This window comes from Acinetobacter seifertii (assembly GCF_016064815.1).
Classification (GTDB): domain Bacteria; phylum Pseudomonadota; class Gammaproteobacteria; order Pseudomonadales; family Moraxellaceae; genus Acinetobacter; species Acinetobacter seifertii.
Genome location: NZ_CP065820.1, coordinates 634,386 through 692,056, shown reverse-complemented (window position 1 = coordinate 692,056; position 57,671 = coordinate 634,386). Strand labels below are relative to the sequence as shown.

Genomic DNA, 57,671 nt, shown 5'->3' with positions numbered 1-57,671 from the left:
TCCTACTTTTACAACCGAAGATGAACCTTTAATTTTTAAATCTTTAATCACAGTGACACTATCACCATCTGCCAAGACATTACCATTTGCATCTTTAATCACTTCTTGTTCATCAGCAATTGAAGCTTCCCCTTCCTTCCACTCATGTGAGCATTCAGGACAAATTAATAAGTCGCCGTCTTGATAGGTATATTCTGATTGGCATTTTGGGCAATTTGGTAAAGACATAAAAAATCTCAAAAAGTATATTATGCGAGATATGATTCATTTTTTAAAGTTTTAAATAAAAGGCTTTTACCAAAAAAAAATTTATACATTTATTTCTTCTCTTTCTCTAATAAATATTCTCTTAAAATAATCGCATGGTTATGCTCCATATCTTTTGCCGAATATAAAAGAGTGACTCTATGCTTGGACACAATATCTTGTAACTCTTTAAGTGCTGGATTTGTTTCTAGTTCTTTTAAATAGCGCTGTTTGAACTCACTCCAATGCTCTAAGGATTCTGCATGAAACCACTTACGCAGTTCAGTTGAGGGGGCTATTTCTTTTAACCATAAATCTAAATGGGCATTTTCTTTACTAATCCCTCGACTCCATAGCCGATCAACTAATATTCGTTTCCCATCACTAGGGTCAGCATTTTCATAAATTCTTTTAATGTGTATTTCCATCTCTTTTTCTCACTAGAACGCCTCATTGTTTAGGCTTTATAAACAGATTTAATATTTTGTTCTCTTTCAATGTACTTAAAAAGAAAAGAGTGAGTAGCCTCTCTACTCACTCTTTTCTTATTTAATATTTAAAATTTTAAAAGGCGATTACTGATCTGGGATCTCGGCTTCTACTAACAGTGTTAATAAGGACAAAGACTCCTGCCATCCTAAATAACACGCCTCTACAGGAATAACTTCTGGTATGCCTTCTTGGGTAATGTGAATTTCTGTGCCTACCAATACAGTTTTTAATGTAATAGTGACCTGCATCGTACCAGGTAAATTTGCATCATCGAATTGATCGTTATATCGAATTAATTCATTTGGAATGAGTTCAACATAAGTTCCGCCAAATGAATGTGTTGATCCTGTCGAAAAGTTAGTAAAACTCATTTTGTATGAGCCACCTACATTTGAATCAAAACTATGAACTTTCGCAGTAAAACCGTGAGGGGCCATCCACTTAACTAAAGCATCTGGGTCTAGAAATGCGCGATAAACACGTTCAGCGGGTGCTTTAAATACGCGATGTAATTTTACTGTACCTGTTGCCATGATCTTCTCCTTATTTTTAATTCCATTTAAGTTATAGAAATAATGTTTACTAGCTTAAACTTTAGAAAGTGTTTTAACGTATATTTTTGGTTTTTTTTAACCTAATTAGCTTATTTTAAACAAAACTAAATTACGAAAACTAAGGCTGATTTTTTAGTAAAAATGGAGCAAAATAGTCAGTAATCATAATGAAACATATTGAATTTGAGATTAATCATGAGTCTGCTCGCTTTCTCCTCTTATGCATTAAACGGTGTAGATGCACAGAAGTTTTTACAAGGTCAAGTGACTGTCGATACTGAGCGTTTAGCTGAAAATGAAACACGCTATACAGCCATTTGTGATCTTAAAGGCCGTATTCACTTTGGCCTGTGGCTGAAAAAGCTGAATGCTGAAAGTTTTGAGATTGTTGTTGCTCAAGATCAAGCTGAAGAGTTCGCCAAGCATATTAAAAAATATGGCGCATTTTCAAAAATGACCTTAAGTGAACAAGGGGTTGTGTTTCCAAAAGTTGTAAATGGACACACTGAGTTCAGCTCTACAGAAACTGATATTTCCGAATGGCAAAAACAAGCCATCATGACGGGGCAAGCATGGATTGCTCAAGCGACTGAACATGAGTTCCAACCACAAGAATTACGTTTACACCAACGTGAAGGTGTCAATTACGATAAAGGCTGTTACTTAGGTCAAGAAATTGTGGCGCGCCTTTGGTTTAAAGCAAAACCCAAACACTGGTTGCATCTAGTTCAAGGTACAGGTGAAGCCCCTACTCCAGCTACTCAATTAAATAACGATATTGAAGTAGTAAATAGTACTCAAACCACTGACGGATATATTGCGTTGGTTGTTGCAAAACCAGCCGCTCTAGCTGAACTCGGTCTTCAAGTCCTCGATTTGCCAGAAGCATTAAGTGGTGATGTTGCTAGACCACAATAAGCAGATTTAGCAAATAAAAAGCCCGTGGATGTCCCTACGGGCTTTTCTATAGATACAAAATTCTAATAAATTCATTTAATTAGGGCATCAATTTTTTAATTTTTCTATGCCATCATAATCCAGATTGAAATCTAAGAGAAAAAATATGAAAACTAAACTTGCTACACTCATGTTGAGTCTGGCTTTTTTCGGTTCTGCTCATGCTGATGTAAAAACACTTGAACAAAATCTGAAAACAAATTACCCAGACTTACCTGTAAAAGGTGTTTATCAATCACCTGTGCAAGGTATTTATGAAGTGTATACAAGCGGTCGTATTGTTTATACCAATCAAGATGCTAAATACTTTTTTGTAGGCAATTTAGTTGATATCAAACAACAAAAAAATATGACAGAAGAACGAATTGCCGAATTGGGTAAAATTGATGTTAAAAGCCTACCTCTAAACCAAGCGATTAAATATGTAAAAGGTAAAGGAGAACGTACTCTTTATATTTTCAGCGACCCTGATTGTCCTTACTGTCAGCGCCTAGAACAAAATATGGTTGGGGTTGATAACGTAACGGTATATGTATTCTTATATCCGCTGACCAGTTTGCACCCCAATGCTGAAAAAGTTTCAAATCAGATCTGGTGTTCAAAGAACCCTTCGGAAGCTTGGACCAGTTATATGCTTAATCGCAAATTGCCGGCTAACAGCAAAAGTTGCTCAAGCCCAATTCAAAAGAATATCGCTTTAGGACAAAAATTAAATATCGATGGAACACCAACCCTATTCTTGCAAGATGGGCAAAGAATCTCTGGTGTACCAAGTGATGCAAAACAAATTGAAGCATTACTTAAGTCAGTAAAATAAGTCTATATGCCATTCTCAGAAGTAGAGTGGCATATTATTTTTCTCCACAGTTTGCTTTATAGACATCGTTTTATATACAAATCGGCTGTTTACTTTCATCTATCAATATTTATGATGAGAAGTTGAGTTGATTCAATACATCGATGGAATGATGTAGCTACAAAGTAAAAGGTTAAAAAGAAATGAAGAAATTACTCATCGCCAGCCTAATCGCCATTTCAAGTTCATCAATCTTTGCGGCAGACACTACAGCATCTGTGGCAAAAAATGATGTCTTTAAACAGGCAGAACAACTGTATGCAGCAAAAAATTATCCTGCTGCTTTCCAAGAAGTGCAGCGCCTTGCGCAGACAGGAAATGCTCAAGCGATCTATAACTTAGGCTATATGACGCAAATGGGACAAGGCACCCCTAAAGATAATGCCAAAGCTCTAAAATATTATGAAGACGCTTCAAACAAAGGTTATGCTCAGGCCAGTTATAGACTTGCACAGATTTATGAAACTGGTGAATTAGGCGTTGCAAAAGATAGTAATAAATTTAGCCAATATGTGCAAAAAGCATCAGCTCAAGGCTCTGATGATGCAACGGTAAAAATTGCAACCATTTTATTTGCTCAGAAAAAGCCACAGTCTCATCAAATTGCTTTACAAAAGCTAGCGCCTTTAATTCGAAAAGGAAACTACCCTGCTATTCAAGTCAAAGCACTTTATGATATTAGTCAAGGGGTTGAAAATAAAAATCCGCTAATGAAACGCCAAGGCATTGAAGCTTTACAAGCAATTGCACAAAAAGGTTATGCACCAGCGTCTATGGCTTTAGCGACTATGATGGCAAATGGCAATATTATTCCTCAGAACTTGCCTCAAGCAAAACAGATTTTTACTGAACTTGCTAACCAAAATGTTCCTAATGCTAGAGAATCTTTAGCTTCAGTCGAAAAGATTATTGCTGAGAAGAATAAACAAGCTGCAGCCGCCCCCACACAGCCTGCACCTAAAAAATAGCAAAGACAATAGCCCCGTATGGGGCTTTTCTTTTACCACCACAAAGCGATAAGCCCACTTACACCAATAAAACCAATAATGGTACTTATCATCAAAGGTGTTAATGCTCTTTCATTTAAACCATATGCTTGCCCAAAAATACCAAAAGCAATTGGCATTGGAAGTGCCGCAATTAATGTTCCAGCATATAACATCTCTTGACTGACGTTTGGTAATAAAAGGAATAACCCAAAAATCACAACTGGCATAAGAATGACATTAAACCCAGCCAACAATACACTTTGTAAATTCACGGCGGTAATACCTATACCAACTAAGCTGCCGCCAATAGCAAATAGTGCTAGAGGCGAAGCTGTCCTTCCTAAAAGTTCTAAAGCTTGCCCAAGTTTTGAAGGCAGATGAATACCTAGCAAGATACAGCTCATCCCCACCAAAATTGCAATAATTACAGGATTTTTAATTAAATTTATGAATGTTTTTTTCAGTAAAGGCAAAAGCCGCTGCTGTTGATGTAATCCCGCTTCTGCCAAAATAAGCATTAAAGCGACGATTAATAAGTTTTCAATAATTAAAGTTAAAGATATATAGATTGCAGCATGACTACCCATGAGCATGGTCAAAATAGCGGTACCCATAAATCCTGTATTTGACATGGAAGCACCCATCGATATGACTGCACTATGGGTTAGGCTATTTTTAAAAAGCTTTCGATAAATAATAAAAGCAAGAAAAAACAAGATTAAAGAGCCGCCACCATAAGCAATAAAATAAGCTGGGTGCCAAATCTCTTGTAAGTTTTTATTGGCTAAAGACTGAATTAAAAATGCAGGAAGAGCAATTTTAATAACAAATGCGCTCAGGGCCCTAATCTGCTCAGGTGTTACCAATTTAATGAGGACACTACAGTACCCCATCAACAATAAAATCAAAATTGGTAAAATTACCTGAAAAACCACAGAATGCTCCCTCACTCATCTGAAAATAAAAACGGGCAAATCTTAATTTGCCCGCTGATCAACTAAAAGAATCAAAAAGCTGTTTTAATCCATGTGGTTGACAACGCAAATACTGAGGTGCAATTTTAACTTTTGCTCCCAATGTAGCTGCTGCATGCCACGGCCAACGCGGGTCATATAACATAGCACGAGCAAGGCCAATTGCATCAGCTTGCTGAGTTTCTAAAATTTGTTCAGCATGTTCTGGCTCGGTAATCAGTCCTACTGCAATCACAGGAATAGACACATGCTTCTTAACCTGTTCGGCAAACGGAACTTGGTAGCCCGCTCCAATGGTAATATTTTGATGTTCATGTAAACCACCGCTAGACACATGAATATAAGCGGCTCCCAGTTGCTCTAAAGCTTTTGATAACCCAACTGTAGATTCAATATCCCATTGTTCATTGCCATCCATCCAGTCCGTTGCAGATAGACGTACTCCTACTGGATAGCCTTCAGGCACCGCGAGTTTAATTGCCTGAAGTACTTCAAGCGCCATACGCATACGGTTTTCTAAAGAACCACCATATTCATCTGTGCGTTGATTCGCTATTGGCGATAAAAATTGATGCAATAAGTAACCATGTGCTGCATGTACTTCGATTAGCTCAAAGCCAGCTTCTACTGCACGTTTTGCAGCAGCAGCAAAGTCTTGTTGAACTTGTTTAATTTCATCGATTGTTAATGCATGTGGCGCAGCATCGTGAACTGAAAAGGTACTTGTACTTGGAGCAACCGTTTGCCAGCCATGTGGCTGATTTTTTGCAATTTGGCCTTTACCCAACCAAGGCTTTTCAGTCGATGCTTTACGTCCAGCATGCGCTAACTGAATTCCAAATGGCATAGGAGAAAGTGTTTTAACTTTCCCCAATAAAGTTTTGATCTGGTCACGTTGTTGGTCATTCCACAGTCCAAGATCTGCATAACTAATTCGACCTTCCGCTTGTACAGCCGTAGCTTCCACAATACATAACCCAGCCCCAGACAAGGCATAATTTGCCCATTGCTGCTCATGCCAATAGGTAATTTCACCTTCATCAGTTGCCGAATACTGACACATTGGGGCAATTACAATTCTATTGATTAGTTGTAGTGAATCAAAATTAACCGTTTCAAATAATTTTGCCATTTTAAATTCCTAGAATTGTTTAATTACACGTAAACCTGCACTCCAGTTACGCCCATCCGCAGGCTCAAAGTAACGATCATTACCATCATTTACAATCACTGAACCCGCGTAGTTTTTATCAAATAGGTTATCTACACGAGCAAAGCTTTTGACTTTCCAATCGCCTAAATCCCATGCATAACCAATATTTGCTGAAGTTACACTGTAGCTCGGTGCTGCGTCACTGTTGGTATCATTCACGTATACTTTGTCCATATACTGTACGTCTACACCACCATATAGACCATGCGATGGCTGCCATGCCAAAGAGGCATAAGCTTGGTTTTTAGCAATACCAGGAATTTTATTTCCTGATGGGATCTGGGCAATATTTCCTAAAGCTGGAATATCAGCATCAAATGTCGCATCTAAATAGGCATAGCTTGCAGTCGCTGTTAAATCTCGCCACAACTTTTTATTCCATGCAAACTCTACCCCTTCACGTAAAGTTTTATCTGCGTTACGGAAGGTAGAACGTCCGTTTGAGCTTCCTGCTGAAACAATGTCATTTTTGGTTTTAGTTTGAAAAACTGCCAAAGTAAAATCACCTAATTGGTTTTGTGATTTTAAACCAGCTTCATAGGTATCACTGGTCGATGGTTTTAAGTCAAAATTAAAACCTGCTTTTGTCGTATCAATTTGATAAGCCATTTCAGTAAAGGTCGGTGTTTCAAATCCTTTGGCATAACTTACATAGGCCATGAGTTCAGGTAAAATTTGCCAGCTTAAAGCAGCAGAAGGTAAAACTTTATCGTAATCGGTCTTCCCACTATCGTCGCCATTACTTAAATAGTTATCTTTAGATTTGTAATGGACATTGCTATAGCGTACGCCCGTGTCTAAACGCCATGTAGGTGAGAACTGCCATGAAGCTTGTAAATATGGATCGATATTCCACAAAGTATTGTCTTCATCACGACGTAATTTACCTTTAACACCATAAGAAGGTTGACCATTTACTAAGTTAAAATTTTCATAACCTTTACGGTCTTCATCCATCGCATCGAGTGCAACACCAACACTTACAGTAGTATTTGGAAGTAACTCTTTACCCGTCCAACGGAAATCAGCACCATAATAATTACGTTCAAAATCGATCACGCCACCAGCATGGTTTATGCTCGCATCTTGGGTGGACTTAGGAATAGATTGATATTGTGTGACTTGTCGATTACCTAAATAAGCCATGGCATAGAGTTCATTTTTATCATTAATTGGCTTAGACCATGTCACCCCTGTTTGGGTTTGCTCAATGTCTTTACGAACATTAAATTGCTTTAAAAAAGGCACTTGTTGCTTTGGGTTCGCATTCCACTGGTCATGTGTTAAACCCTGTGGATCATCTGCATTGATTTTGACATAGTTAGTCACCCAGTTGATTTTGCTACCATCATCAAGGTTCCAACTGAGCTTGGCGTTATTTAAGATTTTATCTGCACCGCTATGTTCTCGATAACCATCAGTATCGAAGTAAGATGAACTAATAATATAACTTGGTTCATTCGCACCCTTTGCACCACCTTGTAGTACTAACCCTGCTCGGCTTTTATTGTGGCTACCTCCCGAATAGCTCAGCTCAATTGAGTCTTTCCCTTGTCCTTCTTTAGTAGAAGTTAAAATTGTCCCGCCCGATGAGTTTCCATATAGCGAGGAAAAAGGACCTGTTAGAACTTCAACATGATCGAGACTAGTTAAATCAATATTAGACGTTTGGCCTTGCCCATCTGGCATAGTAGCAGGAATACCATCCACATATAGACGAATACCTCGAACACCAAAAGTCGAACGTGCGCCAAAACCACGCATAGATAGCTGCAAATCTTGCGCATAATTTTCACGATTACGAATCTGTAAGCTCGGTATACCTTTCACAACTTCAGTTAAATTCACTTGTGAAGAGCTATCAGCTCGAGGTGCATCTATTCGAAAAACTGAAGCAGGTGTTTGTAAGTAAGTGGTATCGGTATGCGTTGCTTCCACATGTAAAGTAGGCAATTTGGCAACGTCTGAATTTAGGTCTTCTGCCCATACAAGTGGACTAGAAATACAGCCCATACTCATCAAAATACAGTAATGAAGTCGGTCTAAGCGTAATAAGGACATGCTTATTTCCTTTATTTATATTGTAGTTATCATAACAAAAAGCGGTGTCTTGTCTGGATATTGAATTCAATCCACATAGTTGTAAATCTGGAACACTCGTTTTACGATTTAAAAATTGATTTCTAAATTTGGATTAACGACTTAACGAAGGATGATCTTTCCAGCAATATCGTTCAGGCCAGTCTTTTGCTTCTTCAGCATAATCAATTCCAATACGTGGCGTTAAAACAACCGCTGGTTGTGTATTAGCCGCTTCAATCCATAGCCCAGATTCTTCACCTAGAGTCTGGCCTTTTAAACTACGGTCAATACCCAAATAACGTGTCAGTTTGCCCGGTCCAGCTAAAAGCTTATATTCTTTTTTTGTTGAAGCATTACTTAAAAATACAGACCGAATCATTACTCCTTCAGGTATACCCTCTGTTTGAGTAATAATATTAAGCATTTCATACATGCCATAAATTAGATAGACGTAAATCGTACCACCATGGCCATACATTACCTCAGTTCGAGCTGTTCGTTTATCATTGTAACTATGGCAAGCTTTATCTCGAACGCCCAAATAAGCTTCTGTTTCACTAATTGTGCAACGGATAACTTGACCATCAGGCTGCCGCTTACACAATACGCAGCCGATCAAATCATAAGCTACTTCTGAAGTTTCTCGTTGAAACCAGCTTAATGGTAAAATATCTGACATAGTATTCTCTGAAATATTACATACCACACGTTATACTTGATTAATCCAGTATATCTGTTAATTCTGCGAGTTGGCATGCCTGAGTTACCCGAAGTCGAAACCACCAAAACCAGTTTATTTCCCTTATTGAATCAAAAAGTTCTAAGTGTTGAGGTACGTAACCCGAGCTTACGCTGGCCTATGCCAGATGATATTCAAAAACTTGCTGGGCAACGTCTCATTGGGTTAAATCGACGTTCAAAATATATTTTGGCAGAGTTTGAACAAGATCAAATGCTCTGGCATTTAGGCATGTCAGGAAGTTTTCGTCTCACCGAACCAAATGATGAACTAAGAAAACATGACCACCTGCTTATTCAATTTGAAGATCAGCAGTTACGTTACCATGACCCACGCCGTTTCGGTTGCATCCTTTGGCTTAACCCTGAAACTCAAGGCAAACTCATAGATACTTTGGGACCTGAACCTCTAAGTACTGACTTTCATGCAGAATATTTAGCTTCTAAGCTCAAGAATAAATCTGTCGGCATAAAAATTGCACTCATGGATAATCATGTAGTGGTTGGTGTAGGCAATATCTATGCAACTGAAAGCTTATTTAATGTAGGCATTCACCCTGCTCAGCCTGCTGGCGATTTGACTATGCAACAAATTGAAAAACTCGTTGTCGAGATTAAGCGCATTTTAAAATCGGCAATTGATTTAGGTGGCTCAACTTTACGCGATTACAGTAATGCTATGGGTGAAAATGGTTATTTCCAGCAAACACTTCTTGCTTATGGTCGTGCTGGAGAAATGTGTGTTAACTGTGAAACCACATTAGAAAACTTAAAACTCGGTCAGCGTGCCAGTGTATTTTGCCCACAGTGCCAACCACTTAAAAAGCTGAGAAAGCCTTAATTTTTTGGAGGAAGACAACATGCAAACAGCAATTGTCCGACATATTTTAGTCAAAGATAAAGACTTAGCTGAACAGCTAAAAAAGAAGCTACAAAGTGGTGCAGACTTTGCCAAACTTGCCAAGCAATATTCCACCTGCAATTCAGCTAAACGTGGCGGTGAACTTGGCGAAGTTAAAAAAGGTCAATTAGTACCCGTCATCGACAAAGTTGTCTTTACAGCTGCTGAACGCGTGTTGCAAGGTCCTATTAAAAGCCAATTTGGCTATCATCTTTTAGAAGTTAAATTCCGAATGGGCAGCTTACGCTGATTCCATTAATTTAATTATGGTTTTCAGTAGATTGAGCCTGTGCATTCATTTGATATGTCCAAGCTTTAATATATTCACCCGACTCTAGTTTTACATCTGCGATGACACGCTGGTATTGAAAACCTTCAAAGTCATCCAGCATCTGCCAGTTTTCAGCAAGTTTTTCTGTGCTAAACACATAACCTTCTATCCAATCGGCTTGCGAATCTAACTCAAGTGCTTTTAAACCCTTGTCTGGACCCCAATCTAGAATATGAATCACGCCTCGTACGCTGGCTTTTGTCCAGTGACCACCAATTTGTTCTAAAATATGAGCATTAGCTTGATTCGGACATAAAGTACCATATACAAATAGCTGATTCATAATAACTTACCTTTACTAATATAAGTTTAATATTAATATCCTTTAAAAATTAGTCTTCTAAGATAACTTAAATGCAAAAAGACTATTAAGAATACTCTCATTTTGGTATTCTTTAAGCATAAAATAAATTGTATTTTACAAGCTAATAAAATGAATTATAAGTAGTTTTAGTTTAATGAATTTATTTTTAACTTTAATAAATATTTTACTTATCTAAGGAATTTTAAATGGGGATGTACACATATGTATCTTTACGAGTTTGGGTGCATGAAGAAAAACGCCCAGCTAATCGTGATGAAACACGTAAGATCATTCAAGCGTTATATGATGATGCACAATCAAATTCACATCATGAAGCTGAATATGCCTTTAATTTAGATGGTAACTCTGAAAATGAAGTAAAATGGTATAGCCTTGAAAAAGATATGCTTAATTTTAGCCAGAAATATCCTGAATACAGTTTTATTGTACAAGAGGAAGGGACTGGAGAGTTTAAAGGTAGTTATAATTTTAATACTTACTTCCAAGGTAATAGTTACCAATACGATCAATATTTTTATTTATTAGATTTCATTGATTTTGACTATTATGTCGAAGATTTATTTAACAAAAATTTTACTCTCTTTAATAATATTAAAGAAATTAAAGAAAATTTAATTATTAAACAAAATGATAAAACCCTTAAAATTTATATCCCTACAGTAACTGAACAACAGTCTGAACGAGTACACAGGATTTTAGAGTTTCAGGCTCAAAAAGATTTTTCAAAACTTGGCATAAATGTTTCTAAATATCATAACGATGAGCCTTCTAATTCTATTCTAATTGAATATTACTTACAGAATTGTACGGATAATCAAACTACTCAAGATATTATTTCTAATTGCTATGAAATTACTGAAAGATTCTTAATTGGAGAAGTTCGATAAAATAACTATAAAAAACGGTACGCTAGGTACCGTTTTTTATTTCGAATCTGATTAAGCTTTCTTTTTCAACTCATCACGAATTTCACGCAACAATTGCACGTCTTCAGGAGTTGCTGCTGGAGCTTCTGGCTCATTCTTATTACGGCGAAGTTTATTTAATAATTTCACCATCAAGAATACCACCCAAGCCAAAATAATGAAGTTAATTAAAATGGTGAGGAAGTTACCATAGGTCAATACGTTGATACCTGCTTTTTGTAAGGCATCTAAGGCTTGTAGGTTATTAGGATTTGCACCTAACACGATAAATTTTTGAGAGAAATCAACACCACCACCAGTAATTACACTAATAAGCGGCATGATAATATCTTTCACCAAAGAGTCCACGATTTTGCCAAAAGCACCACCAATAATCACACCAATGGCTAAATCCATCATATTGCCTTTAATGGCAAATTCTTTAAATTCTTGAATAATACTCATCTAAACATCTCCAGATGTCGGGGGCCGAAACACGTCATATTTTTCTTTTTCATTGGCATCTTATCGAATTAGATAGTACTCGCCATGATATTGATAATTTAATATTTTTATCAAAAAAAAGAAAACTATCTCACACTTTAACAACATATTCGTTTAGAAGAAAAATATGAATTTAAGGTTAATTTAATTTCAAATATAAAAATTAAAAAAACCGCTAAATTAATTTAGCGGTTTTTCTTTTTCAATTCAGAAAAATTATTTATCACGGTTACGTTTACGTTCGTTTTCAGTCAAGTAACGTTTACGGATACGGATTGATTTAGGTGTTACTTCTACTAACTCGTCATCTTCAATGAATTCAAGCGCTTGTTCAAGCGTATATTCAATTGCAGGTACTAAAGTTAAAGCATCATCTGTACCAGATGCACGAACGTTAGTTAATTGTTTCGCTTTAGTTGGGTTTACAACCATATCGTCTGAACGAGAGTTAATACCCACGATCATACCTTCGTAAACTTCTAACTGTGGCTTAGCAAATAAACGACCACGGTCTTGTAAGCTGAACAATGCATAGCCCAAGCAAGTACCTTGAACCATAGAAATCAACACACCGTTTTGACGCTTCGCAACAGTACCTTGTTTAACAGGACCATAATGCGAGAAGCTTGAAGTCATGATCCCTGTACCAGAAGTCATGGTCAAGAATTCAGAACGGAAACCGATTAGACCACGTGAAGGCACAGTCGCTTCAATACGGATACGGCCTTTACCGTCAACTTCCATATTAGTCATTTCGCCTTTACGGTGACCCATTTGTTCCATTACAGCACCTTGATGCTGTTCTTCAACGTCAAACGTTACGTTTTCGTAAGGCTCTTGTCTTTCACCATCAATTTCTTTGATGATTACTTGTGGACGTGATACGCCCATTTCAAAACCTTCACGACGCATGTTTTCAATTAAAACTGAAAGGTGAAGTTCACCACGACCAGATACTTTGAAGCGGTCTGGACTGTCAGTGTCTTCAACACGTAAAGCTACGTTATGAATTAATTCGCGATCAAGACGTTCACGGATATTACGTGAAGTTACGAATTTACCTTCTTTACCTGCAAACGGAGAGTTGTTTACTTGGAAAGTCATAGATACTGTAGGTTCATCTACAGATAAAGCTGGTAATGCTTCAACATTTTTCGGATCACAGATTGTGTCAGAAATGTTAAGTGCATCAATACCAGTAATACATACGATGTCACCAGCAGATGCTGAATCTACATCAATACGTTCTAAACCGTGGTAACCCATGATTTTTAAAATACGACCGTTACGTGTATTGCCATCTTTGTCAATTACAGTAACAGGAGTGTTTAATTTTACTGAACCACGTTGAATACGACCAACACCGATAACGCCTACGAAGCTGTTATAGTCAAGTGATGAAATCTGCATTTGGAATGGACCATCAACGTCAACTGCTGGTGGCTCAACGATGTCTACAATCGTTTCGAACAACGGAGTCATGTCTTCTGCAAGTTCTTCAGGAGCTGGACCCGCTACACCACGTAAACCTGATGCATAAACGATTGGGAAATCTAATTGCTCATCAGTTGCACCAAGGTTATCAAACAAATCAAATACTTGATCGATTACCCAGTCTGGACGTGCACTTGGTTTATCAACTTTGTTGATAATAACGATTGGCTTCAAACCACGAGCAAAGGCTTTTTGCGTTACAAAACGAGTTTGTGGCATTGGGCCTTCTTGAGAGTCAACAAGAAGTAATACGCAGTCAACCATCGACATAACACGTTCTACTTCACCACCGAAGTCGGCGTGTCCCGGGGTGTCCACGATGTTGATACGGTAAGTTGTATCAGTACGCTTATCCAACCAAGTAATAGAAGTGTTTTTCGCTAAGATGGTAATACCACGTTCACTTTCAAGCGCATTCGAGTCCATGACACGCTCAATCTCGCCTGCTCGGTCACCGAGAGCACCTGATTGCTGAAGTAGTTTATCGACAAGTGTGGTTTTCCCGTGGTCGACGTGCGCAATAATTGCGATATTACGGAGATTTTTGATATCTGACATGAAAATTAGAAACGCCTGAAATTTGAGGGCAAATTATACAGAAAAACACTACTCTTGAGTAGTGACAGTTTATTGACATTGACAAAAAAATTTCCCAATAGCCTGTATTTCGTTTTGTAAAGATAGGTATCTCGATTAGAATAGCACCAATTTGCGAAATTGTGGCGTATTTACTCCCATGTCCAATCAACCATCACCAGACCATCTTGACCTTGTTTATGGACTAGATGACCGACCAAAACCATTCGTGGCTTTTTTAGCTGCTTTTCAACATTTGCTTGCAATTATTGTCCCAATTATTACACCTGGGCTTCTTATTTGTTTAGCTTTGGGTGTTTCACGTACCGAAACCAACATGATTTTATCCATGTCTTTGGTCATTTCAGGAATTGCAACTTTCTTACAATGCAAAAAAGTTGGTCCTTTCGGTGCAGGTCTACTCATTGTTCAGGGTACTAGTTTTAACTTTATTGGCCCAATTATTGGTATTGGGAGTGCAATGGTTGCCGCAGGTACACCAGTAAATCAGGTTATGGCTGCTATTTTTGGTGTGGTGATTGCTGGTTCATTTATTGAAATGGGTGTGTCACAAATCCTACCATGGGTAAAAAGACTTATTACTCCGCTTGTGACAGGTATTGTTGTACTGCTGATTGGTTTAACGCTTATTAAAGAAGGCCTCATTAGTATGGGTGGTGGTTACCAAGCTATGCAAGATCATACTTTTGCAAGTTCTGATAACCTTATAATGTCTTGTACAGTTCTAGCTATTATTATTGTTTTAAATCGCATACGCGTAGTGTGGATTAAAAGCTCAGCTATTTTGATTGCTTTGGTTATTGGCTACATTCTTGCCGGCTTCATGGGGTACCTAGATTTTTCTGGTCTAAAAGACGCGCCAGTTATTCAAATTCCAACACCAATGCACTTTGGCTTAAGCTTCTCATGGGGCTTATTTATTCCAATGGCATTCATTTATTTGGTGACTTCATTAGAAGCAATTGGTGATGTCACAGCAACCAGTAAACTTTCAAACCAACCTGTAGATGGTCCTCAGTGGATGCAACGCATCAAAGGTGGCGTGTTAGTGAATGGCGCAAACTCCTTACTTGCAGGATTATTTAATACTTTCCCTAGTTCTGTTTTTGCCCAAAATAATGGTGTTATTCAACTCACTGGTGTGGCGAGTCGTTACGTAGGGATCTGGATTGCAGCATTACTCATTATATTAGGTCTATTCCCTGCTGTAGCGGGTGTAATACAAGCTGTACCACAGGCGGTATTAGGCGGAGCAGTTATGGTAATGTTTGGTGCGGTTGCTGCTTCAGGCATTAACATTCTTTCATCTATTCACTTAGACCGTCGTGCCCTTTTAATTATCGCGATTTCACTTGCACTAGGTTTAGGTGTTGCTCAAGTTCCTCAAATTTTGGAACACTTGCCAGAGTTATTTAAAAATATTTTTAGTTCTGGTGTAGCAACAGGCGGTATTGCGGCATTAATTTTAAATGTTGTACTTCCTGAAACACACAAATAACCCATTTTTAATTTTTTGATTACTGCCCAGTTTCCACTGGGCATTCTTCTTCATGAGAGATGTACATGGATCCTAGAAGTGAAGTGGTATTAAGACAAGAAGACTATTTAAAAGGTAGACTCTTGTTAATTAATGCACCCAATGATGCCTTAGTCAGTCAATTACCATCTGGGGTTGATGCATCAGTCTGGACATGGAATTATTCAGATTACCAAGGTTTTATTAATACAGGCACGACAGCACATTTCTCGGTTGAGCTTCCATTACAAGAATTTGATCAGGCTATAATTTTTGTTCCAAAATCAAAAGAGCTTTTAAACTATATATTGCATGTGGTGATGAGCCATCTAAAAACTGACCAATCAGTTTTTTTAGTAGGTGAAAAAAAAGGTGGTGTTGAAAGAGCTGCTAAACAACTACAAAGTTTTGGCAAAATTCTTAAACTTGATAGCGCTCGACATTGTCAGTTATGGCATTTAAAAATTGAGAAAACTGAAAAGCTCAAACCTCTTGAAAGCTGGTTAAAAACCTATACTGTTCAAGCAAATGGACATGAACTTACCATTTGTGCTCTACCGGGGGTTTTCAGTCAAAATCATCTAGATGTGGGAACTGCTGTTTTACTCCCTTATCTTAATCAGGTGAAATCAGGTAGAATTGCCGACTTCGGGTGTGGTGCAGGAATTATCAGTTGTTATTTGGCAAAAATAAATTCAAGTAATATTATTCATGCCTTAGATATTGATGCTTTCGCTTTACGGTCAACGGAAATGACTTTTAGTCGAAATGGAATAGGTTCAAACCAGTTGAGATTGCAACCTGTTATAGGAATTGCAGACGCCCCAACAGAACTTGATGCCATTGTCAGTAATCCTCCCTTTCATCAAGGTATTCATACCAACTATGATGCAAGTGAAGGACTCTGCCAGAACGCTAAAAAACATTTAAAGGCATCGGGTGAGCTATGGATTGTAGCAAACCGTTTTTTAAACTATCCGATCTTAATTGAGAAGCACTTTGGTCAGTGTGAGATTAAAACTGATCTTCAAGGCTTTAAGGTGTTATATGCCTGTGCATAACAAACTATGTAAGGAATCTCCATGAGCGAAACACATGCTCCTGAAAAACTCCAGCGAAAGCTTGGAGCTCGTCATCTGAATATGATCGCCATTGGTGGTTCCATTGGTACAGGTCTCTTCCTTGCTTCTGGATCAACCATTGCAAACGCAGGCCCTGGTGGGGCTCTACTCGCTTACTCTCTTATTGGTATTATGATTTACTTCTTAATGACCAGTTTAGGTGAGCTTGCGACTCATACCCCAACATCTGGTGCATTTTTTACCTATGGCAGTCGCTATGTTGAAGATGGCTTTGGTTTCGCTCTAGGCTGGAATTATTGGTACAACTGGGCAATTACAGTTGCGTTTGAGCTCGTTGCTGTACAGTTTATTATGAAATTCTGGTTTCCCGATATTCCCGGTTTTTACTGGAGTGCCCTTTTCCTCGTTATCATTTTCATGATTAACGCAATGAGTGTAAAAGGTTTCGGTGAAAGTGAATTCTGGTTCTCAATGGTTAAAGTTATTGCAATTATTGCCTTCATTATCATCGGTATCGCCATGATAATTAAGCTGATGTTGACACCAGGAGTAGCGACTTTTGGCAACTGGACCTACAAAGATGCGCCTTTTGTGGGTGGTTTACAAGCTATGATTGGGGTCGCCATGATTGCAGGGTTCTCATTTCAGGGAACCGAAATGGTGGGTGTTGCTGCGGGTGAATCGAAAGATCCAAAGAAAACTATTCCACTTGCAATTAAACAGATTTTCTGGCGAATTTTATTATTCTATATCTTGTGTATTTTCATTATCGGCACACTTATCGCCTACGATGATCCAAATTTATTACAAGCTGCAACAACAGAAAATGTTGCCCTTTCTCCTTTTACCTTGCTTTATGAAAAGGTAGGCTTTGCTTTCGCTGCGAGCTTAATGAACGCGGTTATTTTGACTGCTATTTTGTCAGCAGGTAACTCGGGCATGTATTCTTCTACCCGTATGTTATTTGATATGGCTCAACAAGGCCGTGCACCAAAATGGTTTGCAAAACTCGATAATCGTGGTGTTCCAATGAATGCCTTATATGCGACTACATTTATCGCCGCATTTTGTTTCTTGACGACTTTTATTGGTGAAAAGCAAGTATTTAACTGGTTACTTAACATGTCAGGGATGTGTGGTTTTATTGTCTGGTTAGGTATTGCAATTTCACATTATCGCTTTCGTAAAGGTTATATCGCTCAAGGGTATAAACTTGAAGATTTAGCATATCGTGCCAAGTTTTTCCCATTTGCGCCTTGGTTCGCATTCATTCTGTGTTCAATCATTATCTTAGGCCAAAATTATCAAGCTATTTTGGGTGGAAAAATTGATTGGATCGGCTTACTTTCTACTTATATTAGTTTGCCTTTATTCTTAGTAATTTGGCTCGGATATAAATGGAAATATAAAACTAAATTAATTAGTTACGATAAAATGAATGTAAAACCAGAGCAAGATTAACAGTAAGTTTAAGTCATTAATTAAAGTAAGCTGAAGATCCAAAGCTTGATCTTTAGTTAAAAACAGGTAAAATGCCGTTCAGATTTTCAACGGTACTTTTAAAAAAAGGAGGACATCATGCCAACACTACAAGGTAAAAAACAGTAACGATTTGGCACGATGTCAGCTCACGGACAAGTGTACAAATTTAATTCACTTGTCCGAATGCTCGAATTTAAGACCTAGCATTCGCTAGGTTTTTTTATGCCTATTCGGACATAAAAATAAGAGAAAAATTATGGGCATACAAAAAATATTAAATGAAGAGGCACTCTATGGTGTCCCTGTTAAAATTTTCACTCAAGATATAGACAGTGAAAGTATCGAACAATTGAAGAAAATGGCACAACTGCAATTTATATATTCACATATTGCTGTTATGCCAGATGTTCACGTAGGAAAAGGTGCAACTGTAGGAAGTGTTATTCCGACTAAACATGCCATTATTCCAGCTGCAGTCGGTGTAGACATTGGCTGTGGAATGAATGCAATTCGTTTAAGTCTAAAGGCTTCACAGCTACCTGATAACTTGAGTCGTTTACGTGATGCAATTGAACGTAAAGTACCAGTTGGATTTGCTTTACATAAGCAGGTCAAAGCTAAAGCATCGAGTATTATCCCACTCGAAAAGCGCTTACAACCGATTGTAAAAAAACATCCTGGTTTAATTCGAATGCTTCGGCAGTTTGATGCCACTTGGCAAAAACAATTAGGCACATTAGGTGGTGGCAATCACTTTATAGAGTTATGTATTGATGAAAATCAAGATGTATGGGTAATGCTACATTCAGGTAGCCGAGGACTTGGTAACGTCATTGGTACTTATTTTATTGAGCTCGCCAAGAAAGAAGCACAACATCGCTTTGGACACGTACCTGATAAAGACTTAAGTTATTTTGCTGAAGGTTCAAACAGTTTTAATGATTATGTAGAAGCTGTGGAGTGGGCCCAAGAATATGCTTTTGAAAATCGTAAAGAAATGATGCGATTAGTCTTAGAAGCAATCCGACCTATTCTACCCTCGTTTCAAATGACAAAAGAAGCAATTAATTGTCATCATAATTATGTAAGTCGAGAAACCCATTTTGGTGAAAATCTTTTAGTTACCAGGAAAGGGGCGATTAGAGCAGGTTTAGATGAGTTAGGAATTATTCCTGGCTCTATGGGAGCACGCTCTTATATTGTTAGAGGAAAAGCTAATTCTGAGTCTTTTTGTTCATGTTCTCACGGCGCTGGGCGTAAAATGAGCCGTAGCAAGGCAAAAATTCTTTTTAATCAACAAGACTTAATTGAGCAAACCAAAGGTATTGAGTGCCGTAAAGACAGTGGCGTTGTCGATGAGATCCCAAGTGCTTACAAAGATATTGATGAAGTCATGGCGAACCAATCAGATCTTATTGAAGTGGTCCATACACTTAAACAAGTTTTATGTATTAAAGGTTAAAACATGAAAATTAAAGAAATGCCAAAAATTAAGGTCCGTAACCACGTAGCTCTGTCCCCTTTACTTCAAAAAGGTGGTATGCATGAGACAGAAAAACCTCGTGCACAGCATCGTCGAGATAGACAAGATACTAAACAGCAATTAAAAAAAGGTGTTTGGTAAAAACTTATCTATAAACAATTAACTGAATAGATATTATTGAGGAGATATAGAAATGAAAAAATATTTGAAAAATCGCAATAAAAAAAGCGACTCGTTAGAGTCGCTTTTTTACTGTTCAGAAACTCAAATTATTGAGCTTGTTGACCAGGTTGAACTACTACAGTACGGCTACCAGTGATTGTCGCGAATACACGACGGTTCATAGCACGACCTTCTTTAGTTTTGTTGTCAGCAATCGGTTGATCCCAAGCGAAACCTTGAGTAGACAAACGAGAAGCATCAACATTGTATTCGTTTACAAGAGCTGATTTAACAGAGTTAGCACGAGCTAAAGATAAACGTTCGTTCAACTTACGTGGACCAGTGTTATCTGTGTGACCTTCGATACGTGCAGTAGCGTTAGGGTATTCAGTTAACTTCTCAGCAACTTTAGCGATTTCTGGCTTGTATTGGTCTTTGATGTTTGACTTGTTAGTATCAAAGAACACACGAAGTTCCATGTTAAGGTCTTCAGTTAACTCTTGTGGTTGTGGAGCAACTGGAGTTGGTTCAACTGGAGCAACTTCTACTACAGGAGCAGCAGGCTTCAAGTGACCACCAAGAACTACGTTTAAACCAGCAAGAGCTGTATAGTTCCAGAATTGTTCGTCAAAGTTATAAGTACCACGAGCTTCTGTACGAAGAGATAAAGCATCGTTGATGCGATAGAACGCACCGATACCAGCATTACCTAAAGTACCTTCTTCGCTAGTGTGGTAACCAAGATCAGGAATATCGTATTTGTAGTGACCAGCACCTAACAATACGTATGGCTTGAATTTGCTGTCATAGTTTTTAGTAATCAAATCAGAAGTAACATAGAAGTTACCATTGATTTGTTTTTGTTTGTATTCAGCATTTGGGGCACCCGCAATACCGTTTACATCACCTTTAACTTGGTTATATTCAGCTTCAAAACCTAACCATGGTGTTAACTCAATACCTAAAGCTGCACCAACGAATAAATCGTCTTGTAACTCAGGTCCGTTAGTTAAACTACCTTTGTCACCGCCGTTATTGTGTTGGCTGTCTTGGAAAGTGTAACCAAGCAATAATGGAGTAACTGTTACGCCAGCATTAGCAGCAGCTAATGGAGCAGCAACAAGCATAGTAGCAAGTGCAATACGACTCAATTTCATGGATATCCTCCAGAGATAACAATTGTTGTTCAAGCTCAGCCTAAATTTATTGGCCCCTGAGATATTTTTACCCCAGTATTATTTTTAAGCTATTCACATTTGAATCATACAAACACTTGATAAACTTTCCAAGTGCTTGATAATTTTAATCAAGTAAATTATTGACAAAATTACTTACAATTTCCGTTGTAATTCGGTAATTTTTTACTCAACTAGCAAAAATGAATAACTTCTTTGTTTCGCTTGCGGTGATTTTACCAGTATTCTAGCCAACTGATAACCCTTATTTAATTTTGTGTTTCCTTATTATAAAAAATAATATAAATCATTGTCAGAAAACATAAAATTACTCTATTTATACATATATTAAGGTTTCTTAATGTTTAAATCTCCTGGTTTTACTATAGTTGAACTCTCTATAACCCTCGTAATTATTATAATTATGTCAGTTATAGCCATTCCTTTATACCATCAATTTATGGCATCTGCAGAATTAAAAAATACTCCGCGTGTACTCACAATTCATATACAAAAAGCTAAATATGACGCGATTGTTAGGCATACAAACATTGTTCTGTGTCCCAGTTCCGATCAATTCATTTGTAATACGAACTGGAATAGTCAACTCATTAGCTTTGTAGACAATAATCGTAATCTACAACATGATTTAAATGAAGAGTTATTAACTTCCGTAGATCTTAACCATCATTATGGTTCTATGAAATTACAACGTTTTGGAAAAAAACAAAATAGTATTGTTTTTCAGGGCAATTCCGGACTTCCAATCGAGTCTAATGGCAGTTTTATTTATTGTTCTTATGATCAGCTTAAAAATTTTAAGTTAATTCTCAGCAAAATGGGGCACGTACGCTTAGAAGAATCTCAAAATTGTTAGAACTCTACAGTCTAATGCAGAACCCAATACTATCCCCATTTTGCAATATACTGCTTAAGTTTTAATGTTTTCTTAATTTGAGATAAAGAACAATCGGAGATTACAACAATGACTGACATCGTAATTGTTAATGGTGCTCGTACTGCTATGGGTGGTTTTCAAGGATCACTATCTGGTCTAACTGCGCCCGAACTAGGTGCAGTAACAATTAAAGAAGCAATTGCACGAGCAGGTTTGCAGCCTACTGATGTTGAAGAAGTCATTATGGGATGTGTTCTTCCTGCTGGTTTAAAACAAGGCCCTGCTCGTCAAGCGATGCGTAAAGCTGGTTTACCAGACTCTACAGGTGCAGTGACGATTAATAAACTTTGTGGTTCAGGCATGAAAGCCGTGATGCAAGCAGCCGATATGATCAAAGCAGGCAGCGCTGAAATTGTGGTAGCAGGTGGTATGGAGTCAATGACAAATGCCCCGTATGTTTTACCAAAAGCACGAGCTGGCTACCGCATGGGTCATGGCGAAATTAAAGACCATATGTTCTTTGACGGTTTAGAAGATGCTGAAACAGGTCGTTTAATGGGTTCTTTTGCTCAAGATATGGCAAATACTCGTGGCTATACACGTGAGCAAATGGATGACTTTGCAATTCGCTCTTTAAAACGTGCTCAAACTGCAATTACCGAAGGCTATTTCAAAGATGAAATCGTTCCTGTTACCGTACCTAGCCGTAAAGGTGATGTCGTTGTTGATCAAGATGAACAACCTTTAAATGCAAAGATCGACAAAATTCCTTCGCTTAAACCAGCTTTTGCAAAAGACGGTACAATTACCGCAGCAAACGCAAGCTCTATTTCAGATGGTGCATCTGCATTAGTATTAACTTCAAGTGAGGTTGCTACTCAACGTGGTTTACAGCCACTGGCAAAAATTATTGCAACAGCTTCAAACTCTCAGCATCCTTCAGAATTTACAATTGCTCCTGTTGGCGCCATTGAAAAAGTTCTAAAAAAAGCAGGATGGAATGCTCAAGATGTTGATCTATGGGAAATTAACGAAGCTTTTGCCATGGTTACCATGTGTCCAGTTGATGATTTCAAACTTGACGCTGAAAAAGTGAATATCAATGGTGGGGCTTGTGCATTAGGTCATCCAGTAGGTTCTACAGGTTCTCGTATTATTCTTACGCTGATTCATGCGCTGAAACGTACTGGCGCTAAAAAAGGTATTGCAGCACTTTGTATTGGTGGTGGTGAAGCAACAGCCGTTGCGATTGAACTTATTTAATTAAAATTAACTATTTTTAAAATCCCACTTCGGTGGGATTTTTTTTATGAAAAAACTACAAAAAATGACCCACAAAATCACTTTTAAGTTTTAACTTATTCTTTTAAACGAAAACAACAATGGACAATAACAATGCAACTCAATCACTACCTCAACTTTCAAGGTCAGGCAGAGCAAGCCTTTAATTTTTATAAATCAGTTTTTGGCGGCGAGTTCGCCATGTTGAGTCGCTATGGTGATATGCCACCTACAGAAGGTGTGACATTATCTGAAGCGAACAAAAATCTGGTTCTTCACGTTTCTCTACCAATTAATGAATACACTGTACTTATGGCATCAGATACCAATGATCAGTTCTGTGCTCCTAACAGTGTTTTTACTCAAGGCACTAATCACTACATTGCAATAAACCTTGAAAAAGATGAGCAAGAGAAAGCAAAGCAGCTTTTTGATGCACTATCTGTAAATGGCCAAATTGAAATGCCTCTAGAAAAGACTTTCTGGGGCGCATTATATGGCGCTTTTACTGACCAGTTCGGCATAAAGTGGATGGTTAATTGCCAACTTGATACATAATTTTAAATATAAAAAATCCCGCAAATTGCGGGATTTTTTATGTCAGCATATCTTAAGCACCAGTTTGGTAGCTCGCTTTTGGCACAGCAGTTGAAGCTTGATACGGATTGGTAAAATCTTGCAAACCTGCCGCAGCTTCTTGTACGTCTTTGCCTTCTTTTACGACAAAGCTATCAAAACCAGAACGCTTTAAGTAGTTTAAAACATCCTTAAACACATCACCTGTTGCACGTAACTCACCTTTGAAACCTTGGCGGCGCAATAGTGCTGCAAATGAGTAACCTCGGCCATCGCCAAAACCTGCAAACTCAATGAAGATTGCATCAAGTTCATTTAATGGAAATGTATGATCTTCAGGTGAATCATTTACAGTCACATATAAAGCTTTTTTGCCTTGAACGTTAGCTAACTGGTCTAGTTGAGCTGTTGTTACAACTACATCACCTTGAGGAACGACACTATCTTCAGCAATGATTTGATAAGTATTGTCTGCAATCGTGCCATCTTTAGAAAGCACTGGTAGAGCTGTATTAAGCATATGCACGCTCCTTAAATGGTTGAATTCCTACACGGCGATATGTATCTACAAAACGCTCACCTTCTGTACGTAAATCAAGATATGTATTTAGTACTTCTTCAATTACGTCAGGCACAGCATCTGCTGCAAATGATGGCCCTAAGATGTCACCGATTGAGGCATCATGGTCTGAATTACCACCTAATGTAATTTGGTAGAACTCAGCGCCTTTTTTATCTACACCTAAAATACCGATGTTACCTACATGGTGGTGACCACAAGCATTCATACAACCAGAAATATTTAGATCTAAATGGCCAAGATCATAAACTTTGTCTAAGTCATCAAAACGACGTGTAATCGCTTCAGCAATAGGAATTGATTTCGCATTTGCAAGTGAACAGAAATCACCACCTGGGCAACTAATAATATCGGTAATAAAGCCAATATGTGCACGTGCCATATTTTGTTGTTCAAGCGCTTGCCATACATCGAACAAATCTTTTTGAGGTACATCTGCCAAAGCAATGTTTTGTTCGTGAGTGGTACGAAGTTCACCGAATGTATATTTATCTGCAAGATCTGCAATAAAGTTCATTTCTTCAGTGGTCATATCGCCCGGTGCGATACCTGCACGTTTTAGAGAAATCGTAACTATACGATAGCCCTTCACTTTATGTGCATGCGTGTTGATATTGAACCATTGCTTGAATTTTGGATGCTCAGCAAACAAAGCGGTAAAGTCTTCATCTGCTAAATCTTGATAATCAAACGGAGTGAACTCTTCATCCAGTTTTTTCAAGATTTCTGGCTGAATTTTTAATGCTTCACGTGTATGTTCAAATTCAGCTTCAACTTTCTGAGCAAATACTTCAGGTGTTAATGCTTTAACCAAGATTTTGATACGCGCTTTATATTTGTTATCACGACGGCCATGCAAGTTATAAACACGTAGAACTGCTTCTAAGTAAGCAATTAAATCTTCACGTGGTAAAAACTCGCGAATAACGCTACCAATAATTGGGGTACGGCCTAAACCACCACCAGCCATAATTTTATAGCCAATTTCACCCGCTTCATTACGCACGATGTAAACACCAATATCGTGGAATGCCGTTGCTGCACGATCTTTTTCTTCAAGTGCAGAAACAGCAATTTTGAACTTACGTGGCAAGAATGCAAATTCAGGGTGGAATGTACTCCACTGACGAATCAATTCACATGTTGGACGTGGGTCTGCGATTTCACCAGCAACCACACCAGCATATTGGTCAGTTGTTGTGTTACGAATACAGTTACCACTCGTTTGAATGGCATGCATTTGTACAGTTGCAAGTTCAGCCAAAATATCTGGCACATCTTCAAGTGCAGGCCAGTTTAACTGAATGTTTTGACGCGTAGATACATGCGCATAGCCACGGTCATAAGCAGTTGAAACTTCAGCAACTTTACGTAATTGTTTAGAATTCATTAAGCCATACGGCACAGCAATACGCAGCATAGGCGCATAACGTTGCACATATAAACCATTTTGCAAACGTAATGGACGATATTCATCTTCAGAAAGTTTGCCAGCTAAATAGCGTTCAGTCTGATCACGGAACTGAGCAACTCGTTCATTAACAAGCTGCTGGTCGAAATCGGTATATAAATACATGGCGTATGGCTAGTAGATTCATTATTAAGGCGGATAGCATAGCGAGCTTTTATTCATCAATAAAATGCTTTTTTTGCATATTTAATAACGGTTTTATTGATAAGCTTTAATATAAATCAATATAAAAAAAGCCCAGATCAATCTGGGCTTTTTTTATAGCAAAGGTTTATTTGTTATCTGGCAATGCATAAGCTACTAAATAGTCGCCCATTTTTGTACCAAATGAACCATGACCACCGGCCATGATCACAACATATTGCTTACCATTAATTTCGTAAGTCATTGGTGTTGCTTGTCCGCCTGCTGGTAAACGCGCTTCCCAAAGTTTCTTACCATTCGTAACGTTAAAGGCACGGATGTAGTTATCTTGAGTTGCACCAACAAACATGACATTACCTGCGGTAGAAATTGAACCACCTAAACCAGGAACACCAATTTTCACAGCTGGTAATTGGAACAGTTTTGGCAAGCTATCACGGATAGTACCAATACGTTTTTTCCATACAACCTGATGCGTTTTCAAATCTACGCCAGCAACATAACCCCAAGCTGGTTGTTTACAAGGTAAACCAAGTGGAGATAAGAATGCGCTGATTTCGACACCATAAGGTACGCCATACATTGGCTGAATACCCTGCTCAGTTCCTGCACCTTTTGCAGTTTGTGCACGGTTTGGATCTTCAGGAATTAAACGGCTTACGAATGGCAGACCAATCGGGTTCATTACAGCAACCTGACGATCAGGGTTAACTGACATACCACCCCATTCAAACACGCCTAGGTTACCAGGGAAAACTAAAGTACCGTTTTCTGATGGTGGTGTATAAATACCATCGTAATTTAGACGTTTGAAAGATACACGACACATAAGCTGATCAAGCATTGTGGCACCCCACATGTCTTTATCAGTCAATTTGTCTTGTGGCGCCAAGTTCAAGTCAGAGAATGGCTGAGTTTTTGAATAGTGCTCGCCTTTGGTTTGTGGACCGCGCTTAACTGTTTGTGGAACTGGTTTTTCAGTTACAGGAACAATCGGCTGTCCATTACGACGGTCAAGAACAAAAGCATTACCTGTTTTAGTCAATACATAGATTGCTGGAACAGTTTTACCTGCTTTGTCTTTAATATCTGCCAAAGATGGCTGAGATGGCACGTCCATATCCCACAAGTCATGATGAGTGGTCTGGAAGTTCCATATCAATTTACCAGTTGAAGCATTAATCGCTAACATTGAGTTAGCATAACGTTCTTTCAACTCAGTACGGTCACCACCCCAGATATCTGGAGTACCTACGCCTGTTGGAACATAAACGATATCAAGTTTGGCATCGTATGCTAAAGGTGCCCAAGCATTTGGAGAGTTATGAACAAATGTTGTACCTTGTCCAGGCATAGCATTTGGATCTGCTGCACCAGTGTCAAATACCCAAAGAAGCTTACCAGTATTTACGTCATAACCACGAATAACACCTGATGGCTCTTTATTTGAGTAGTTATCTGTTACAGAACCCGCAATTACGACAGTTGAACCTGTCACAACACCCGGAGATGTCGGGTTATAACCACCCGGATAAGCATATGGCATAAACTCTTGTAAGTTCACTTCACCATTTTGACCAAAGTCAGTACATGCTTTACCAGTATCAGCATTTACAGCAACTAAACGTCCATCATTGACTGGAACAAAGACTTTACGAGGACATTGAGTTGAAGTCGACTTCTTAGTTTGCAAGCTTGTCGCAAACTCAGTTGTGTTGTTTGCATCGTAGTACATTACACCACGGCAAGTTAAATGCTGGAATGATTTATCCGTTTTAAGCTTCGGATCAAAACGCCATTTTTCTTTACCAGTCGCCGGATCAATCGCAATTAACTGTTGGTGAGCTGTACAGATAAACATGTTATTGCCAATTTTAATTGGCGTAACCTGATTGGTTGTTTCACCCGAATCATTATCTGTCTTGAAATCGCCAGTACGTAGTGTCCAAGCCACTTTCAAATCTTTGACGTTTTGGTCATTAATCTGTTTAAGTGGAGAATAACGTTCACCCGCCTGAGTACGACCATAAGCTGGCCAGTCACTCTCTGCTACACCTGGAACGGCTTGAGCAGTTTCTGGTTGAGGTGTTTTGATCTCACCATTAATTTCTTGCGGATCGTTAAAGATAGAATAAACCATCAATACGATTGCAATCGCTAAAGTTGAAGATAAGGCAACTTTACTTGATCCAAGGTTGTTGATTCCACGAGTCACAGCCGGAACCAATAACCATAAACCAAGAATACCTAAAATATCTAAACGTGGTGCAAGTGCCCAAAAGTCTGTTCCAACTTCCCAGACACTCCAGATAATGGTACCTAGCATTAATGCGGCATAAACCCACAAAGCAGTTGAAGCGCGCTTGTAGAGTTGCCATGTAACAATGAGAAGCAAGACTCCAGCTACAATGTAGTAAATTGAACCGCCTAGTGTAGCGAGCCAAATACCTCCAATTAGCAGGAATAACGCCAATAACCCAATAATGATTACGGTAAAAGTCGTTAAACCTGATCTTGAAGAAGGTTGATTCATAAACCACCTCTTATTAATCATCATTTTTATCGGAAAGATGTGCCAAAAACCTTATAGAGAAATGGCATCACCAATACATCTAAAACAAAATTCAGGCATAAAGAAAAAAACGGAAGGTCTGGATACTTCAATTAATGATTTAGCCATCGACAATCCGTTTTTCGGAATAGTTACTTAGAATACGGTTGAGAATTTAATACCGCCTACCCAAGTGTTATCACCATTTTTTAATGCACCAACATGACGAACATATTGCACATTTGGACGAATAGTTAGCCAGTTAGTGGCATGAATACCGTAGTAAAGCTCGGTATTGTATTCAGTGTCATATTCTTTGGCTTGAATATCGCTCCAGTCATCATTGATATGAATACGAGCAACGCCAAGTGCCAACTCATCTTGAGGACGTTGATTGAGCAAACCTTTATAAACTAAGCCTACATTTTGCATGTTGTCGACTTTATTAGTATCTGAGTCATGGAAAGTCAGATTCACAAAACCTGTTAAACCACGATCAGTTTGGTCAGCTGGTTGGAATAGTTTTTGTTTTGCAGTTACCCAAACACCTTGTTTATGCGATGTTTTGGTTGGATTGGTAATTTCCTCTGCATCAGCAGTGCTGTAGTAATAACCTAAACGGTATTCACCAGGCATGCTTTGCACACCTAATTTAGGTGACCAAACGACCTCTGCTGGAATAATTGCACCATGAGAACCATCTGTGCTCAGGTTAAAGCCTTTGCCTCGTTCCAAGTTCTCTGGGTTATATTCATATACACCGACTTGCGTATATAGATCAGGTTGCACGTTATATTTAACACGCATTGCCCATTGGCTCACTGGCCAGTTATACCATTGGTCGCCAACCCAGTTACCCACTTGTGAACCACAAAGTGCCAAGTTCTGGAAGTCACAGTCAAAACTATTAAAGTCTTCACCTTCACCAAAACGACCAACTTTCACATCTAACTTTTGATCAAGGAATTTTTTCTTAATCCATAAATCAGTTAAACGCCAAGTTTGCTCACGACCCCACACTTCTTGTGCAGAACTAATGTGTCCAGCTAAAGCAGGAGAATGTTCAGAAAGTGATTGCCCATCACGATAAGTTAACGTGATTTGAGCTTCTGTATCTTGCCACCCTAAAATTTTACTCAGGTCCAAATGCGAACCTAAAGCGAGTTGCCCTGTATAAGCACTGCCATGCGAAGAAGTATTCTTTGAATCTAAAATACCGGCATATTCACCGGTATATCCAAAAGAAAAATCATAACCTTGTGCTTGTAACGCTGTGCGTTGCCCGTTCCAATCACCCAACATCCAAGAACCATTTGGGTCAAATGCAGCAGCAGCTTGTGCATGCTGAACAAAAAGAGTAATTGATAAAACGGATAAACAGGAAACCATCAAAGATTTATGCGTTTTCATGTTTACGTACCTTTTATGTCTTTGTTTATAAAGGTTACGCTAATTTTATGTAAAGAAATTATTCAAAATGTTAATCAATTGATTAATCAGATAATAATCTTAATACACACTGTATAAGAAATAACCCTAAGACATTACCACTGTCCCTCGCCAAGCTTTTGACCTACAAAGGAATATCGCATTTGTGAACGTGAAAACTTTATTGGGCATGCGATCTGTGGTTCTGTATCCGTTGTATTATTTTGCAAAGGAACATCCACAATCCATCCACGTTGTTGTGCTAATGGCGAGTTTAAAGCCTCACTCAAACTCAATACTGGCTCTACACAAACATCCAAATTTGCAAAAATTTCATGCCATTCTTTAAATGTTTTGGCTTTAATTTTTTCTTGAATAGCTTGCTTCACTTCTTGTCGATCTTCGGCATCTAATGACGCGCCTTTTTGTAACAGCACGGGTAAATCTAATGCAGCAGACAACCCTGTCATAAATTGTGGCTCAAGACTACCAATAGAAAGATAACGACCATCTTGAGTCATATAATAGTCATAAAAAATACCGCCATTGAGCATACCTTGCTCTGGCGCCTGCTCAACTTGACCTGCAAGTGCGGCTGATGCTGCCATGCTATTTAGACTCGCCACACAGTCGGTCATCGAAATATCAATGTATTGTCCCATACCACTACGACTGCGTTCGACAACCGCAGCCAAAATAGCAATAACTGCATGTAATGATCCGCCTGCAATATCGGCAACCTGAATGCCAAGCGGTGGCGGGCCGCTATCTTGTCGACCGCTATAACCTGCAATACCCGCTAAAGCTAAATAATTAATGTCGTGCCCAGCTCGATCTTTATAGTTTCCAGTTTGTCCATAACCTGTAATTGAGCAATAAATTAAACGGGGGTTAATTTCTGCAAGCGTTGCATAGTCTAGCCCTAAGCGACGCATAACATCTGGCCGAAACTGTTCTATGACAATATCAAACTCGGAAATCTTGGCTTTTATCAGATCTATACTTGCAGCATCTTTTAAATCGAGAACAATCGACTGTTTATTTCGATTTAAATAACTATGTGCAGTCGCTTGTCCATTGGCATAGGGCGGCATAATCCGAATGAGATCTGGACGTGATGGAGATTCGATATGGATAACTTCTGCGCCCATATCGGCTAAGTACATTGTGGCAAAAGGTCCAGGTAAGAGCGTCGAGAAATCGAGAACTTTAAGTCCGTTTAATGCTGTCGTCATCGTATTTTTAACCACTATTATTTGAATTTTCTTTTATCTTAGTTAAGCAAATATTCTAAAACAATGTCATGTTCAGCCATTTACCTTGATCATTTCGGCAATTTAACATGTAAAAAGTGCTTTTACACTGTTGTAAATCGCCAATTTATTTTTTTAGACGGTCATTTAGGTCAATTTAAAGTGAACATCAAAGAGACTGAAGGATTCAATATGAGTCGCGATACGATTAGCATCCACTTCGTGAATGCGGCTTTGACAGGCGTAAAACGCCTTGGCATGGATGTCGAGACGTTACTTTCACATGTGGGTATCGAAGCGGAACTATTACGTCAACCTAAAGCTCGAATCTCACCAGAACAATATACCCGTTTTATAAAAATGCTATGGATGGTCACCCAAGACGAACACGTCGGTTTTGATGTACAACCACGTCGTCTGGGCACTTTTGCCATTATGTGTCAGTTGATTATTCATGCAAAAACTTTGGGACAAGCTCTCGAACTTTCATCTCAATTTTACAAGTTATTTGGTGATGAATGGTCAGTAACCCTAGAGCGTGACAAACACGAAGCGCGTTTAGTACCTCTCATTCCAAAAACATTAGATCCAGATCATTTCATTACTGAAAGTATGCTCATGATTTGGCACGGTTTAGCGTCGTGGCTCATTGAACGTCGCTTACCTTTAGAGCGTGTTCATTTTAGCTATCCACGTCCTGCACATGCAGATGAATATGATGCGTTATTCTTTGCGCCAGTCATGCAGTTTGATGCACCTCGCACCGAAATAACTTTTGCAGCTGATTATCTTGACTTACCAATCCGCCAAGATGAAAAAACGCTAGAAGAGTTCCTAAAAGCAGCTCCTGCTCAGCTTTTAGTAAAATTCAAAAACACCAACTCGTTGACTTCTCGTATTCGTGACGTACTTAAGAGCCAAATTGGTGAAGAAATGCCAACGCTTAATGATGTTGCATCTATGCTGTATTTATCTCCACAAACCTTACGCCGCCGCTTGGCTGCTGAAGGTAAAAGCTACCAAGGCGTCAAAGACGCTTTACGTCGAGATGCTGCTATTCACTTGTTACTCAACCCTGAGTTAACACTTGAAGATGTTGCTCAACAGGTAGGCTTTAGTGAAACCAGTACATTCCACCGTGCATTTAAAAAGTGGACTGGTGTAACTCCTGGTTTATATCGTCAGCTACACGGTTATCACTAATTCTTAAATCTCTTCAGTTTCACATTAGCCCAAGTTCAACTTGGGCTTTTTTGTATTTCTATTGGCAAAAATCATCACCTGACTGGTGCGCTTATCGTCATTGCACTCGCTCTTAAAACCAGTACACTCAAAACACAAATAAATTTTAAGCAATAAAAAAGGAAATGTTATGAGCGAGGCTTATATTATTGATGCCATTCGCACACCACGCGGAAAAGGAAAAAAAGACGGCTCTCTTTACGAAGTAAAACCAATCACATTACTCACTACCCTATTAAATGAATTACAGCAACGCCATCAGCTTGATACATCTAAAGTGGACGACATTGTTCTAGGTTGCGTAACACCAATTGGCGATCAAGGTGGGGACATTGCCAAAACCGCAGCAATTGCAGCAGGTTGGAATGATGATGTTGCTGGTGTACAAATCAACCGTTTTTGTGCTTCAGGTTTAGAAGCAGTCAATATGGCAGCAATGAAAGTTCGTTCGGGTTGGGAAGATTTAGTGGTTGCTGGCGGTGTTGAATCAATGTCACGCATTCCAATGGGTTCTGATGGTGGGCCATGGGCTTTAGACCCAGAAACAAACCTTAAATCATCATTTGTTCCGCAAGGTATTGGGGCCGACCTCATTGCAACCTTAGATGGCTATAGCCGTGAAGATGTCGATAACTTTGCAGTGAAGTCACAACAAAAAGCAGCGGCAGCTCAAGCAAATGGTTATTTTGATCAATCAGTTGTGCCAGTCAAAGATCACGCAAGTGTTGTGATTTTAGAAAAAGATGAATTTATTAAAGGCAATACCACCCTTGAAGGGTTAGCAAAGCTCAACCCAAGTTTTGAAATGATGGGGCAAATGGGCTTTGATGCAGTTGCTTTACAAAAATATCCGGAAGCACAAAAAATCAATCATGTTCATCATGCTGGTAATTCATCAGGTATTGTCGATGGAGCAGCTGTAGTTTTATTGGCTTCTGAAAAAGCCGTGAAAGAACAAAACTTAAAACCACGCGCTAAAGTTTTAGCTACTGCACTCGTCGGTACTGACCCAACCATTATGCTGACTGGTCCTGCGCCTGCTGCACGCAAAGCCTTGGAAAAAGCAGGCCTTACGATTAATGATATTGACCTATTTGAAGTCAACGAAGCATTCGCAGCAGTTGTTATGCGTTTTATTAATGAGCTCAACGTCCCTGCTGAAAAAGTCAACGTAAATGGCGGTGCAATTGCTTTAGGACATCCTTTAGGCGCAACAGGTGCCATGATTTTAGGCACCCTACTTGATGAACTTGAACGACAAGATAAAAAGCGCGGTTTAGCAACGCTATGTGTCGGCGGTGGTATGGGTATTGCCACCATTATTGAACGTGTATAAAAATTTAGGGATATATAAAGATGAGTGCAATTCAATACGAAAAAAATGCCGACAATATTGTCATTTTAACGCTTGATTCAACTGGCCAATCTGCAAACACCATGAATGCTGAGTTTCGTGACTCGCTCGATGAGGTCACTCAGAAACTTAAAGCAGAAACAGAACTTTCAGGCGTTATTTTCCGCTCAGCTAAAAAAACGTTCTTTGCAGGTGGTGACCTAGATGAGCTAATTCAAGTTCAACCTGAGCACGCAACTGACTTTTTCAATATGGTTGAAAAGCTAAAAGGTCATTTACGTACAATAGAAACCTTAGGAATTCCAGTGGTTGCAGCATTAAATGGCACAGCACTGGGCGGTGGATGGGAAATTGCATTAAGTTGCCATCACCGTATTGCAATCAATGATCCGAAAAGCAAATTTGGCCTACCAGAAGTTACTTTAGGTTTATTACCGGGCGGCGGTGGAATTGTACGTATGGTACGTCTGCTTGGGCTTCAAAATGCATTTCCATTTTTAATGGAAGGCAAGCAGTTCGGTGTCGATAAAGCCAAATCTTTAGGCTTAATTCACGATACTGCTAAAAATGAACAAGAGCTTTTAGATAAAGCAATTGCTTGGATAAAGGCCAATCCAAAATCTCAGCAGCCTTTTGACGTGAAGGGTTATAAAATTCCGGGTGGTGATCCAAAAACTCCAGCAGTTGCACAAGTTCTTGCAATTGCACCAGCCATGTTAAAAGACAAAACTAAAGGCTGCTACCCTGCTCCTGAAGCGATTATGGCTGCCGCAGTTGAAGGTGCTCAAGTCGATGTTGATACTGCACTGCGTATTGAGTCTCGCTACTTTACTCAGCTTACAACAGGTCAAATTTCTAAAAATATGATCGGCACTTTCTGGCATGGTCTAAATGCAATTAAGTCTGGTGCGAGCCGCCCTGCCGATGTTGCAAAATGGCAAGCCACTAAAGTTGGTGTGTTGGGTGCGGGCATGATGGGTGCGGGCATTGCCTATTCAACAGCTATTAAAGGCATTCCTGTTATCCTTAAAGATGTATCTGTTGAAAATGCTGAAAAAGGCAAAGCATATTCTCAGAAATTGCTAGATAAACGTGTTTCACAAGGCCGCATGACAGTAGAGAAACGTGACCAGATTTTATCGCTCATTACAGCTTCAGCTTCAGCTCAAGACCTTCAAGACTGTGATTTAATTATTGAAGCGGTATTTGAAAATCAAGAACTCAAAGCGAAAGTCACTCAAGAAGCCGAACAATATTTAGCACCTAACGGCGTAATGGCGTCAAATACATCGACCCTGCCAATCACAGGTTTAGCTCACGCAAGTAAGGATGATAAAGCTTTTATCGGTCTGCATTTCTTTAGCCCTGTCGATAAAATGCAGTTGGTTGAAATTATCAAAGGTAAAAATACCTCAAGTGAAACTCTTGCTAAAGCCTACGACTTTGTACAACAAATTGGAAAAACACCGATTGTTGTCAATGATAGCCGTGGTTTCTTTACGAGTCGTGTATTTGGTACGTTCATTCAAGAAGGTATGCGTTTGCTTGCCGAAGGTGTCCACCCAGCACGTATTGAAATGGCAGCACTGAAAGCAGGCATGCCTGTGGGACCACTTGCGATTCAAGATGAAGTGTCTTTAACCTTAACCGAGCATGTTGCTAGCGAAGCACGTAAAGCTTTACAAGCCGAAGGCAAAGAACTACCGAAAACACCAGTAGATGAAGTGATTCATACCATGATTCATGAATTAAACCGTAAAGGTAAAACTGGTGGCGCAGGTTTCTATGACTATCCTGAAAATGGTAAAAAACACCTATGGGAAGGTTTAAACCGCTGGCAGAAAGATCACGATATTTCCGAGCAAGATATGATTGATCGTATTTTGTTTGTACAAGCCTTAGATACCTTACGTTGTTACGAAGAAGGTGTATTGGAATCGGTTATTGATGCCAATGTCGGTTCTATTTTTGGAATTGGTTATGCCCCTTGGACTGGTGGAGCGATTCAATTCCTCAATCAATATGGTATTGAGAAAGCAGAAAAACGCGCCGAAGAGTTAGCTACCAAATATGGTGAGAGATTCACACCACCAGCATTACTAAAAACCAAAGCTGAGCAGAAGCAAAATATTCAATAACTTAGACGTAATGAATATTTAAAAACTGCATAAACCTTACCCATATAAATATATTTTATTTATATGGGTTTTTCTTTATGTTCTTTATGCCCTTTAAGATTTCTGCCTACAGCCTAAATATGCTATAAATAGACTTCATTTTTGTGCTTCTACAGCACATTCGAGAAATCCTTATGTCCGATAAAAATTCTTCCGAATCAGCAGTTTTAGGCTGGAAATTTGTTCTGATCGTTGGTGTTTTAAGTGCGATTTTCCTTGGCTTTTTCTATTTAGCAATGAGTAATGAACCTGACTATATGCCAGGTGCTCAGCGCAAAGCTCAACAGCACGAAATGCAACAAAAAGCTGAAAAATCGACAGATCAACAAAGTCAGCATGACAACATGCCTGGAATGGACATGCAAGAACATCAGCATTCACATCAGTAATCAGATATTTTTCAAATGACAGATTTTTCCCGCAATGCACTAGTTGTAGAAGGTGGAGGCATGCGTGGTGCCTTTACCAGTGGTGTACTTGATGCTTTTCTACAACAACAGTTCAATCCTTTTGACTTATATGTTGGTGTATCTTCCGGTTCGACCAATGTGGCTAACTACTTAGCAGGTCAGCAAGGCCGAACTTTAACATTTTATGTTGACCATTCACTGCGTCCTGAATTTATCGATTATAAGCGCTTCTTTAAAGGTGGCGATTTACTTGATTTAAAATGGATGTGGGAAATTGGTGAAAAAGAACATCCTCTTGATCAACAGAGCCTTTTTGCCAAAAATCCAGATTTTTATATGGTGTTGACGCATGCTAAAACAGGTCATGCTGAGTATCTTCGTGCTGGTAAAGATAATCTGTTAAATGCACTGCGTGCTTCTAGCTCAATTCCGGTTTTAACGCGTCATCCCGTCGATATTATGGGTGAACCATACTTTGATGGCGGCGTTGCAGATGCCTTACCCGTTCGCTGGACAGCACAGCAAAGTGGCGTTAAAAAGCTGTTAGTTTTACGCACTCGCCCTAAAAATTACTTTAAGGGCAGTAGCCGAGGCGACCAATTCCTCGCAAAATATGCGTTTAAACATTACTATGGTTTTGCAAGCAGTTTACGGAACCGTTGTGCCCGTTATAACGCTTCGGTAGATTTTGTTCGTGGCAATAATCCAGACCAGCAAATTTTAGAAGTATGTCCACCGCCTCTTAAAAATATGGCTGGCCGCTTAACCACAAATCCGAAAAAGCTTCGTTATAGTTACGAAGTTGGTTTAGAGACTGGCTTACAAGCCATCGAAAACTGGAATGCGATGAAGTAATTCAAAGTTGAGATTTCTACAAAGGAATCTCAACTTAACGCTAAAATCATATCAATATGTGGAATACCACAATCTTGGTAAACTTCACCCTGCACGTTAAAACCTAGAGCTTCATAAAAAGCTGTCACATAAGTTTGCGCGGAAAGCTTTAAATAAGGCAGTTTCTGGTTACGCGCATAGTCAATAATATGCTGCATTAAAATTTTACCAATACCCTGCTTTCGATAAGGCATTAAAACGGCAACACGTCCTACACTATGCTGTGGCAACAAACGTGCTGTAGCGATAGGCTGCTCTTTGTCATACACCATAAAGTGCACAGCAGTGGCGTCAAAATCATCCCATTCATCTTCAGGCGCAATGCCTTGCTCTTGAATGAAGACTTGCTCACGGATGTATTTTGCATCTTTCTCAAGCTGCTCCCAATCATCCGCTATAACTTTATACATTCACTCATCTTCCTAGCATTTGCAGCCAATATTTTCGATCGGCAACTGATCTTGTAATAACAATTCCAAGGTCTGTTTTTTAATTCCGTACATTTCTTTCAATGCTTGAATTTGAGCCATAATCTTCGCATCAGGTTGTGAAACATTCTTGCGTTTTGTTGCCAAAATCATTTTGTTTTTGCTGGTATGCTCAAGTGATACAAACTCAAAAACTTTGGTTTCATAGCCATATGCTTTCAAAAGTAACGCACGTAATGTATCAGTTAACATCTCAGCTTGCTGTCCTGCATGAATACCAAACTGTAGCATCGGTTGTAGAACTTCAGGACTATGTAGTTGTGGACGCAACTCTTTGTGACAGCACGGTGCGCACATAATCATTGAAGCGTTCAAACGAATTCCGGTATGAATGGCAAAATCAGTCGCAATATCACACGCATGCAAAGCAATCATAACGTCTAGCTTTTCTGGCTGATAACTACGTACATCACCTTCAAAAAAGTCCAAATGATTAAAATGCACTTTGTCTGCCACATTCTGGCAGAACTCCACCAAGTTACGACGCAGCTCTACACCAGTAATCAGTGGAATCTTTTGTTGTTCCTGTAAATAATCATACAAAGCAAAAGTTAAATAACCTTTCCCTGAACCAAAATCGACGATGCGTAATTCTTTTTGCTCTGCATCAATTTGTTCATACGCGCTCGCAAAAATTTCGATAAATTTATTAATCTGCTTCCATTTACGAGCCATACTTGGAATGATTTGAGCTTTCTCATCAGTAATACCAAGCTCTTTTAAAAATGCACTACTCTGCTGTACATAACGCTGTTTCTCACGATCATGCGCTTGTACCGTTGGAGCCGTATTCGTACTTTGCTTTTTACCCATATTAAGCATGGCTTTTTTCTTATTTTTTTTAAGCTGAATTTCTTGCAGAGTTGAAAATAAATTTGCTTGTTTGCATTGAACAATCAGTGTTGTGATCTGTTCTAAACCCTCTTCAAAGGTATAGTTTTTGGTCACATCTTGAGTAGTATAATGATATAAAGCTGAAAGCTGCTTTTTCCCATTTAACTCTACAATACGAAAAGTGATTTTTTCTAGTTGTGCCAACTCTCCTTTATATTGGCTCAAAATCAAACGCTCAAAACTCTGCTCATCAAGCATTTGTTTGATTTCATGAAAGAATTGCTGTTCTTGCTCAAAGGAGAAAACCGACACAGATATACCTAAAGAATGGTGACTCATATAAACTGAAAGTTTAAAGGGTATAGGATTAAAAATAAAATAACTTTACGACTGTTTTGTATTTCTATACATTTGTATTTTTAATCAAAAAAATAAACTTATGAGTAAATCGGTGTTAGAAACTTACGACCCCAAAGAAGAACTTTTTAATGCCTATAGCCATGGTGCTGGCGTTATTATGGCCGTGGTTGCCGCTATCCTTTTAATTTTAAAAGGATCTTATCTTCCAACTGCTCAGTGGGTAGGTTTGTGGGTATACGCTTTTAGCCTAATTCTCGTTTTTACCAGTTCGACTCTTTATCACTTTGCGCAGACCCAAAACTTACGTTACTGGTATAAAAAACTCGATCACACAGCTATTTATTACTTAATTGCAGGAACATATACCCCGTTTTTAAGTATTGCGATACCTACACCCAAAGCCCATATATTACTTATTGCACTTTGGGCCATTGCTGCAATTGGTACACTTTTCAAGTTAGTTTTCATTCACCGCTTTCAGAAAATCTCATTACTTGCTTATGTTCTAATGGGATGGCTTGCAGTTTTTGTAATGGATGATATGCGTACTTATTTAAGTAAAGATGCTTTGATGTTCTTAATTACTGGGGGCTTAGCTTACACTGTTGGAGCATTGTTTTACGCATTAAAAAAGGTAAGATATACCCATGCAATCTGGCATATTTTTGTGCTTTTAGGTGCAGGAGCACACTTTCTTGCAATCTATTGGTACGTTATTTAGTCCATTTTTCACTCATATTCAGTGATCCTGAAAGAGTCATGGATGATGTTCTTTCACGCTATTCTTTAAGAAAATTATCTTTTAAAAAAGGATAGCAAACTAAAAATAAATTTTAATTGATATAAGGACTTATATGGAGTCAACCTCTGCGACAGCTGCTCCTGTAGTAGCCACTAATTCAAAAGCACGGGTTTTATTTGCAAGCTTAGTCGGTACAACCATTGAGTTCTTCGACTTTTATATCTATGCAACTGCTGCCGTGATTATCTTTCCACATCTGTTTTTCCCTGCCAGCAGTGGCAGCGCTGCCGTTTTACAATCACTCGCAACATTCGCAATTGCCTTTATTGCTCGTCCTATCGGTGCAGCTTTATTTGGCCACTTAGGGGATCGTATTGGCCGTAAAGCAACACTAGTGGCAGCTTTGCTGACCATGGGTATATCAACGGTCTGTATTGGCCTACTTCCAACTTATGCACAAATCGGGATTGTGGCTCCCTTACTACTAGCGGCTTGCCGTCTAGGACAAGGTTTAGGTCTAGGAGGTGAATGGAGTGGTGCTGTACTACTTGCAACTGAAAATGCACCAGAAGGTAAGCGTGCATGGTATGGCATGTTCCCACAGCTTGGCGCCCCTATTGGTTTTATTTTAGCAACGGGATCATTCTTACTTTTAAGTGCGGCTATTCCTGAACAGGCATTCATGCAATGGGGCTGGCGTATTCCATTTATTGCGAGTGCAATTTTGGTCATTGTTGGTTTATATATCCGTTTAAAACTCCATGAAACTCCAGCTTTCCAGAAAGTTTTAGATAAACAAAAAGAAGTTAATATTCCATTTAAAGAAGTTGTCACGAAACATACGGGTAAGCTTATTCTCGGCACGATTGCAGCGATCTGTACTTTCGTTGTGTTTTATCTCACTACAGTGTTTGCACTTAACTGGGGAACGACGAAACTGGGTTATGCACGTGGTGAGTTTTTAGAACTTCAACTTTTTGCGACACTTTGTTTTGCAGCATTCATTCCTTTATCTGCTATTTTTGCAGAAAAATTTGGACGTAAAGCCACTTCAGTTGGCGTATGTATTGCTGCTGCGATCTTCGGATTATTCTTCTCTAGCATGTTAGAGTCTGGAAATACTCTTATCGTTTTTCTTTTCTTATGTACTGGCCTATCAATTATGGGTTTAACCTATGGCCCAATTGGTACAGTTCTTTCTGAGATTTTCCCAATTTCAGTTCGTTATACAGGCTCAGCATTAACCTTTAACTTAGCTGGTATTTTTGGCGCATCGTTTGCTCCACTGATTGCCACAAAACTTGCTGAAACTTACGGTTTATATGCTGTAGGTTATTATCTGACAGCAGCATCACTTTTATCATTGGTCGCGTTCTTATTAATACGTGAAACAAAAAATGACGATGTAAATAATCAGATTTAAATATTTTCAAACACCCTAATATAAAAAAGCCGGTTCAAAATTGACCGGCTTTTTTTTATATATGAAAATTAATTCATTGATGCAGGGTTTGCTGGCGCAACACCATTTGTCGCCGCTGGAGCAGTTACATTATTTGCTGCTACAGCTGCTGCACCCGCAACTGCGGCTTCACCAATTAAAGCAATTTTTGCTTTTTCTTGGCTTTTCGCAGACAACGCTGGGTTAGTTGCAACAATACGATTAATGTTTGCAGAGTTTGCTGGAGCAATCGCAGCAGTTTGTAAAATGATTGGGCGATTACCTGTATTACCCAATGTATAACGAATACCTGTACGAGGGCTAATTACCGTCGTATTTTCTTGCTTCACTACAGCCTGAGCCGAAGTTGGACCAGTTGCTGCACGAACTTTAGCAACCGTTGTTGTTTGAGGGGCTGAAGTTGTTTCTGCTGCGAAAACAAAACTTGGCACAGCAAGAACAGCTAAAAATAAGGGTTGTAATACTTTTTTCATTGTCTTTCCAACATACACTCTGGATGAGAAGTAAATAGCATTTAATGCTTAAAACTGCAAACATTATTCACAGGCTTACTACAAACCAAAAAAAGCAGAACAATTGTTCTGCTTTTTTTATCAAGCAAATTAAATTTTGCCGTGACACTGCTTATATTTTAAACCAGAACCACATGGACATGGTGCATTGCGACTTTCAGGAACAGGGAACATTTGTTGGTTATCAACCGACTCATTGAGTGTTTCCTGAGAAGCAGTCACTTCACCAGTTAAGCCATCAACATCATCATGCTCAAAAGAAAGCTTCATTGCTTCTGCTTGCTGTTGTTGTTGAGCTTCCATTTCTGCAAGTTCTTCTGGTGTTGGGATATGTACACGGGACAAATCAGTCACAACATCAGTTTTAATGACACCCAACATGTTTACAAACAAGTTAAATGCTTCTTTTTTGTATTCCTGCTCAGGGTTCTTTTGCGCGTAGCCACGTAAGTGGATACCTTGGCGCAAATAATCCATTGCAGCCAAATGGTCTTTCCAATGACGGTCAAGAGAATTTAAAACGAAATGACGTTCAAGCATTGCTGCCGACTCATCACCCATCTGTGCACGACGCTGACGATAACGAGTAAGCACTTCATCGCTAATACGTTCAACTAGACCTTCTTCATCAAGACGACGATCTTGCTCTAACCACTCCTGAACTGGTAACTCAATACCTAAATCGATACGTAAAGCATTTTCCAAGCCTTCCACATCCCATTGGTCGTGAATTGACTCTGGTGGAATAAAGTTAGCAATCATGGCTTGCATGACTTCATGATGCATTTCTTCAACGTATTCTTGTAAAGTGTTTTCCGCTAAAACTTCATCACGTTGTGAATAAATGATCTTACGTTGTTCATTATTCACGTCATCGTATTTCAATAGGTTCTTACGAATATCGAAGTTACGTGCTTCAACTTTACGTTGTGCATTTTCGATAGAACGGCTTACCATTTTGTGTTCAATCGCTTCATTTTCCTGTAAGCCCATTGCACGCATCATGGCAACAACACGGTCACCTGCAAAAATACGCATGAGGTCATCTTCAAGAGATAAATAGAAACGAGAAACACCAGGGTCACCTTGACGACCCGCACGACCACGTAACTGGTTGTCAATACGGCGTGATTCATGGCGCTCAGAACCAATAATATGCAAACCACCTGCTTGCAATACATCTTCGTGGTCTTGTTCCCATTGTGCTTTCAGATGAGCTTCATCTTCTGCTGTCGGGTTTTCAAGCTTGGCAAGTTTCGCCTTCCAGTTACCACCTAAGATAATATCTGTACCACGACCAGCCATGTTGGTTGCAATTGTTACTGCATTCGGGCTACCCGCCTGAGCAATAATGTCTGCTTCACGTTCATGTTGTTTAGCGTTCAACACTTCGTGGTGAATACCAGCTTGCATCAACTTAGAAGATAGAATTTCACTAGCTTCAATGGTTGCTGTACCAATTAGAATCGGTGCAACACCTTGTTCGCGAATATTCATAATTTCTTGAATAATCGCATTATATTTACCATTACGGTTTAAGTAGATTAAATCGTTTTGGTCGTTACGAATCATTGGTCGGTGAGTCGGAATAATGACAACATCAAGACCGTAAATCTCTTTCATTTCCGCAGCTTCAGTATCAGCAGTACCTGTCATACCTGAAAGCTTTTTATAAAGACGGAAATAGTTTTGGAATGTAGTTGTTGCTAAAGTTTGGTTTTCAGGCTGAATTTCCAAGCCTTCTTTTGCTTCAACTGCTTGGTGCAAACCTTCTGACCAACGACGACCTGGCATTGTACGACCAGTGTGCTCATCAACAATAATCACTTCACCATCATGAATAATATAGTGAACATCACGTTGGAATAAGAAGTGCGCACGAATAGCAGCAGACACATGGTGAACAAGGTTTAAGTTTGTTGCTGAATATAAGCTTTCGCCTTCAGCCAACAAGCCCATTTGAATGAGTTCTTGTTCTACAGTTTCATAACCAATTTCGGTCATTTCAACTGAACGCTGCTTTTCATCAATCCAAAAATGTCCACCATCGGCAACTTTTTCTTCTTTTTGCGGACGTAATTTTGGTGGAATCGTATTGATTGCAGTATAGAGGTGTGAAGAGTCTTCACTTTGACCAGAAATAATTAATGGAGTACGCGCCTCATCAATCAAGATTGAGTCAACTTCGTCGATAATGGCATAGTGCAAACCACGTTGTTTCTTTTCTGCTAAAGAAAACACCATGTTGTCACGTAAGTAGTCAAAACCAAATTCGTTGTTGGTACCATAGGTAATGTCAGCAAGGTAAGCCGCTGCTTTTTCTGACGGTTCTTGCATTGAATAAATTGTACCAATGCTTAAACCTAAGAACTCAAATAATGGACGGTTTAACTCAGCATCACGCTGTGCCAAGTAATCGTTCACAGTAATCACATGAACGCCTTCGCCACTTAATGCGTTTAAATAACACGCCAAAGTACCCATAAGGGTTTTACCTTCACCGGTACGCATTTCGGCAATTTTGCCTTCGTGTAGAGTAATACCACCAATCAATTGCACATCATAGTGACGCATGCCCATTACACGTTTTGCTGCCTCACGACAAACTGCAAACGCTTCAGGGAGTAACTTATCTAAACTTTCGCCATTGTTATAACGTTGTTTGAATTCTGGAGTTTTTGCAGATAAGTCTGCATCGCTTAAAGCTGATATCGTCGGCTCGAGCGCATTGATTTGCTCAACAATTTTGCGCATGCGTTTGAGTTCACGCTCATTTTTTGTACCGAAGATACCTCCGATCAGACTTGCCAACATGGATAAACTCTCTAAATCTTGCTTGGTCAAATGAATAAATTTTTTCTCAGTCGTTTATTATGGTGCCAGAAATTTGAAGTACAAGGGTTTTGCACAAAACCCATAAAAAAAATCTGATAGTTAGACAAACGGTTTCAACCTTTTTCTAAGGCCGCTGAATATGTCCGGCACCTAAAAACTCAATATTAACGCTCATCTATTGAACACAACTTCCGAGAAATCTAATTTAGCAAATTTATCTTAAAGTTACATTGATTCAGTTCTTAAATTAGTGAGTTTTAGTCATATATATTTACACTTATATAAAAAATTCATAATAAAATAAAAAAACAATAATTTTAATAATAAATAAATTGCGTCATATTCATTTCAGCACATAACAAATTTTAAGCAACTGAGGAAAGATCATGACATTACGATTAGGAGACACTGCCCCTGATTTTCAACAAGAATCAAGCGAAGGCACAATTCATTTTTATGATTTTTTAGGCGATAGTTGGGGCATTTTATTTTCACATCCCGCTGACTATACACCTGTATGTACAACAGAGTTAGGTTATACAGCAAAATTAAAAGACGAATTTGAAAAACGTAATGTTAAAGCGATTGCCCTATCTGTAGATGATGTTGAATCGCATAAAGGCTGGATTAACGACATTAACGAAACTCAAAATACTACGGTTAATTTTCCAATTATTGCTGACAAAGACCGTAAAGTGTCTGAACTTTACGATTTCATTCATCCAAATGCGAGTGAAACACTTACAGTTCGTTCTTTAGTCATTATTGATCCAAACAAGAAAGTTCGTTTAATTATTACCTATCCTGCTTCAACTGGTCGTAACTTCAACGAAGTCTTACGTGTCGTGGATTCATTACAATTAACAGATAAGCATAAAGTGGCTACGCCTGCGAACTGGAAACAAGGTGAAGATGTTGTAATTGTTCCTTCTTTAAAAGATGAAGAAGAAATTAAACAGCGCTTCCCTAAAGGCTATACCGCAGTAAAACCTTATTTGCGCCTCACACCACAGCCTGAAAGCAATAAAACCGACTAAAGGTTTTATTGCTTGCAAGACAAGCGAAGCGCGTAGACAGTCTTCTGAAGAGTTCTCTGAAACATAAACGTAGTGCGTAGGCAAGCATCTGAAATGCTTATTTTCAAGACAAGCAAACTGCGTAACCAATAATAAAAAAAGCATAAAGAAAACTAGCCCAAACATAGAACCAAATGTTTCCATCTCCAAGCCATCTCACCCGATGGCTTTTTTCATTATTGAATACACATGGTTTTTAGTGTCGAGATCAGTTATAACTTCCAAGGAGTTTGTTCAAAAAACAATAATCATGATCCATAAAATTCATCATTTAAAATGCGGCAGTATGTGTCCTGTCTGCGCACCTTTATTTGGGCAGAAAGGCTGGAAAGCTGAAGTGGTATGCCATTGTCTTTTAATAGAGACGGACCGCGGGCTTGTACTCATTGATACAGGATTTGGTCTGCAAGACTATTTACACATGCAACAACGCCTTGGCTCGTTAGTTAAACGTTTGGGGAAAATTGAGACGAATCTTGAATTCAGTGCAATCCAGCAAATACAAAAACTAGGTTTTCATCCTAAAGATGTACAGCACATCTTTGTGACTCACCTCGACTTTGACCATGCAGGTGGCATTTCTGACTTTCCTCATGCCACAGTTCATGTCTTAGCCACTGAATATAATGCTGCACAATTACCTAATTTTAAAGGTAAACTTCGCTATAGAACCAATCAATATAATCAGCATCGATACTGGAATTTCGTTGAATATCAGCAAGGTGAAAAATGGTTTAATCTTGAAAAAGTAAAAGGTTTTCCGTTATTCCAAGATGAAATTTTAATGGTGCCATTATTAGGCCATTCCGCTGGACATTGTGGCATTGCCATCAAACAACAAAATCAGTGGCTGTTGTTCTGCGGAGATGCTTACTACTCACATCTAGAGTTAAATCCTGAAAATAAATTAAGATCGCTAACCCTTCTGGAAAAAACGTTTGCAGAAGATAATGAAAAGCGTCTTATTAACCTTAAAAAATTACAGCATTTGGCTCAACATGAGCCAACGATTGAAATTATTTGTGCCCATGACCCTCATGAGCTTCGACGGTATCAAACATGAAAAAAATCTCCCTCATCGCCCTTGTTCTGTGTCTAAACCTACAGGGATGTATGCAACATGAAAGCATTGCACATGAGCATAGACCCAAAGATTGGGGAACTTTAGTTTCCGAAGCACATAACTTTTACCAAGTGAGCAATGATGTTTTTCGTAGCGAACAACCAAATGCTGCAATGATTCCCGAATTAAAACGTCATGAAATCGGAACTATCATTAATTTAAGAGCTAAAGACTCAGATGAATTAGTATTTAAAAATGAGAATTTTAATCTTGTTCACATTCCTATCGATACATGGGCAATTAACAGACAAGACCTGTTAGAAGTCATGCAGCAAATTAAAATTGCTAAACAAAATAATCAACGTGTTTTATTACACTGCTACCACGGTTCAGACCGTACTGGTGCTAGCGTAGCGATGTATCGAATTATTTTTGAACATTGGGCAATTGATGATGCAGTTAAAGAAATGAAGCAAGGCGGATACGGTTATCATATTATTTGGAAAAATATTGACCGTTTATTTACCCCTGAAAATGTAAAATGGATTCAACAACAATTGTCGAATCCATCTTAATTAAATCTTGAATCAACCTTAGATCAGATTAGCGCTGATCTAATGGCACCCAATCAATGACCCAAGCTGACTTCATGTTTAAACTGGAGTCAGAGGTAATTTTCTTACGAGCTGCATCTGCTGTATCACGGTCTTTCGCAGGTCCAACCATAATACGGATACCTTTACTGGTCGGACTTGTCGTAACCTTATAACCTTTAGCACGTAGTTTAGAGACAACAGCATCTGCATTTGCCTGATTGGCAGCCAATGCAACTTGTACCATCCACTTTTTATCGCCATTTTCAAGCAGCTCACGCGCTTTCTCTGCTTCAGCTTTTTTCTCAGCGTCAGCTTTGTGCTTAGCTTCTGCTGTTTTCTTTTCTGCTTCAGCATGCTTCTTAGCTTCAGCTTTTTTGTCTGCCTCGGCTTGATGTTTAGCTTCTGCCGCTTTTTTCTCGGCTTCAGCTTTATGTTTAGCTTCAGCAGCTTTCTTATCAGCTTCTGCTTGCTTCTTGGCTTCTGCTGCTTTTTTATCAACTTCAGCCTGACGTTTTGCCTCAGCGGCTTTTTTATCGGCTTCTGCTTGTTTCTTTGCTTCAGCAGCTTTTTTATCGGCTTCTGCTTTAGCTGTATCTACTGACTTTTTTGTATCAGTTTGCTGTCCTTTTGTCTTTCCATCAGAACCTGCAACTTCAGGAGGAATGTTATCTGAGCTTTCTTGAGCAGCAGCTCGGCGAGCATTAATTGCAGCATATTCGGCAGCAGCTTTACGGGCTGCATCTGCTTCGGCCTGTTGTTGCATTGCCAAGAATTCGGCAGCACGAGCCTCTTGCTCAGCAACCGCTTTTTCACGAGAACGGCGTTGTTCTTCAAGAAGACGTTTTTCTGTTTCTACATCCACTGCAAGCGGTTGTAGCTGTACCATCTGCCCTTCTTGTGCTGATGGCTTTGGTTTAGCGTGTAATTTCGGTGATGTTGAGGTCTGTGGTTCAGCGCCCACATGTTTTATTTCTTCATTTCCTTTTAGAAGTAATGCTGCCAATAAAACACCACCACCTAATAAAACAACGCCACCCATCCAGCGTTGTTTGTTATTCATTGACATTCTTCCAAATACTCCCAAATCGCTTCTAAAGTATGAAACGAACCACAGGCTAAAATCAGCTGATTGTTATTTGTTTGCTCAAGCGCTGATTTAAAAGCCTCTTTGATATTGCCAAATTGTTGTATTGTCTGGCCTTGTAGGGCGTCATTCAACTGCTGAATCGGTGCAGCACGCGGCACATTCAACTCAGCAATTTTCCAATGTAAAACAGTAGGTTTCAATAAATCCACTACTGATTTTATATCTTTATCTGCCAGCATTGAAAATACTGCGACAACTTCTGTGTACTGTTTATTGTATTCTAAGAAATTTCGCAATTGCTTTAACAAAAATTCAACACCATGTGGATTATGTCCGGCATCAAAAATTATGGTTTTTCCATCAACTTGGCGCACTTCAAAACGACCTGCTAAGCGTGCTTTTTCAATACCCTGCTCTAGCGCGCATTGCGAGATTTCAAGTCCGCTATTTAATATAGCAGCCACTGCCCCTGCAATATTTTCAATTGCAAGTGACCCTAGTGGTAATTTTAAAGTAGTTCCTTCACTTGCAAAATACCAGTGTTTTCCGTCACTGGCGAGTTTATAAAAATAATCTCTATTGATCGCGTATAGTTTCGCTTGTGAAGTATTGGCTTTATCTTGAATAGCCTGAGGTAAAGATTGTTCACCTGCAAAAATCACTGGAATATCAGGGCGAATAATACCTGCTTTTTCAAAAGCAATTTTCTCAATGGTATCGCCTAGCCAGTCAGTATGATCAAGACCGATATTGGTGATTACAGCAATATTAGGATCAATGACGTTGACGACATCAAGACGCCCGCCCAAACCGACTTCAAGCACCCATACATCGCATAGTTGTTGCTTAAAAATGACAAAAGCAGCCAAAGTGGTTGCTTCAAAAAAAGATAAGCTTAAAGCGCAATCACGACGAGCCTGATCAACTTGCACAAAAGCGTCAATCAGGCTTTGATCATCAACCTCGACTCCACCTAACTTGACTCGTTCGTTAAAACGATAGATATGCGGTGATTGATACAACCCAACTTTGTAACCTTGCGCTTTTAATATAGATGCAAGTGTTGTTGTAGTTGAACCTTTCCCGTTCGTTCCAGCAACAGTAAAAACTTTAGCAGTGGGTTTAGTCACTCCTAATTTTTCTGCTACCGGAATAACACGTTCCAGACCAAGATCGATCCCTGTAACGTGAACATGGCTCCAATAATTGAGCCATGTATCTAAAGAGTCTGTTGAAAGTGGAGCTTGTTGTTTCAAGGTAAGTTCATCAATTTCGATACAAGTCGAGATACAGTATCACGTAAAGCATGACGATGAACAATCTGATCGATTACACCATGATCAAGCAAATATTCAGCACGTTGGAACGGTTCTTCCAATGTTTCACGTACAGTTTGCTCAATTACACGTTTACCAGCAAAGCCAATCATTGCTTTAGGTTCTGCAATATGGATGTCACCCAACATTGCTAAAGAAGCTGTTACACCACCATAAACTGGATGTGTTAACACCACGATATAAGGTAAACCAGCATCTTTTAATTTTTGAATCGCAGCAGAAGTACGCGCCATTTGCATAAGCGACAACATACCTTCTTGCATACGCGCACCACCAGAAGCTGCAAAGCAGATTAATGGTTGGCGTTTTTCAATTGCAAGCTCAGCCGCCTGAACGAAACGGTCACCTACTACAGTACCCATTGAGCCGCCCATAAAGTCGAACTCAAAAGCACATGCAATCATGTCTACGCCATTTAAGTTACCTTGCATGGCAATTAACGCTTCCGTTTCACCAGTTTTAGTTTGCGCTTCACGCATACGTTCTGGATACGGTTTGCTATCAACAAACTTTAATGGATCTTTCGCACTAAACTCTTGACCTAATTCAGTCACAACATTGTCGAAGAACCAGTTTAAGCGATCGCGAGCTTTCATTTTTAAGTGTTCATCACACTGTGGACATACATACGCGTTAAAAGATATAGCGGTACGTGTCACTAAAGCATGACATTCAGGGCACTCAATAGTCGGCTCAGTAAATGTTGCTTTGAGAGTCTGTTGCTCATCTGCAACTTCAATACCTGGAACTGGTCGTTGTGTCCATGGTGTCGAAGGGCTAAGAACTTTCCCTGATTTCACTTCTTGATTCATACTAACTCATCGAGCGCTGCTCGAAGCTCCTTGACTTTATTCACCGTCTGTTCAACAGCTTCTTCAGCTGTCAACGTTGCAAAAGATTTAACGAAAGCACTACCTACAATCACAGCATCTGCAGCACTACCCATCGCTTTCGCGGAAGCAGCATCACTAATACCAAAACCAACGCCAACTGGAACGATAGTCATACTCTTGATTTTTTCAATACGCGCAGCCGCTTCAGAAGTATCTAAAGTCGCTGCACCTGTTACACCCTTAAGTGAAACATAGTAGATAAACCCACTTGCCTGATTTGCTACGTGTTGAATACGTTGATCGGTTGAAGTTGGTGCAAGTAAGAAGATTTGGTCCATATCATGCTGTTTTAAGATTGCACCAAATTCTTTTGACTCTTCTGGTGGTAAGTCCACAAGTAATAAGCCATCTACACCACATTGTTTCGCATAAGAAACAAATTTTTCATAACCAATTACTTCAACAGGATTGAGATAACCCATCAAAACTACAGGTGTTTCCTGATCCTGTTCACGAAACTCTTTTACCATGTTCAATGCATCTAAGGTATTAGTCCCTGCTGCAAGTGCACGTTCAGCCGCAAGCGCAATTACTGGCCCATCAGCCATTGGATCTGAAAATGGTAAACCAAGCTCAATGACGTCTACTCCTGCCTCAACCATTTTATGAAGTAACGGTACCGTTACTTGTGGCTGTGGATCACCCGCCATGACGTAAGATACAAGTGCTTTACGCTGTTGGGACTGCAACTTTTCAAAACGGGTGGCAAGACGTGACATAGGGTTGTGCTTTCCTTGAATTATTTAAAATTGAGGAGTTGTTTGTAGAAATACAAGAACATCGCATTTTAACGCTATTTTTTGCTCATTGAACAGGTCTAACGTTATGGCGATATTCGATTGTATGATTCATACAACCCATGGCGTACATTTATCAATATTTTGAAACTTTTCTCAATGATCAAAGCTTCCTATTTTTGAGTCATTATTTATTTGCAATTTGAGCAAAAAAAACATCAAAAACTCTATTACTCTGTATTTTTATGGGCGAGTTGCAATTGCTTTTTACGAGTGAGTAACGTTTGTCCTGTTAAGTTTTTATGTGCCCTTGCAAGTGCAGACTGATCGGAATAACCCAACTGGTCAGCAATTGCAGTAAGACTTTCATTTTGACTTAACAATATCTCGCAGCGCTTCATACGCTCAGCATCTAAAATTAATTTAAATGAAGTGTTTAATGCCTGTAGTTGGCGTTGCAAGCTCCTCACTGAAACATTGAGCTCGATGGCAATATCTTCTATTTTGGGTGCTTGCTGTTTATGCTTGAAATATTCTTGTACGATCCAATGTATTTGCTGAACTAAATCAGTATGTACTTTTCTTTGAACCAAAGCTTCTTCGGCTTGTTTTACTAAAAGCTGTACTAAAGTTGGGTCTGCATGCTGGGGACGTACATTTAAACTTTCACTTGCAAAAGTTAATGCATAGTAAGGTCGGTCAAATGACAATTTACACTGAAAGAACCGTTGATAATGAACCAGTGCACCTCGAGGTCGATGTACAAACTCAATATGCTGTAAAAGAAAATCATGTAAGGGAGCAATCTCTTTAGCGAGCTGTACCATTGCTGCTAAAGTTAACTCACTAAGTACAATATTACTGGCATCAACCAAAGGCCAATACAATCGAATTTTGGAAGCATCTTGCTCAATTTGTATAGGTACAACTTGCTCGCCATCTATGACTAAGCGGTGAAACTTAGCAATATACTGAACCACTTGACCCAAAGTATCACTTCTAGATGCCATGTAACCCAGCACCCCAAAGTTGGCAGGTGTAATACAGGCTGCCATTTCTAAAGCCAAATTGGTCACTTGTAATCGAGATTCAGTCAATTCTAAAAGCTCAATGAAAAGATGCAAAGAAGATTGAGCATCAATAGAGGCAGACAAAATATTTTGAACTTGGCGAGTTTGAGTGTCATTTAAATTAAGTGTCTGCCAAGCGACTCCCTTTTCTTTTAAATACGTATTCCAAAGATAAAAGTACCCGTTAGAGATCGTAAATTCTTGCATGGCGTTTCCTTTTTTTACTGCCATCTTGTCGCAAACTGTATAAAAATTGGCGATAACTGTCAAAACAAAGCCGACCATTCACGACATACTAAGGAAAAGCTTAGTTGCGAGAAATACAAAGATGAACGCACATGTTTCTTATCAGGTCGAGCCAGTGGTTCGCAAAGATCTAGATTTTCATTTAAATGAAGCACCACGATTTTGGTTTAATAACGATCCCTTTTTGACTCGTATGTTTGATGCACTCAGCTTAACCTTTCCAGACGGAGAGCGTTACTTCATAGAATGTGTACGAATGTTCCGTGACAAAATTGATGATCCGGAACTACAAAAGCGAGTGGCAGATTTTATTAAACAAGAAGCTCAACATGGTATTGCCCATGACAAAATGAATCAACTCATGAAAGAGCAAGGTATGCCTGTAGATGAGTTCACAAGCACACTTAAAAGAATTTTCCGTTTTGAGCTTACCCAACGTTCACCACAATACAATATTGCCATGACAGCAGCAGCTGAACATTTAACAGCATTAATGGCGGAAACTTTTTATAGCAATAAAAAAACTTTAGAAAATGCACATCCTTATGTTCGTGCATTATTTGCATGGCATGCCATTGAAGAAATGGAACATCGAGATGTGGCATTTGATGTTATGAGACAGGTGGGCGAAGTTCCAGAGTCGACTCGTCGTTTTGTACTTGTTTTAACAACTGTACTCATGTTTGGTTTCACACTCTATAGAACCAACATCATGTTGAAATGTGATGGCTTTAGCCCTAAAGAAAGGTTATCGATGACACTCAAAGGTTTACCTTGGTTCTTTGGAAAAAATGGCACATTAACCGCCATGAAAAAACAATATCTGGACTGGTTTAAAAAAGATTTTCACCCAAGCCAACATCCAGTTATTCGTCAGTATCCTGTTTGGATTGAAACTTTAGAAAAAACAAATGACCCAATCGCAGCAGGTGAAGCATTTTGGCAAGCAGGTTTATAACCTGCTTGTTACCATTTTGCATAATGTTGTTCTAATAGTCCGTATTGCTCATTGCAAGTGATTGTATCAATTGCCTCATGTTCAATACTGCCGCTTATTTTAGCTTGCCACTGATTGAACTGACTTCCAATCATCCTTAGATTAATGTTTTCGTATCGACACCAACCAATATGGACTTGCAGATTAAGCTTTTGATCTAAAGAGCTAATTTTCCATGTCTCATCATTTATTTTTTCAAATAAAACATCTGTAAGTGGAAATAAAACGCCATTCACCCATAAACAGTTTTCATTACCAAAACTTTCATTAACCCCAGAAGCCAAATTCAACCCAATACGTCGCCCCTGCTCATCCCAAAAATTACATGAAAGCCAAAACCACGCTGTTTCAGGACGTAAAAAACCACAGGTATCATCTAAGGATGCAAACGTCTTTTCATCAAATTGCACAAGTTGTTTTTGTTTACTCATGAACATACCTTCAACAGCCAAAGTGGTCTGCTTTTGGGTATACGTCCAACCATTAATACCTGTTGGGGTACACAAACTTAAGATATCTGTCCCCGCACAAAAAATACGGGCACTCAAACAAATTTCACCATATTTAGTCACCCGAATGTATCGCACACCATTGGCATGCTGAATATCGATCTGATAAGGCGATTTAGAAAAATAGCTTTGATTAAATAACGGCTGTTCATCAAGATGAGTTTTATGACCTAAGGGCTGAATCGCATTCCACTCAATGACTTGTTTTGTTTCATGATCATAGATATAGAAAAAACCATGGCCTACCCAGCCAATATCTGCAATTGCTAAACCAATACTGTAGTGCTTATGCTGAATGCCGCAGAATTTAAATTTTTTATACTTTAATTGCTTCCGCCAGCCCTTTAAGGCTTTACCATAAGGTGTTTTATAAATATAACGTTGTACATGAATGGTCGACGGTACAGATTCAAAACGCCCATAACGAGGCTGTCCATTTTCTTGAATTAAATCCATTATTTATTATCCGTTGATTTCCTGCTCATCTATTGACTAATAATAGACTGATCACTAACCAATTGGCTACTTATCTGTTTTGATCTTCAAATAAGTTTTGTTGAGCCATAAAAAAAGAGCATATTAATATGCTCTTTTTTCTATTATTCACTTAAATCGATATACGATAACTTAAACTCTTTGAGGGTCTATTGCAGTAGCTATGACCCAATCCATCAACAAAATCAAATTCAACTCATGATTTAAGTGCAATTCAATTTCTAAAAGTTAAGCGTCATCATCACTTGCTTGTTCTGGTTCTGACTCTTGCTCGTTACTGTCCTGATTTTCCAATTTTTTCTCAGCGATTTTTGCTGCTTCATAGCCAGCAAAGGCACCTGCTGCTTTTTCTAGAAAACCTGCATCTGGATCTAATTTATCGACGCCTTGTTCTGCGATAATTGCACCAGCAATTTTACCTACTTCATCTAGAAGACCCATTTTGATTACTCCAAAGAGCTTATGTTGAGCTTCTAGTCTAAGGAGATGAATTGTAAATAGTGCTACAAAAAAGTTGCGATTTGAGAGAGCTATACATGAGATCGGCAATTTTTTATATTTTATTTTTGCCTTTAAGTCTTTTTTAAGAACACTTAGAGAAGTAAATAAGTGTTTTCCCAACGCGTTGGATTGAACTCACCTTGTACTAGTTGGATATAACGACCTGCAATATGGTCAATCGGAATGCAATTATCAATATCCACTACACGGTCGGTATGAGGCTTATGCCACTCTTGATCAATAAACTGTTTACCTAATTTTTTTGCACTTACCGCATTAGGTGCAACTACCAAATGATAACTATGTAACTCACCAAAAGCATTAGGTGTATAGCCACCCAGATTGATCAAATACAACTTTAGATCTGAAGCTGACGGCGCTGCATCAGAAAACTGGATTTGATAGTTCTGCCTTTGAGAGTTAACACCAGAGAGCTTGGCCCAAGCATCGATATGTAAACCTTGAGCCTCACCAAACCAAGCCTGTTTAAGTTGAGGGTAAATTTCTTCCAAAGTATCCCCTACAGCCATCACAACATCATGGACTTCTGTATTGGCACGTGCATGACGGCCACCTAACATCACCATAAACAAGCTTGGCATTTTTTCCTCTTACATCTCAACCATTTCTACGCCATCAATGCGTGCAACTGTCATTAAATCTTTATCACCACGGCCTGAAACAGTGGCAATAATAATCTGATCTTTAGACATGGTTGGTGCAAGCTTAGAGACATACGCCATTGCATGTGAGCTTTCAAGCGCAGGAATAATCCCTTCAATCTTGGTTAAGTCACGGAAACCTTGAAGAGCTTCTGTATCGTTAATTGGCACGTATTCTACGCGCTTCATATCTTTCAAGAAGCTATGTTCAGGACCAACACCCGGATAGTCCAAACCTGCCGAGATACTATGTGTCTCGATAATTTGGCCTTGTGCATCACTCATGAGGTAAGTACGGTTACCATGCAACACACCAACATGCCCTGCATTTAACGGCGCAGAGTGTTTTCCAGTTTCAATACCAAAACCAGCAGCTTCAACGCCATACATTTTCACGTTGGCATCATTTAAGAATGGATAGAACAAGCCCATTGCATTTGAACCACCACCAACACAAGCAACTAATGCATCTGGTAAGCGACCTGCTTGCTCCAAAATCTGTTTACGTGCTTCACGGCCAATAATAGATTGGAAGTCACGAACCAATTGAGGATATGGATGTGGTCCAGCAACTGTACCAATCACATAGTAAGTACTATCAACATTGGTTACCCAGTCACGCATTGCTTCGTTCATGGCATCTTTTAATGTTTTAGAGCCGCTTTGTACAGGAACAACTGTAGCACCCAACAAACGCATACGATAAACGTTCATTGCTTGACGTTTAACGTCTTCAGCACCCATATACACAACACATTCAAGACCTAAACGTGCTGCAATTGTTGCTGTTGCTACACCATGTTGCCCTGCACCAGTTTCGGCAATAATACGTTTTTTGCCAGAAAGCTTTGCCAATAATGCCTGACCAATCGTGTTATTTACCTTGTGTGAGCCTGTATGGTTCAGGTCTTCACGTTTAAGATAAATTTGCGCACCACCTAACTCTTTTGACCATCGTTCAGCATAATAAAGTGGACTAGGACGACCTACATAGTAGGCGAGGTCACGGTCGAATTCTGCCAGAAACTGTTCATCATTTTTCATGCGGGAATAGAGATTTTCTAAATCTTCTAATGCCGCCATTAATGTTTCTGACACAAAACGTCCGCCATGGATACCGAAATGCCCATTTGCATCTGGGAATTGGGTATAGTCAATCACATTATTTTGCTGATCCACGTTGGACTCCTTGCATAAATCGTTCAATGAGTTGTTGGTCTTTTATACCTTTTGCGGACTCTACGCCTCCGCTCACATCTACTGCAAAAGCACCGGTAGTATGAATAGCGTCAATGACATTGTCAGGGGTTAAACCACCTGCCAAAATTAATGGAATATCAAGTTTCGGGAATTTAGACCAGTCAAACTGATGACCTGTGCCCCCTTTGAGCTCAGGATGCCATGCATCGAGCAATACAGCACTGGCACCAGCTGCCTGATATTTTTGAATTTCAGCAACTACATCCAGATCAGGTTTGACCTGAATCGCTTTATACCAGCGACGTTTACAATGGCGAGCAATATCTTGGCATTGTTCTGGAGTTTCATCGCCATGTAGTTGTAATACATCTAGGGGAACACAATCAAGTACATCCTGAATTTCAGTAGCACTCGCATTTACAAACAAACCTACCATTTGTACATAAGGCGGAACGTGTTTTGCTAATTCTTGTGCTTGTTCAACTGTTACATTTCTTGGACTTGGCGGGAAAAAAACAAAACCTATCGCATCTGCTCCAGCTGTAACTACTGCTTGAACATCTTGCTTACGAGTAATTCCACAGATTTTTGCTCGTGTACGTTTTTGGTTTGATGGGCTCATGATCTGCCTAAACTACAACCATTTTTTAAA

Annotated in this window: 55 protein-coding genes (1 of these 55 only partly in view); 25 read left to right on the top strand and 30 right to left on the bottom strand. The window is 39.1% G+C overall.

Features of this window, described 5'->3' with window-relative positions:
* The 3 genes from I8T81_RS03395 to I8T81_RS03385 form a co-directional block, all read right to left on the bottom strand.
* A protein-coding gene (locus I8T81_RS03395) for a zinc ribbon domain-containing protein YjdM (RefSeq protein ID WP_019457546.1) crosses the window boundary here: on the bottom strand, positions 1 to 228 show its 5' portion. 117 nt of this gene lie to the left of the window's left edge; 228 of the gene's 345 nt are visible here — the first part of the coding sequence; it begins with the start codon at positions 226 to 228; its stop codon lies beyond the left edge, outside the window.
* 89 nt (positions 229 to 317) lie between these two features.
* On the bottom strand, positions 318 to 674 hold the full coding sequence (locus tag I8T81_RS03390; RefSeq protein ID WP_191028872.1) for a DUF488 domain-containing protein: 357 nt from the start codon (positions 672 to 674) through the stop codon (positions 318 to 320).
* 147 nt (positions 675 to 821) lie between these two features.
* Positions 822 to 1,274, bottom strand: coding sequence for an SRPBCC family protein (locus tag I8T81_RS03385; protein WP_191013292.1), 453 nt, complete (start codon positions 1,272 to 1,274; stop codon positions 822 to 824).
* Between the two features lie 213 nt (positions 1,275 to 1,487).
* On the opposite strand from I8T81_RS03385, the gene ygfZ reads away from it, so the two are divergent.
* The 3 genes from ygfZ (at position 1,488) to I8T81_RS03370 (ending at position 4,073) form a co-directional block, all read left to right on the top strand.
* Positions 1,488 to 2,210 carry a CAF17-like 4Fe-4S cluster assembly/insertion protein YgfZ gene (gene ygfZ, locus I8T81_RS03380; RefSeq protein ID WP_198072117.1) on the top strand — a complete coding sequence of 241 codons (723 nt, stop codon included), beginning with the start codon at positions 1,488 to 1,490 and terminating at the stop codon, positions 2,208 to 2,210.
* Positions 2,211 to 2,355: 145 nt separating this feature from the next.
* Positions 2,356 to 3,066 (top strand): DsbC family protein, encoded by a 711-nt coding sequence (locus tag I8T81_RS03375; RefSeq protein ID WP_031955754.1) that lies wholly within the window; start codon positions 2,356 to 2,358, stop codon positions 3,064 to 3,066.
* Positions 3,067 to 3,248: 182 nt separating this feature from the next.
* Entirely contained in the window at positions 3,249 to 4,073 is an 825-nt protein-coding gene (locus I8T81_RS03370) for a tetratricopeptide repeat protein (protein WP_002051569.1), read from the top strand.
* 32 nt (positions 4,074 to 4,105) lie between these two features.
* Here the strand turns inward: I8T81_RS03370 and I8T81_RS03365 are convergent, their stop codons facing one another.
* The 4 genes from I8T81_RS03365 to I8T81_RS03350 form a co-directional block, all read right to left on the bottom strand.
* Positions 4,106 to 5,029 carry an AEC family transporter gene (locus I8T81_RS03365; protein WP_198072116.1) on the bottom strand — a complete coding sequence of 308 codons (924 nt, stop codon included), beginning with the start codon at positions 5,027 to 5,029 and terminating at the stop codon, positions 4,106 to 4,108.
* Positions 5,030 to 5,087: 58 nt separating this feature from the next.
* Positions 5,088 to 6,200, bottom strand: a complete 1,113-nt coding sequence (locus tag I8T81_RS03360) for an NADH:flavin oxidoreductase/NADH oxidase (RefSeq protein WP_198072115.1) — start codon at positions 6,198 to 6,200, stop codon at positions 5,088 to 5,090.
* 9 nt (positions 6,201 to 6,209) lie between these two features.
* A complete protein-coding gene (locus tag I8T81_RS03355; protein ID WP_198072114.1) occupies positions 6,210 to 8,342 on the bottom strand; it encodes a TonB-dependent receptor family protein in 2,133 nt (710 codons plus the stop codon).
* Positions 8,343 to 8,475: 133 nt separating this feature from the next.
* Positions 8,476 to 9,042 carry a DNA-3-methyladenine glycosylase gene (locus tag I8T81_RS03350; RefSeq protein WP_198072113.1) on the bottom strand — a complete coding sequence of 189 codons (567 nt, stop codon included), beginning with the start codon at positions 9,040 to 9,042 and terminating at the stop codon, positions 8,476 to 8,478.
* Positions 9,043 to 9,117: 75 nt separating this feature from the next.
* Between I8T81_RS03350 and mutM the strand changes: the two genes are divergently transcribed.
* Positions 9,118 to 9,942 carry a bifunctional DNA-formamidopyrimidine glycosylase/DNA-(apurinic or apyrimidinic site) lyase gene (mutM, locus tag I8T81_RS03345; protein WP_198072112.1) on the top strand — a complete coding sequence of 275 codons (825 nt, stop codon included), beginning with the start codon at positions 9,118 to 9,120 and terminating at the stop codon, positions 9,940 to 9,942.
* Positions 9,943 to 9,961: 19 nt separating this feature from the next.
* A complete protein-coding gene (locus I8T81_RS03340; RefSeq protein WP_002051379.1) occupies positions 9,962 to 10,252 on the top strand; it encodes a peptidylprolyl isomerase in 291 nt (96 codons plus the stop codon).
* Between the two features lie 10 nt (positions 10,253 to 10,262).
* On the opposite strand, the gene I8T81_RS03335 is transcribed toward I8T81_RS03340, so the two are convergent.
* Positions 10,263 to 10,616, bottom strand: coding sequence for a gamma-glutamylcyclotransferase family protein (locus tag I8T81_RS03335; protein ID WP_019457535.1), 354 nt, complete (start codon positions 10,614 to 10,616; stop codon positions 10,263 to 10,265).
* 227 nt (positions 10,617 to 10,843) lie between these two features.
* Here I8T81_RS03335 and I8T81_RS03330 point away from each other — a divergent pair, with 227 nt between their 5' ends.
* Positions 10,844 to 11,545 (top strand): hypothetical protein, encoded by a 702-nt coding sequence (locus tag I8T81_RS03330; protein WP_198072111.1) that lies wholly within the window; start codon positions 10,844 to 10,846, stop codon positions 11,543 to 11,545.
* A gap of 51 nt (positions 11,546 to 11,596) precedes the next feature.
* On the opposite strand, the gene mscL is transcribed toward I8T81_RS03330, so the two are convergent.
* Entirely contained in the window at positions 11,597 to 12,028 is a 432-nt protein-coding gene (mscL, locus tag I8T81_RS03325) for a large conductance mechanosensitive channel protein MscL (protein ID WP_198072110.1), read from the bottom strand.
* Between the two features lie 255 nt (positions 12,029 to 12,283).
* Positions 12,284 to 14,119 (bottom strand): translational GTPase TypA, encoded by a 1,836-nt coding sequence (typA, locus tag I8T81_RS03320; RefSeq protein WP_004705742.1) that lies wholly within the window; start codon positions 14,117 to 14,119, stop codon positions 12,284 to 12,286.
* Positions 14,120 to 14,297: 178 nt separating this feature from the next.
* Between typA and I8T81_RS03315 the strand changes: the two genes are divergently transcribed.
* The 5 genes from I8T81_RS03315 (at position 14,298) to I8T81_RS03295 (ending at position 19,862) form a co-directional block, all read left to right on the top strand.
* Positions 14,298 to 15,656, top strand: coding sequence for a uracil-xanthine permease family protein (locus I8T81_RS03315; RefSeq protein ID WP_004705741.1), 1,359 nt, complete (start codon positions 14,298 to 14,300; stop codon positions 15,654 to 15,656).
* Between the two features lie 65 nt (positions 15,657 to 15,721).
* Positions 15,722 to 16,735 (top strand): class I SAM-dependent methyltransferase, encoded by a 1,014-nt coding sequence (locus I8T81_RS03310; protein ID WP_198072109.1) that lies wholly within the window; start codon positions 15,722 to 15,724, stop codon positions 16,733 to 16,735.
* A 21-nt stretch (positions 16,736 to 16,756) separates the two neighbouring features.
* The gene (locus I8T81_RS03305; protein ID WP_004705739.1) at positions 16,757 to 18,217 is read left to right on the top strand and encodes an amino acid permease; all 1,461 of its coding nucleotides are present in this window, start codon (positions 16,757 to 16,759) and stop codon (positions 18,215 to 18,217) included.
* 277 nt (positions 18,218 to 18,494) lie between these two features.
* Positions 18,495 to 19,700, top strand: coding sequence for an RtcB family protein (locus I8T81_RS03300; protein ID WP_174741834.1), 1,206 nt, complete (start codon positions 18,495 to 18,497; stop codon positions 19,698 to 19,700).
* A 3-nt stretch (positions 19,701 to 19,703) separates the two neighbouring features.
* Positions 19,704 to 19,862, top strand: coding sequence for a hypothetical protein (locus I8T81_RS03295; RefSeq protein ID WP_004705737.1), 159 nt, complete (start codon positions 19,704 to 19,706; stop codon positions 19,860 to 19,862).
* A 128-nt stretch (positions 19,863 to 19,990) separates the two neighbouring features.
* On the opposite strand, the gene omp38 is transcribed toward I8T81_RS03295, so the two are convergent.
* Positions 19,991 to 21,040, bottom strand: coding sequence for an outer membrane protein Omp38 (omp38, locus tag I8T81_RS03290; RefSeq protein ID WP_039253174.1), 1,050 nt, complete (start codon positions 21,038 to 21,040; stop codon positions 19,991 to 19,993).
* A 379-nt stretch (positions 21,041 to 21,419) separates the two neighbouring features.
* Between omp38 and I8T81_RS03285 the strand changes: the two genes are divergently transcribed.
* The 3 genes from I8T81_RS03285 (at position 21,420) to I8T81_RS03275 (ending at position 23,795) form a co-directional block, all read left to right on the top strand.
* Positions 21,420 to 21,935: a GspH/FimT family pseudopilin gene (locus I8T81_RS03285; RefSeq protein WP_077168726.1), complete on the top strand. Its 516-nt coding sequence runs from the start codon at positions 21,420 to 21,422 to the stop codon at positions 21,933 to 21,935.
* Between the two features lie 108 nt (positions 21,936 to 22,043).
* Positions 22,044 to 23,219 (top strand): thiolase family protein, encoded by a 1,176-nt coding sequence (locus I8T81_RS03280; RefSeq protein ID WP_198072108.1) that lies wholly within the window; start codon positions 22,044 to 22,046, stop codon positions 23,217 to 23,219.
* Between the two features lie 132 nt (positions 23,220 to 23,351).
* On the top strand, positions 23,352 to 23,795 hold the full coding sequence (locus I8T81_RS03275; RefSeq protein WP_198072107.1) for a VOC family protein: 444 nt from the start codon (positions 23,352 to 23,354) through the stop codon (positions 23,793 to 23,795).
* A gap of 52 nt (positions 23,796 to 23,847) precedes the next feature.
* On the opposite strand, the gene I8T81_RS03270 is transcribed toward I8T81_RS03275, so the two are convergent.
* From I8T81_RS03270 to I8T81_RS03250, 5 genes are all read right to left on the bottom strand, one after another.
* Positions 23,848 to 24,333 carry a DUF934 domain-containing protein gene (locus I8T81_RS03270; protein WP_198072106.1) on the bottom strand — a complete coding sequence of 162 codons (486 nt, stop codon included), beginning with the start codon at positions 24,331 to 24,333 and terminating at the stop codon, positions 23,848 to 23,850.
* A complete protein-coding gene (locus tag I8T81_RS03265; protein ID WP_004789205.1) occupies positions 24,326 to 25,969 on the bottom strand; it encodes a nitrite/sulfite reductase in 1,644 nt (547 codons plus the stop codon). Before I8T81_RS03265 ends, I8T81_RS03270 begins: the two co-directional genes overlap by 8 nt.
* A 166-nt stretch (positions 25,970 to 26,135) precedes the next feature.
* Positions 26,136 to 28,541 (bottom strand): glucose/quinate/shikimate family membrane-bound PQQ-dependent dehydrogenase, encoded by a 2,406-nt coding sequence (locus I8T81_RS03260; protein WP_019457525.1) that lies wholly within the window; start codon positions 28,539 to 28,541, stop codon positions 26,136 to 26,138.
* Between the two features lie 174 nt (positions 28,542 to 28,715).
* On the bottom strand, positions 28,716 to 29,948 hold the full coding sequence (locus I8T81_RS03255; protein ID WP_151749665.1) for a carbohydrate porin: 1,233 nt from the start codon (positions 29,946 to 29,948) through the stop codon (positions 28,716 to 28,718).
* Positions 29,949 to 30,103: 155 nt separating this feature from the next.
* Positions 30,104 to 31,222 carry a CaiB/BaiF CoA transferase family protein gene (locus tag I8T81_RS03250; RefSeq protein ID WP_198072105.1) on the bottom strand — a complete coding sequence of 373 codons (1,119 nt, stop codon included), beginning with the start codon at positions 31,220 to 31,222 and terminating at the stop codon, positions 30,104 to 30,106.
* Between the two features lie 210 nt (positions 31,223 to 31,432).
* Between I8T81_RS03250 and I8T81_RS03245 the strand changes: the two genes are divergently transcribed.
* The 5 genes from I8T81_RS03245 to I8T81_RS03225 all read left to right on the top strand — a co-directional run bounded on the left by I8T81_RS03245 (position 31,433) and on the right by I8T81_RS03225 (position 37,278).
* Positions 31,433 to 32,443, top strand: a complete 1,011-nt coding sequence (locus I8T81_RS03245; RefSeq protein WP_002051267.1) for an AraC family transcriptional regulator — start codon at positions 31,433 to 31,435, stop codon at positions 32,441 to 32,443.
* 169 nt (positions 32,444 to 32,612) lie between these two features.
* On the top strand, positions 32,613 to 33,818 hold the full coding sequence (locus I8T81_RS03240) for an acetyl-CoA C-acetyltransferase (protein ID WP_198072104.1): 1,206 nt from the start codon (positions 32,613 to 32,615) through the stop codon (positions 33,816 to 33,818).
* Positions 33,819 to 33,838: 20 nt separating this feature from the next.
* On the top strand, positions 33,839 to 35,974 hold the full coding sequence (locus I8T81_RS03235) for a 3-hydroxyacyl-CoA dehydrogenase NAD-binding domain-containing protein (protein WP_198072103.1): 2,136 nt from the start codon (positions 33,839 to 33,841) through the stop codon (positions 35,972 to 35,974).
* A gap of 173 nt (positions 35,975 to 36,147) precedes the next feature.
* The gene (locus tag I8T81_RS03230; RefSeq protein ID WP_019457519.1) at positions 36,148 to 36,402 is read left to right on the top strand and encodes a hypothetical protein; all 255 of its coding nucleotides are present in this window, start codon (positions 36,148 to 36,150) and stop codon (positions 36,400 to 36,402) included.
* Between the two features lie 15 nt (positions 36,403 to 36,417).
* Positions 36,418 to 37,278, top strand: a complete 861-nt coding sequence (locus tag I8T81_RS03225) for a patatin-like phospholipase family protein (RefSeq protein ID WP_134263189.1) — start codon at positions 36,418 to 36,420, stop codon at positions 37,276 to 37,278.
* A gap of 29 nt (positions 37,279 to 37,307) precedes the next feature.
* On the opposite strand, the gene I8T81_RS03220 is transcribed toward I8T81_RS03225, so the two are convergent.
* Together I8T81_RS03220 and I8T81_RS03215 are read right to left on the bottom strand one after the other, a co-directional pair.
* Entirely contained in the window at positions 37,308 to 37,727 is a 420-nt protein-coding gene (locus tag I8T81_RS03220; protein ID WP_151761562.1) for a GNAT family N-acetyltransferase, read from the bottom strand.
* Between the two features lie 12 nt (positions 37,728 to 37,739).
* Positions 37,740 to 38,951: a class I SAM-dependent methyltransferase gene (locus I8T81_RS03215; RefSeq protein ID WP_198072102.1), complete on the bottom strand. Its 1,212-nt coding sequence runs from the start codon at positions 38,949 to 38,951 to the stop codon at positions 37,740 to 37,742.
* 127 nt (positions 38,952 to 39,078) lie between these two features.
* Here I8T81_RS03215 and trhA point away from each other — a divergent pair, with 127 nt between their 5' ends.
* Positions 39,079 to 39,720, top strand: a complete 642-nt coding sequence (gene trhA, locus I8T81_RS03210; RefSeq protein ID WP_086496522.1) for a PAQR family membrane homeostasis protein TrhA — start codon at positions 39,079 to 39,081, stop codon at positions 39,718 to 39,720.
* Positions 39,721 to 39,853: 133 nt separating this feature from the next.
* Positions 39,854 to 41,164: an MFS transporter gene (locus I8T81_RS03205; protein WP_019457515.1), complete on the top strand. Its 1,311-nt coding sequence runs from the start codon at positions 39,854 to 39,856 to the stop codon at positions 41,162 to 41,164.
* A gap of 68 nt (positions 41,165 to 41,232) precedes the next feature.
* On the opposite strand, the gene I8T81_RS03200 is transcribed toward I8T81_RS03205, so the two are convergent.
* Both I8T81_RS03200 and secA read right to left on the bottom strand, forming a co-directional pair.
* On the bottom strand, positions 41,233 to 41,676 hold the full coding sequence (locus I8T81_RS03200; RefSeq protein ID WP_019457514.1) for a hypothetical protein: 444 nt from the start codon (positions 41,674 to 41,676) through the stop codon (positions 41,233 to 41,235).
* Positions 41,677 to 41,805: 129 nt separating this feature from the next.
* Entirely contained in the window at positions 41,806 to 44,529 is a 2,724-nt protein-coding gene (gene secA / locus I8T81_RS03195) for a preprotein translocase subunit SecA (RefSeq protein WP_198072101.1), read from the bottom strand.
* A gap of 407 nt (positions 44,530 to 44,936) precedes the next feature.
* Here secA and I8T81_RS03190 point away from each other — a divergent pair, with 407 nt between their 5' ends.
* From I8T81_RS03190 to I8T81_RS03180, 3 genes are all read left to right on the top strand, one after another.
* Complete coding sequence (locus I8T81_RS03190; protein ID WP_039253140.1) at positions 44,937 to 45,587, top strand: peroxiredoxin; 651 nt, start codon at positions 44,937 to 44,939, stop codon at positions 45,585 to 45,587.
* 289 nt (positions 45,588 to 45,876) lie between these two features.
* Entirely contained in the window at positions 45,877 to 46,689 is an 813-nt protein-coding gene (locus tag I8T81_RS03185; protein WP_174739265.1) for an MBL fold metallo-hydrolase, read from the top strand.
* Positions 46,686 to 47,264: a dual specificity protein phosphatase family protein gene (locus I8T81_RS03180; RefSeq protein ID WP_198072100.1), complete on the top strand. Its 579-nt coding sequence runs from the start codon at positions 46,686 to 46,688 to the stop codon at positions 47,262 to 47,264. Before I8T81_RS03185 ends, I8T81_RS03180 begins: the two co-directional genes overlap by 4 nt.
* A gap of 28 nt (positions 47,265 to 47,292) precedes the next feature.
* Here I8T81_RS03180 and I8T81_RS03175 read toward each other — a convergent pair whose 3' ends face one another.
* The 5 genes from I8T81_RS03175 to I8T81_RS03155 form a co-directional block, all read right to left on the bottom strand.
* Entirely contained in the window at positions 47,293 to 48,351 is a 1,059-nt protein-coding gene (locus tag I8T81_RS03175) for an SPOR domain-containing protein (protein WP_077168736.1), read from the bottom strand.
* Positions 48,342 to 49,628 (bottom strand): bifunctional tetrahydrofolate synthase/dihydrofolate synthase, encoded by a 1,287-nt coding sequence (folC, locus tag I8T81_RS03170; protein WP_198072099.1) that lies wholly within the window; start codon positions 49,626 to 49,628, stop codon positions 48,342 to 48,344. Before folC ends, I8T81_RS03175 begins: the two co-directional genes overlap by 10 nt.
* Positions 49,625 to 50,521, bottom strand: a complete 897-nt coding sequence (gene accD / locus I8T81_RS03165) for an acetyl-CoA carboxylase, carboxyltransferase subunit beta (RefSeq protein ID WP_004705709.1) — start codon at positions 50,519 to 50,521, stop codon at positions 49,625 to 49,627. Before accD ends, folC begins: the two co-directional genes overlap by 4 nt.
* Entirely contained in the window at positions 50,518 to 51,321 is an 804-nt protein-coding gene (gene trpA, locus I8T81_RS03160) for a tryptophan synthase subunit alpha (protein ID WP_198072098.1), read from the bottom strand. The genes accD and trpA overlap by 4 nt, the downstream gene beginning before the upstream one ends.
* Positions 51,322 to 51,569: 248 nt before the next feature.
* Positions 51,570 to 52,616: an AraC family transcriptional regulator gene (locus I8T81_RS03155; protein ID WP_004705705.1), complete on the bottom strand. Its 1,047-nt coding sequence runs from the start codon at positions 52,614 to 52,616 to the stop codon at positions 51,570 to 51,572.
* A gap of 121 nt (positions 52,617 to 52,737) precedes the next feature.
* On the opposite strand from I8T81_RS03155, the gene I8T81_RS03150 reads away from it, so the two are divergent.
* Positions 52,738 to 53,613 (top strand): metal-dependent hydrolase, encoded by an 876-nt coding sequence (locus tag I8T81_RS03150; protein WP_004705704.1) that lies wholly within the window; start codon positions 52,738 to 52,740, stop codon positions 53,611 to 53,613.
* 8 nt (positions 53,614 to 53,621) lie between these two features.
* Here the strand turns inward: I8T81_RS03150 and I8T81_RS03145 are convergent, their stop codons facing one another.
* From I8T81_RS03145 to I8T81_RS03125, 5 genes are all read right to left on the bottom strand, one after another.
* On the bottom strand, positions 53,622 to 54,617 hold the full coding sequence (locus I8T81_RS03145; protein WP_151749784.1) for a DUF2804 domain-containing protein: 996 nt from the start codon (positions 54,615 to 54,617) through the stop codon (positions 53,622 to 53,624).
* A 267-nt stretch (positions 54,618 to 54,884) separates the two neighbouring features.
* A complete protein-coding gene (locus I8T81_RS03140) occupies positions 54,885 to 55,097 on the bottom strand; it encodes a hypothetical protein (protein ID WP_002051387.1) in 213 nt (70 codons plus the stop codon).
* Between the two features lie 152 nt (positions 55,098 to 55,249).
* Complete coding sequence (locus tag I8T81_RS03135; protein ID WP_198072097.1) at positions 55,250 to 55,759, bottom strand: DUF1543 domain-containing protein; 510 nt, start codon at positions 55,757 to 55,759, stop codon at positions 55,250 to 55,252.
* 9 nt (positions 55,760 to 55,768) lie between these two features.
* Positions 55,769 to 56,998: a tryptophan synthase subunit beta gene (trpB, locus tag I8T81_RS03130; RefSeq protein WP_004705701.1), complete on the bottom strand. Its 1,230-nt coding sequence runs from the start codon at positions 56,996 to 56,998 to the stop codon at positions 55,769 to 55,771.
* Positions 56,982 to 57,641 carry a phosphoribosylanthranilate isomerase gene (locus tag I8T81_RS03125; RefSeq protein ID WP_151761672.1) on the bottom strand — a complete coding sequence of 220 codons (660 nt, stop codon included), beginning with the start codon at positions 57,639 to 57,641 and terminating at the stop codon, positions 56,982 to 56,984. The genes trpB and I8T81_RS03125 overlap by 17 nt, the downstream gene beginning before the upstream one ends.
* Positions 57,642 to 57,671 lie beyond the last annotated feature (30 nt).

Bases quoted from the DNA above. Each gene is read 5' to 3' on its own strand.
- I8T81_RS03390 (WP_191028872.1), bottom strand. From the start codon at position 674: ATGGAAATACACATTAAAAGAATTTATGAAAATGCTGACCCTAGTGAT.
- ygfZ (WP_198072117.1), top strand. From the start codon at position 1,488: ATGAGTCTGCTCGCTTTCTCCTCTTATGCATTAAACGGTGTAGATGCA.
- I8T81_RS03375 (WP_031955754.1), top strand. From the start codon at position 2,356: ATGAAAACTAAACTTGCTACACTCATGTTGAGTCTGGCTTTTTTCGGT.
- I8T81_RS03370 (WP_002051569.1), top strand. From the start codon at position 3,249: ATGAAGAAATTACTCATCGCCAGCCTAATCGCCATTTCAAGTTCATCA.
- I8T81_RS03360 (WP_198072115.1), bottom strand. From the start codon at position 6,200: ATGGCAAAATTATTTGAAACGGTTAATTTTGATTCACTACAACTAATC.
- I8T81_RS03355 (WP_198072114.1), bottom strand. From the start codon at position 8,342: ATGTCCTTATTACGCTTAGACCGACTTCATTACTGTATTTTGATGAGT.
- I8T81_RS03350 (WP_198072113.1), bottom strand. From the start codon at position 9,042: ATGTCAGATATTTTACCATTAAGCTGGTTTCAACGAGAAACTTCAGAA.
- mutM (WP_198072112.1), top strand. From the start codon at position 9,118: ATGCCTGAGTTACCCGAAGTCGAAACCACCAAAACCAGTTTATTTCCC.
- I8T81_RS03340 (WP_002051379.1), top strand. From the start codon at position 9,962: ATGCAAACAGCAATTGTCCGACATATTTTAGTCAAAGATAAAGACTTA.
- I8T81_RS03335 (WP_019457535.1), bottom strand. From the start codon at position 10,616: ATGAATCAGCTATTTGTATATGGTACTTTATGTCCGAATCAAGCTAAT.
- I8T81_RS03330 (WP_198072111.1), top strand. From the start codon at position 10,844: ATGGGGATGTACACATATGTATCTTTACGAGTTTGGGTGCATGAAGAA.
- mscL (WP_198072110.1), bottom strand. From the start codon at position 12,028: ATGAGTATTATTCAAGAATTTAAAGAATTTGCCATTAAAGGCAATATG.
- typA (WP_004705742.1), bottom strand. From the start codon at position 14,119: ATGTCAGATATCAAAAATCTCCGTAATATCGCAATTATTGCGCACGTC.
- I8T81_RS03315 (WP_004705741.1), top strand. From the start codon at position 14,298: ATGTCCAATCAACCATCACCAGACCATCTTGACCTTGTTTATGGACTA.
- I8T81_RS03310 (WP_198072109.1), top strand. From the start codon at position 15,722: ATGGATCCTAGAAGTGAAGTGGTATTAAGACAAGAAGACTATTTAAAA.
- I8T81_RS03305 (WP_004705739.1), top strand. From the start codon at position 16,757: ATGAGCGAAACACATGCTCCTGAAAAACTCCAGCGAAAGCTTGGAGCT.
- I8T81_RS03300 (WP_174741834.1), top strand. From the start codon at position 18,495: ATGGGCATACAAAAAATATTAAATGAAGAGGCACTCTATGGTGTCCCT.
- I8T81_RS03295 (WP_004705737.1), top strand. From the start codon at position 19,704: ATGAAAATTAAAGAAATGCCAAAAATTAAGGTCCGTAACCACGTAGCT.
- omp38 (WP_039253174.1), bottom strand. From the start codon at position 21,040: ATGAAATTGAGTCGTATTGCACTTGCTACTATGCTTGTTGCTGCTCCA.
- I8T81_RS03285 (WP_077168726.1), top strand. From the start codon at position 21,420: ATGTTTAAATCTCCTGGTTTTACTATAGTTGAACTCTCTATAACCCTC.
- I8T81_RS03280 (WP_198072108.1), top strand. From the start codon at position 22,044: ATGACTGACATCGTAATTGTTAATGGTGCTCGTACTGCTATGGGTGGT.
- I8T81_RS03275 (WP_198072107.1), top strand. From the start codon at position 23,352: ATGCAACTCAATCACTACCTCAACTTTCAAGGTCAGGCAGAGCAAGCC.
- I8T81_RS03270 (WP_198072106.1), bottom strand. From the start codon at position 24,333: ATGCTTAATACAGCTCTACCAGTGCTTTCTAAAGATGGCACGATTGCA.
- I8T81_RS03265 (WP_004789205.1), bottom strand. From the start codon at position 25,969: ATGTATTTATATACCGATTTCGACCAGCAGCTTGTTAATGAACGAGTT.
- I8T81_RS03260 (WP_019457525.1), bottom strand. From the start codon at position 28,541: ATGAATCAACCTTCTTCAAGATCAGGTTTAACGACTTTTACCGTAATC.
- I8T81_RS03255 (WP_151749665.1), bottom strand. From the start codon at position 29,948: ATGGTTTCCTGTTTATCCGTTTTATCAATTACTCTTTTTGTTCAGCAT.
- I8T81_RS03250 (WP_198072105.1), bottom strand. From the start codon at position 31,222: ATGACGACAGCATTAAACGGACTTAAAGTTCTCGATTTCTCGACGCTC.
- I8T81_RS03245 (WP_002051267.1), top strand. From the start codon at position 31,433: ATGAGTCGCGATACGATTAGCATCCACTTCGTGAATGCGGCTTTGACA.
- I8T81_RS03240 (WP_198072104.1), top strand. From the start codon at position 32,613: ATGAGCGAGGCTTATATTATTGATGCCATTCGCACACCACGCGGAAAA.
- I8T81_RS03235 (WP_198072103.1), top strand. From the start codon at position 33,839: ATGAGTGCAATTCAATACGAAAAAAATGCCGACAATATTGTCATTTTA.
- I8T81_RS03230 (WP_019457519.1), top strand. From the start codon at position 36,148: ATGTCCGATAAAAATTCTTCCGAATCAGCAGTTTTAGGCTGGAAATTT.
- I8T81_RS03225 (WP_134263189.1), top strand. From the start codon at position 36,418: ATGACAGATTTTTCCCGCAATGCACTAGTTGTAGAAGGTGGAGGCATG.
- I8T81_RS03220 (WP_151761562.1), bottom strand. From the start codon at position 37,727: ATGTATAAAGTTATAGCGGATGATTGGGAGCAGCTTGAGAAAGATGCA.
- trhA (WP_086496522.1), top strand. From the start codon at position 39,079: ATGAGTAAATCGGTGTTAGAAACTTACGACCCCAAAGAAGAACTTTTT.
- I8T81_RS03205 (WP_019457515.1), top strand. From the start codon at position 39,854: ATGGAGTCAACCTCTGCGACAGCTGCTCCTGTAGTAGCCACTAATTCA.
- I8T81_RS03200 (WP_019457514.1), bottom strand. From the start codon at position 41,676: ATGAAAAAAGTATTACAACCCTTATTTTTAGCTGTTCTTGCTGTGCCA.
- secA (WP_198072101.1), bottom strand. From the start codon at position 44,529: ATGTTGGCAAGTCTGATCGGAGGTATCTTCGGTACAAAAAATGAGCGT.
- I8T81_RS03190 (WP_039253140.1), top strand. From the start codon at position 44,937: ATGACATTACGATTAGGAGACACTGCCCCTGATTTTCAACAAGAATCA.
- I8T81_RS03185 (WP_174739265.1), top strand. From the start codon at position 45,877: ATGATCCATAAAATTCATCATTTAAAATGCGGCAGTATGTGTCCTGTC.
- I8T81_RS03180 (WP_198072100.1), top strand. From the start codon at position 46,686: ATGAAAAAAATCTCCCTCATCGCCCTTGTTCTGTGTCTAAACCTACAG.
- I8T81_RS03175 (WP_077168736.1), bottom strand. From the start codon at position 48,351: ATGTCAATGAATAACAAACAACGCTGGATGGGTGGCGTTGTTTTATTA.
- accD (WP_004705709.1), bottom strand. From the start codon at position 50,521: ATGAATCAAGAAGTGAAATCAGGGAAAGTTCTTAGCCCTTCGACACCA.
- trpA (WP_198072098.1), bottom strand. From the start codon at position 51,321: ATGTCACGTCTTGCCACCCGTTTTGAAAAGTTGCAGTCCCAACAGCGT.
- I8T81_RS03155 (WP_004705705.1), bottom strand. From the start codon at position 52,616: ATGCAAGAATTTACGATCTCTAACGGGTACTTTTATCTTTGGAATACG.
- I8T81_RS03150 (WP_004705704.1), top strand. From the start codon at position 52,738: ATGAACGCACATGTTTCTTATCAGGTCGAGCCAGTGGTTCGCAAAGAT.
- I8T81_RS03145 (WP_151749784.1), bottom strand. From the start codon at position 54,617: ATGGATTTAATTCAAGAAAATGGACAGCCTCGTTATGGGCGTTTTGAA.
- I8T81_RS03140 (WP_002051387.1), bottom strand. From the start codon at position 55,097: ATGGGTCTTCTAGATGAAGTAGGTAAAATTGCTGGTGCAATTATCGCA.
- I8T81_RS03135 (WP_198072097.1), bottom strand. From the start codon at position 55,759: ATGCCAAGCTTGTTTATGGTGATGTTAGGTGGCCGTCATGCACGTGCC.
- I8T81_RS03125 (WP_151761672.1), bottom strand. From the start codon at position 57,641: ATGAGCCCATCAAACCAAAAACGTACACGAGCAAAAATCTGTGGAATT.